36 protein-coding genes and 7 pseudogenes are annotated in these 45,885 nt (G+C 70.1%); 19 read left to right on the top strand and 24 right to left on the bottom strand.

What is annotated here, in order from left to right; translation table 11 throughout:
- Positions 1 to 213: 213 nt before the first annotated feature.
- Both EHS43_RS01610 and EHS43_RS47320 read right to left on the bottom strand, forming a co-directional pair.
- A pseudogene (locus EHS43_RS01610) lies at positions 214 to 737 on the bottom strand (nucleotidyltransferase domain-containing protein); the annotation flags it as partial.
- Between the two features lie 448 nt (positions 738 to 1,185).
- Positions 1,186 to 1,929 carry a Ku protein gene (locus EHS43_RS47320; protein ID WP_312023401.1) on the bottom strand — a complete coding sequence of 248 codons (744 nt, stop codon included), beginning with the start codon at positions 1,927 to 1,929 and terminating at the stop codon, positions 1,186 to 1,188.
- Here EHS43_RS47320 and EHS43_RS01620 point away from each other — a divergent pair.
- Positions 1,877 to 2,467 carry a TetR/AcrR family transcriptional regulator gene (locus EHS43_RS01620; RefSeq protein ID WP_125188727.1) on the top strand — a complete coding sequence of 197 codons (591 nt, stop codon included), beginning with the start codon at positions 1,877 to 1,879 and terminating at the stop codon, positions 2,465 to 2,467. The genes EHS43_RS47320 and EHS43_RS01620 overlap by 53 nt on opposite strands.
- A 146-nt stretch (positions 2,468 to 2,613) precedes the next feature.
- Here EHS43_RS01620 and EHS43_RS01625 read toward each other — a convergent pair whose 3' ends face one another.
- Positions 2,614 to 3,420 (bottom strand): class II aldolase/adducin family protein, encoded by an 807-nt coding sequence (locus tag EHS43_RS01625; protein ID WP_125188729.1) that lies wholly within the window; start codon positions 3,418 to 3,420, stop codon positions 2,614 to 2,616.
- Positions 3,421 to 3,460: 40 nt separating this feature from the next.
- Complete coding sequence (locus EHS43_RS01630; RefSeq protein ID WP_125188731.1) at positions 3,461 to 5,002, bottom strand: aldehyde dehydrogenase family protein; 1,542 nt, start codon at positions 5,000 to 5,002, stop codon at positions 3,461 to 3,463.
- A 143-nt stretch (positions 5,003 to 5,145) separates the two neighbouring features.
- On the opposite strand from EHS43_RS01630, the gene EHS43_RS01635 reads away from it, so the two are divergent.
- From EHS43_RS01635 to EHS43_RS01670, 8 genes are all read left to right on the top strand, one after another.
- Positions 5,146 to 6,117: an SMP-30/gluconolactonase/LRE family protein gene (locus tag EHS43_RS01635; protein WP_125188733.1), complete on the top strand. Its 972-nt coding sequence runs from the start codon at positions 5,146 to 5,148 to the stop codon at positions 6,115 to 6,117.
- A 97-nt stretch (positions 6,118 to 6,214) separates the two neighbouring features.
- Positions 6,215 to 7,081, top strand: coding sequence for an SDR family oxidoreductase (locus EHS43_RS01640; RefSeq protein ID WP_125188735.1), 867 nt, complete (start codon positions 6,215 to 6,217; stop codon positions 7,079 to 7,081).
- 112 nt (positions 7,082 to 7,193) lie between these two features.
- Entirely contained in the window at positions 7,194 to 8,396 is a 1,203-nt protein-coding gene (locus EHS43_RS01645) for an amino acid deaminase/aldolase (protein WP_125188768.1), read from the top strand.
- 42 nt (positions 8,397 to 8,438) lie between these two features.
- Entirely contained in the window at positions 8,439 to 9,710 is a 1,272-nt protein-coding gene (locus EHS43_RS01650; RefSeq protein ID WP_125188737.1) for an MFS transporter, read from the top strand.
- A gap of 47 nt (positions 9,711 to 9,757) precedes the next feature.
- Positions 9,758 to 11,101, top strand: a complete 1,344-nt coding sequence (locus tag EHS43_RS01655) for a D-arabinono-1,4-lactone oxidase (RefSeq protein WP_260470336.1) — start codon at positions 9,758 to 9,760, stop codon at positions 11,099 to 11,101.
- 282 nt (positions 11,102 to 11,383) lie between these two features.
- On the top strand, positions 11,384 to 12,439 hold the full coding sequence (locus EHS43_RS01660; RefSeq protein ID WP_185806077.1) for a cytochrome P450: 1,056 nt from the start codon (positions 11,384 to 11,386) through the stop codon (positions 12,437 to 12,439).
- Positions 12,436 to 13,677 carry an NAD(P)/FAD-dependent oxidoreductase gene (locus EHS43_RS01665; protein ID WP_185806078.1) on the top strand — a complete coding sequence of 414 codons (1,242 nt, stop codon included), beginning with the start codon at positions 12,436 to 12,438 and terminating at the stop codon, positions 13,675 to 13,677. Before EHS43_RS01660 ends, EHS43_RS01665 begins: the two co-directional genes overlap by 4 nt.
- A gap of 7 nt (positions 13,678 to 13,684) precedes the next feature.
- Positions 13,685 to 14,002 carry a 2Fe-2S iron-sulfur cluster-binding protein gene (locus EHS43_RS01670; RefSeq protein ID WP_221740704.1) on the top strand — a complete coding sequence of 106 codons (318 nt, stop codon included), beginning with the start codon at positions 13,685 to 13,687 and terminating at the stop codon, positions 14,000 to 14,002.
- A 205-nt stretch (positions 14,003 to 14,207) separates the two neighbouring features.
- On the opposite strand, the pseudogene EHS43_RS01675 reads toward EHS43_RS01670, so the two are convergent.
- Positions 14,208 to 14,720: pseudogene (locus EHS43_RS01675) on the bottom strand (HAD family hydrolase); the annotation flags it as partial.
- Between the two features lie 121 nt (positions 14,721 to 14,841).
- On the opposite strand from EHS43_RS01675, the gene EHS43_RS01680 reads away from it, so the two are divergent.
- On the top strand, positions 14,842 to 16,287 hold the full coding sequence (locus EHS43_RS01680; protein ID WP_125188769.1) for an NF041680 family putative transposase: 1,446 nt from the start codon (positions 14,842 to 14,844) through the stop codon (positions 16,285 to 16,287).
- A 66-nt stretch (positions 16,288 to 16,353) separates the two neighbouring features.
- On the opposite strand, the gene EHS43_RS01685 is transcribed toward EHS43_RS01680, so the two are convergent.
- From EHS43_RS01685 to EHS43_RS01740, 12 genes and pseudogenes are all read right to left on the bottom strand, one after another.
- Positions 16,354 to 16,614 carry a hypothetical protein gene (locus EHS43_RS01685; protein ID WP_125188747.1) on the bottom strand — a complete coding sequence of 87 codons (261 nt, stop codon included), beginning with the start codon at positions 16,612 to 16,614 and terminating at the stop codon, positions 16,354 to 16,356.
- A gap of 307 nt (positions 16,615 to 16,921) precedes the next feature.
- Positions 16,922 to 19,690: a LuxR family transcriptional regulator gene (locus EHS43_RS01690; protein WP_260470337.1), complete on the bottom strand. Its 2,769-nt coding sequence runs from the start codon at positions 19,688 to 19,690 to the stop codon at positions 16,922 to 16,924.
- Positions 19,691 to 19,769: 79 nt separating this feature from the next.
- Positions 19,770 to 22,487 carry an AAA family ATPase gene (locus EHS43_RS01695; RefSeq protein WP_125188771.1) on the bottom strand — a complete coding sequence of 906 codons (2,718 nt, stop codon included), beginning with the start codon at positions 22,485 to 22,487 and terminating at the stop codon, positions 19,770 to 19,772.
- 2 nt (positions 22,488 to 22,489) lie between these two features.
- Positions 22,490 to 23,002 carry a hypothetical protein gene (locus EHS43_RS01700; RefSeq protein WP_125188749.1) on the bottom strand — a complete coding sequence of 171 codons (513 nt, stop codon included), beginning with the start codon at positions 23,000 to 23,002 and terminating at the stop codon, positions 22,490 to 22,492.
- A gap of 444 nt (positions 23,003 to 23,446) precedes the next feature.
- Positions 23,447 to 24,280, bottom strand: coding sequence for an alpha/beta fold hydrolase (locus tag EHS43_RS01705; RefSeq protein WP_125188751.1), 834 nt, complete (start codon positions 24,278 to 24,280; stop codon positions 23,447 to 23,449).
- A gap of 63 nt (positions 24,281 to 24,343) precedes the next feature.
- Positions 24,344 to 25,248, bottom strand: a pseudogene (locus tag EHS43_RS01710) (alpha/beta fold hydrolase).
- Between the two features lie 42 nt (positions 25,249 to 25,290).
- Complete coding sequence (locus tag EHS43_RS01715; RefSeq protein WP_260470338.1) at positions 25,291 to 25,788, bottom strand: cupin domain-containing protein; 498 nt, start codon at positions 25,786 to 25,788, stop codon at positions 25,291 to 25,293.
- Complete coding sequence (locus EHS43_RS01720) at positions 25,785 to 26,795, bottom strand: alpha/beta fold hydrolase (RefSeq protein WP_125188753.1); 1,011 nt, start codon at positions 26,793 to 26,795, stop codon at positions 25,785 to 25,787. The genes EHS43_RS01715 and EHS43_RS01720 overlap by 4 nt, the downstream gene beginning before the upstream one ends.
- A gap of 77 nt (positions 26,796 to 26,872) precedes the next feature.
- Positions 26,873 to 27,652 (bottom strand): SDR family NAD(P)-dependent oxidoreductase, encoded by a 780-nt coding sequence (locus tag EHS43_RS01725; protein ID WP_260470339.1) that lies wholly within the window; start codon positions 27,650 to 27,652, stop codon positions 26,873 to 26,875.
- A 128-nt stretch (positions 27,653 to 27,780) separates the two neighbouring features.
- Positions 27,781 to 28,590, bottom strand: coding sequence for an alpha/beta hydrolase (locus EHS43_RS01730; protein WP_125188757.1), 810 nt, complete (start codon positions 28,588 to 28,590; stop codon positions 27,781 to 27,783).
- 388 nt (positions 28,591 to 28,978) lie between these two features.
- Entirely contained in the window at positions 28,979 to 29,956 is a 978-nt protein-coding gene (locus EHS43_RS01735) for a CU044_5270 family protein (RefSeq protein ID WP_125188759.1), read from the bottom strand.
- Positions 29,953 to 30,549, bottom strand: coding sequence for an RNA polymerase sigma factor (locus EHS43_RS01740; RefSeq protein ID WP_125188760.1), 597 nt, complete (start codon positions 30,547 to 30,549; stop codon positions 29,953 to 29,955). The genes EHS43_RS01735 and EHS43_RS01740 overlap by 4 nt, the downstream gene beginning before the upstream one ends.
- 582 nt (positions 30,550 to 31,131) lie before the next feature.
- Here EHS43_RS01740 and EHS43_RS01745 point away from each other — a divergent pair.
- From EHS43_RS01745 to EHS43_RS47330, 6 genes and pseudogenes are all read left to right on the top strand, one after another.
- Positions 31,132 to 31,641, top strand: a complete 510-nt coding sequence (locus EHS43_RS01745; protein WP_125188761.1) for a hypothetical protein — start codon at positions 31,132 to 31,134, stop codon at positions 31,639 to 31,641.
- 211 nt (positions 31,642 to 31,852) lie between these two features.
- Entirely contained in the window at positions 31,853 to 32,398 is a 546-nt protein-coding gene (locus EHS43_RS01750) for a hypothetical protein (RefSeq protein WP_125188762.1), read from the top strand.
- A gap of 815 nt (positions 32,399 to 33,213) precedes the next feature.
- Complete coding sequence (locus EHS43_RS01760) at positions 33,214 to 34,437, top strand: cellulose binding domain-containing protein (RefSeq protein WP_260470340.1); 1,224 nt, start codon at positions 33,214 to 33,216, stop codon at positions 34,435 to 34,437.
- Between the two features lie 41 nt (positions 34,438 to 34,478).
- On the top strand, positions 34,479 to 35,624 hold the full coding sequence (locus tag EHS43_RS01765) for a cellulose-binding domain-containing protein (RefSeq protein ID WP_125188773.1): 1,146 nt from the start codon (positions 34,479 to 34,481) through the stop codon (positions 35,622 to 35,624).
- A 193-nt stretch (positions 35,625 to 35,817) separates the two neighbouring features.
- Positions 35,818 to 37,314 (top strand): cellulase family glycosylhydrolase, encoded by a 1,497-nt coding sequence (locus EHS43_RS01770; protein ID WP_260470341.1) that lies wholly within the window; start codon positions 35,818 to 35,820, stop codon positions 37,312 to 37,314.
- 342 nt (positions 37,315 to 37,656) lie between these two features.
- A pseudogene (locus tag EHS43_RS47330) lies at positions 37,657 to 37,803 on the top strand (FAD-binding oxidoreductase); the annotation flags it as partial.
- 66 nt (positions 37,804 to 37,869) lie between these two features.
- Here EHS43_RS47330 and EHS43_RS47335 read toward each other — a convergent pair.
- The 4 genes and pseudogenes from EHS43_RS47335 to paaA all read right to left on the bottom strand — a co-directional run.
- Positions 37,870 to 38,088 (bottom strand): annotated as a pseudogene (locus EHS43_RS47335) (kynureninase); the annotation flags it as partial.
- A 48-nt stretch (positions 38,089 to 38,136) separates the two neighbouring features.
- Positions 38,137 to 38,706 (bottom strand): annotated as a pseudogene (gene paaC, locus EHS43_RS01785) (1,2-phenylacetyl-CoA epoxidase subunit PaaC); the annotation flags it as partial.
- A gap of 34 nt (positions 38,707 to 38,740) precedes the next feature.
- Positions 38,741 to 39,052 carry a 1,2-phenylacetyl-CoA epoxidase subunit PaaB gene (gene paaB / locus EHS43_RS01790; RefSeq protein WP_125188764.1) on the bottom strand — a complete coding sequence of 104 codons (312 nt, stop codon included), beginning with the start codon at positions 39,050 to 39,052 and terminating at the stop codon, positions 38,741 to 38,743.
- Positions 39,049 to 40,015 (bottom strand): annotated as a pseudogene (gene paaA / locus EHS43_RS01795) (1,2-phenylacetyl-CoA epoxidase subunit PaaA). The gene paaB and the pseudogene paaA overlap by 4 nt, the downstream one beginning before the upstream one ends.
- A gap of 644 nt (positions 40,016 to 40,659) precedes the next feature.
- Between paaA and EHS43_RS01805 the strand changes: the two are divergent.
- The 3 genes from EHS43_RS01805 to EHS43_RS01815 all read left to right on the top strand — a co-directional run bounded on the left by EHS43_RS01805 (position 40,660) and on the right by EHS43_RS01815 (position 43,215).
- A complete protein-coding gene (locus EHS43_RS01805) occupies positions 40,660 to 40,908 on the top strand; it encodes an acyl carrier protein (RefSeq protein ID WP_077799511.1) in 249 nt (82 codons plus the stop codon).
- Positions 40,908 to 42,392 (top strand): class I adenylate-forming enzyme family protein, encoded by a 1,485-nt coding sequence (locus EHS43_RS01810; protein ID WP_125188765.1) that lies wholly within the window; start codon positions 40,908 to 40,910, stop codon positions 42,390 to 42,392. Before EHS43_RS01805 ends, EHS43_RS01810 begins: the two co-directional genes overlap by 1 nt.
- A 199-nt stretch (positions 42,393 to 42,591) precedes the next feature.
- Positions 42,592 to 43,215 (top strand): enterobactin synthetase, encoded by a 624-nt coding sequence (locus tag EHS43_RS01815; protein WP_260470343.1) that lies wholly within the window; start codon positions 42,592 to 42,594, stop codon positions 43,213 to 43,215.
- Between the two features lie 48 nt (positions 43,216 to 43,263).
- Here the strand turns inward: EHS43_RS01815 and EHS43_RS01820 are convergent, their stop codons facing one another.
- The 3 genes from EHS43_RS01820 to EHS43_RS01830 all read right to left on the bottom strand — a co-directional run.
- Entirely contained in the window at positions 43,264 to 43,461 is a 198-nt protein-coding gene (locus EHS43_RS01820) for an antitoxin (RefSeq protein ID WP_053849222.1), read from the bottom strand.
- Positions 43,462 to 43,528: 67 nt separating this feature from the next.
- A complete protein-coding gene (gene ccrA, locus EHS43_RS01825; protein ID WP_125188767.1) occupies positions 43,529 to 44,758 on the bottom strand; it encodes a crotonyl-CoA carboxylase/reductase in 1,230 nt (409 codons plus the stop codon).
- A 23-nt stretch (positions 44,759 to 44,781) separates the two neighbouring features.
- Positions 44,782 to 45,885, bottom strand: a 1,104-nt coding sequence (locus EHS43_RS01830; protein ID WP_260470344.1) for a thioesterase domain-containing protein, incomplete at its 5' end; no start/stop codon positions are given.

The following is a 45,885-nucleotide window of genomic DNA, read 5'->3' on the forward strand; positions in this document are numbered from 1 at the left end:
AAGTCACCGCACGGGACATCGCACCCGAGCCGGGCCCCGGCGTCCTCGCCCACCTCAGCCGGCCAGAGGCTGAGGCCGGGCAATAGCCTCAGCCGTCGGCGAGCCGGCCGTCGGGCTGGGCGTACGGACCGTCGCGGTGGTTCTGCCAGCCGTCCAGCTGAGCAGGATGCCCAGTGCCTCGGCGGATTCGGGCTGGGGACGGCGGCCGGTCAGCAGCCGGACGTTGCGGGCATCGCTGTCCAGGTCGTCGAGCAGTCCGGGGATACCTGCCACGCTCGCCCGGACCAGGTCGGCCTGTGGAACCGGGTCGAGGACCTGCGCCGGGCGCGGGCCGGTGAGGGGGTGGTCGCCGGCCCGCGCCATGGTGATCAGCAGGGCCAGATCGGCCATCGGCTCCGGCTGGGGGACCTGGCCGGTCTCGTACTCTACGCACAGCCACTCTCCGTAGAGGAAGTCGCAGGTCGGTGGATACCGCCACGGCCTGACCTCGGACTGGACAACCACGGTGAGCTCGACCGGGCGAACCTCGTTTCGGGATCCGGAGATCCGCAGCAGTCCACCGGAAAGTGTCCGTCGCTCCTGCTCATTCATTCCTCGCCGGGAGACAACCAGCACGTCCACGTCACTGGCCGGCCTGAGTCCACCGAGCACCCGGAGGAGCCGTGAAGGTATGTGCCGACGACCTCTTGGCGGAGCACACCGCGGACCAGCCCCACGGTCTCCTGAACCTGATTCACTGCACCAGCGTCTCCTCTCATCCCGCCGACTGCACCGCATTGACTGACTACGGCTGGTCAGGGAGAGAGGCAGCCCCGCCGGCCTACAGCAGCGGGCAACATTCTCCCGGCGCACGATGCGGTAGGCCCTCGCGATTCCCTGCAGGTTCTTCCTCCAGGGTGCGGGTGCCGGACAGGCGCGGGCAGAGTGCGGTCGATGATGGTCAGTCCGGCAGCGCAAGACGCCACGCGCGCACCGCCTGCTGGAAGCGCGGGAGCGCCAGCAGGCGGTACCTCGCTCAACACCGGGACGACCATCGGTGTGCGTTCAGGCGCTGCGTGGCCGGCGTGCGGCCGTCTTCTTCGTGGTCTTCTTCGCAGCCGTCTTCTTGGCTGGCTGCTTCTTCGCGGTCCTCCTCTTCGGCATCTCATGGACGTCGGCGTCCTCACCGCGGGAGGAGGCCTTGGCCTACTGGACGGACTCATTGAGGGCGGCCATGAGATCGAGAACCTTGCCCGGCTGCTCGGGCTCCGGGACATCGGGAAGCGGTTTGTCCTCCCGCTTCGACTCGATGATCTTCGCGAGGGCGTCAGTGTAGGTGTCGGCGAACTCAGGGCCCTCGCGGTCGTCCCGGCTCATGCGGCCGACGAGAGCGAGCGCCCCGTCGAGTTCCTCCTGCGAGAGCGTCTCGTTGGGCGGGTCGACGGCGGCCGGGTCGCGGACTTCGTCCGGCCAGCGCATCGCGTGCAGCACGATCGCGTCTTCGCGCAGCCGCAGCAGGTCCAGGCGTTCCCGCCCTGACCAGGCGTATTTGGCGATCCCGACCTTCGATGACCTGGCCAGGGCCTGGCGCAGCAGCGTGTACGGCCTCGCGGCCACCTGCCCGTCCGGCACCAGGTAGTAGCCCTCGGCAATGCGGATCGGGTCGATTGATGGACCACCGCATCGGCAACAGCAAGGACGAGTGCTTCGTGGGCTCGTGGGCGAGGGCATCGACATCGACGACCAGGCCCACACCGGGATACTGCCTGAAGCCCGCGGACCAGATGTCCACCATCGACTCCTATGACCGAGATCGCAGTTGGTCGATCGTCCAAGACGCCGGTTAGCATGGAGTGAGCACTTCACTTTTGATGAAACGGTGGACCGAATGTCTCGCATGGCAGCGAAGGATCGACGGGAAGAACTCATCGCCGCGGCGTTCCGCGTCATGGTCCGCGACGGAGTCGTCAAGACCACGACACGCGCTGTCGTCAACGAGGCGAAGATGCCGCTGGGCGTTTTCCACTACTGCTTCAACTCACGTGAGGAACTCCTCCAGGAAGTCATCACCCGTATCACGGACAGCGGCGTGGCCAAGGCCCGGAACGTCTTCGAGGGAGAGGGCGACCTCGGCGCACGCATCGCCAGGAGCCTCTTCGCCTTCTGGGAGGGGGTCGAGCTCAGCCCGGGAGAGCATCAGGTGGGGTACGAGCTCGCCCATTACGCGTTGCGCCAGGAGGGCTTTGAGGATCTGGCCCGCAGGCAGTACGAGCACTACCTGGAAGTCCATGAGCAGCTCCTCGCTGAAGCTGCCGAGAGCGCGGGCATCAAGTGGACGGTGCCCCTTCCTGTTCTGGCCCGCTACCTCAACGCGGTTCTGGACGGTGTCACGCTGTGCTGGCTGGCCGACCGTAACAGCGAGAACACCCGTGAGGTGCTCCGTCTGACCGGCGAGCACCTCGTGAGCCTCGCCGCCAAGGAGGCGTGAGGTGAGTCGCCGGTGAGCGCACGCTCATAGACGCTGGCCGCCTCCTCATCGGATGGCGGCCGCAACAGCAACAGGAAGTCGGGTGGGTGCGGCGGCCGTGGCCGCCGCACCCACCCGACTTGGCTTCCCGGGATCAGCGCGTCATGTCAGTCGAACAGGTCGGGCTGTTCCGCGGTGATCTGGTCCCATAGGGGGCGGAACTGGAACCAGCCCGGGAGGGGGCCGGAGATCTGGTTCCTCACCATCCGTGCCGTCTCCGGATCGATGAGCTTCGGTTCACCCGCGGCCATGGCCAGCAGCTGCGCCTGGCAGGAGCGTTCCATGGTGATGAAGTACCAGGCCGCCTCGGCGACGGAGGCCCCGACCGTGAGCAGTCCGTGGTTTTGCAGGATGACCGCCTTGGCTTCGCCCAGGGCCACACCGATCTTCCGGCCTTCCTCCGTGTCGTTGACGACCCCGCGGTAGTCGGAGTAGATGCCGTGGTCCTCGTAGAAGGCACAGGCGTCCTGGGTGATCGGGTCCAGCGGGACGCCGAGGCTGGAGAAGGCTTTGCCGTGCACGGAGTGGGTGTGCGCGGCCGCGACCACTTCGGGCCTGGCCCGGTGCACCTCGGAGTGGATACAGAAGGCGGCGTTGTTGACCGGGCGCTTGCCCTGAAGGAGCTTGCCGTCATGGTCGACGAGGATCAGGTCGGAGACGCGGATCTGGCTGAACGACATCCCGAAGGGGTTGACCCAGAAGGCCGACGGGTTCTCCGGATCGCGGGCCGTGATGTGTCCGGCCACACCCTCGGAGAAACCGAAGCGGGCGAACAGGCGGAAGGCGGCCGCGAGTTCCTGCTTGCGGACCTGACGCTCCTCCTCGGTGCTCAGGTTCTGCTGGGGCAGCGGCAGGGTGACGCCCTCGGGCATGGCGCCGACGGACATGTGCGGGGCGGCGGCTGTCGTGGTCATCGGAATCTGGCCTTTCGTGATCTGGTGGGCGATGGCGCGGTCACTTGCTCCGGGGGCGCAGGCGGTTGCCGTACATGAGGTCCACCAGGCGCAGGATGGACCGGTAGGCCGAGGGGTCGAACGGGATCATGTGAAGGTCGCGGCGGGTCGGGAAGCGGTTCACGCTGACGGCCTGGAGCCTGGTGTACTTGCGGATGCCTTCGGCGCCGTGCCGTACGCCGAGGCCCGACTCCTTCCAGCCGCCCATGGGCAGGCCGAAGGCCATGTAGTTGGTCTGGGCGTCGTTGATGGTGACGCAGCCTGCCTCGAGACGCTCCGCGAGGTGTCGGGCACGCTTCATGTTCGAGCTGATGATGGAGGCCTGCAGGCCGTAGGTGCTGTCGTTGACGAGCCGGACGGCCTCCTCGGCGCTTGCGACCTTCATCACCGGCAGCGTGGGTCCGAAGGTCTCCTCACGCATGCATTTCATGGTGTGGTCGACATCGACGAGCAGCGTCGGTTCGAAGAACCGGCCAGGGCCGGGGGCGGCGTGGCCCCCCACGAGGACGCGCGCTCCTCGGCGCACGGCGTCCTTGACGTGGTCCGCGACGATCGCCATCTGCGGCGGGAAGGTCATGGCGCCCACATCGGTGCTGCCCAGCCCTGCCGGCCTGCCGGAGGTGACCTCCTCGAACCGCTGGCGCAGCCTGTCGACGAACGCGTCGTACACCGGCTCCTCGACGTAGACGCGCTCCACCGAGGTGCACATCTGGCCCCCGTTGCACAGAGCACCGTGCAGGGTGACGTTCACCGCCCGCTCCAGCGAGGCATCGGCCAGCACGATCAGAGCGTCCTTGCCGCCCAGTTCCAGTGAGCACGGGACGAGCCGCTCACCCGCCCGCGCGGCGACGGTCTGGCCGGTCTTCGTGGATCCGGTGAACATCACGAAGTCGGCGGCGTCGACCAGGGCCTGGCCGGTGGCGCCGGCGCCGGTCACAACCTGGAAGACGTCCTTGGGCCAGCCGCACTCACGGGTCATCTTCTCCATGAGCAGCGCGGTCAGCGGTGTGTACTCCGAGGGTTTGAGGACGACGGCGTTGCCGGCGGCCAGGGCGGGGATGGCGTCACCGAAGGAGTTGATCAACGGGTTGTTCCAGGGGCCGATGACTCCGACGACACCGAGTGGCACCCGGCGGGTGTACATGCTGCGGCCGAGTACGAATGGCGAGAGCGAGCGGATCTTCGTGTCGGCGAGGTAGTGCCGTGCGCGCTTGGCCCAGTGGGCGAAGGCGCTGACGCAGTAGACGATCTCGACGATCGCGTCCTCTTCGGTCTTGCCGTTCTCCGCGACGATGGAGTCGATGATCTCCTGCCTGTGAGTCAGCAGCCACCGACGACCGCGCGTGAAGAATTCCGCACGGCTTCGGGCGCTCAGTTCAGCCCAGCCCGGCTGTGCCTGCCGGGCTCGTGCGACCGCTTGCGCCACCTCCTGCGCCGACGCGTCTGCGACGTGGCCGACCACTGCTCCGGTGGCCGGGTTGTCCACTGCGATGGGTGCGTCCGCCCGGGCGCCGTCGGACGTGAGCGATCGAGTCTGAGCCACGGAAAAACTCCTGCCGGAACGTTGACTTCGGTTTGCCCAGAATGAGACGGTCACCCGTGCAAGTCAAGCGTCTTGTACAGATGACCAACTTGGTTTGCGGCAGAGGCACCACGTCCAAGGCCCGTCACCAAGGAGCGGCTGGAATGAAACGGACGACATCGGTCGCGTTGAGCGGCTTCGGCGTTCCCGAGTCACTGCGGTGGCATCAGGGAGCCCTGTGGTTCTCCGACCTGGCGCACGGCACGGTGCACCGCTGGGACGGCACGGGAGAGGCCGAGACGGTACTCAAGGTTCCCGGCCGGGCCGGCGGGCTCGGCTGGCTTCCGGACGGGCGCATGCTCGTCGCCTCCATGGACGGAGGTGTGGTGTACCGGCTGGAAACAGACGGCGAGCTCGTCGAGCACGCGGATCTGCGGCACCTTGTCGGCGGCCCGGTCAACGACATGCTCGTCGATCCGCACGGGCGTGCGTACGTGGGCAACTTCGGCTTTGACTACCACGCGTTCGCCCGCGAGCACGCCAACGCCATGCTCTACGCGCCGCCAGGCCCGACGAAGGCGCCGATCGCATGCCTTGCCCCGGACGGGACCCTGCTCGGGGTGACCGAGCCGGTGCTCTTCCCCAACGGATGCGTCCTGACGGCCGACGGTGCCACCATGGTGGCGGCCGAAACCCTGGCCATGCGGCTCACCGCCTTCCCCGTGCTCCCCGACGGCACGCTCGGCAAGCCGCGCCCCTGGGCCCCGCTGATCTCCCCGTTCCTGTGGCATGCGGTGAACCATCCGGGGCTTCTCGGCCGGATCACCCGCAGGATCTCGGCACTTCTGGACCACCCGGCCATCGCCAAGCGCTCCACCTCGCCGATCGCCCCCGACGGCATCGCCTGGCACAGCGACGGCGAGACGATGTGGATCGCGAACGCACTGCGCGGCGAATGCGTGCGCGTGGCCGAGGGCGGCCGCGTCCTCGACCGAGTGGCGACGAGCCAGAACACCCTGAGCTGCCTGGTCGCAGGTCAGGACGGGCGCACCTTGTTCGCCGCGACCGTGCCGACCGACGATCCCGTCCGCGCCGCACAGCTGAACGGTGGCCGCATCGAGATGCTCCGACTGTGAGTCCCCAGGTAACAGCTGTGAATCCCCAGGTAACAACCGAAGACAATCTCGTATCGGACAGTTGACCTGGACATACGACCAGGAGACTCTGTCGGCCATGAGCGAAGTGTCTGAAAACAGCCGGGTCCTTCTCGTCACCGGCGCTGCCTCCGGCATCGGGGCCTCGATCGCGCAGTCGGCGGTCGCACGCGGTCACCGCGTGATGCTGTCCGATGTCGACGAGCAGGCCGTACAGGCCAGGGCGCTCAGTCTGGGCAACCGGGCCGCAAGCTGTGTCCTGGACATCCGAGATCCGGCGGCGTGGGTCAAGGCCTTCGAAGCGACGGAGGCCGCGTTCGGAGCCGTCGACGTGCTGGTCAACAACGCCGGCATCACCCACACCGGCCACGCAAGTGCCCTCGGCCCCCAACAGCACCGCGACATCCTGGAGGTCAACCTGCTCGGCGCCATCACCGGCACCTGCACGGCGATCGAGCGGATGACCGCGCAGGGCCGCGGCCACATCATCACCGTCTGCAGCATGACGTCGTTCCTCCCGCTGCCCGGATATGCGACGTACTGCGGCTCGAAGCACGGGCTGCGGGCGTTTCACCACAGCGTGGCCCTGGAAGAACGCGACGGGCCACTGGACTTCACGATCATTCATCCTCCGTCCACACGCACGGACATGCTGGAGCAGGAACTGGCCGACCCCGCTTGCGCCATCTCCTTCGCCGAGAAGTCCTACGCACCGGAGGAGATCGCCAAGACCGTTGTCGACGCGATCGTCTCCAAGCCGGTCGAGGTGGTGTTCCCTCCCGTGGGCGGCCGTGTCCAGCGGATCGCCGGCGTCTTCCCCCGCCTGATGCGGTGGGTGATCCCGCTCGCCGAGGCCAAGGGCAGGCGGCACCGGGAACGGCTCATGACTCCCAAGGGCCGCCACCAGTCCGATGCGGCGCGGCCTTCGGACCGCTCGACCGTCTGACGCGGTTCCCGGCCGCCGCTTACCGGGCCGGTCCACTGAACTATCGAGAAAGGGTGCGGATGTGAGCGCACATGTGGCGTCCTGGCCGGACGTGAAATCGGCCGCGTCCGCCATGGCCGGTTTCAGCGAGTTCCGGATGGCCCAACTGGAGCGGGCCACCCAGCACTTGGATCCGCCGTTCGCCGTGGTGGACCTCGATGCCTTCGACGCCAACGCCGACGATCTGGTGCACCGCGCGGGCGGTCGCGCCACGATCCGCCTGGCCAGCAAGTCGGTCCGCAGCCGCGACCTGATCCAGCGCGTCCTGCAGCGCCAGGGCTACCGGGGCATTCTCGCCTTCACCCTGCCCGAAGCCCTGTGGCTGGCCGATGACCACGAGGACGTGGTCATCGGCTACCCGACCGCGGACCGCACCGCGTTGCAGCAGCTCGCCAAGGACGAGCGGGCGGCCTCACGCATCACCCTCATGATCGACTCCGTCGGACAGCTGGACTTCATCGACGAGGCCGTCGGTGCCGCCCGCACCCCTCTGCGGCTGTGCATCGATCTGGACGCCTCCCTGGAACTGGCCGGCGGACGCATCCACCTGGGCCCGTACCGCTCCCCCGTGCACACCCCGCACCAGGCGTCCGCGCTCGCCCGGGCGATCCAGAGCCGTCAGGGGTTCCACCTGGCCGGGGTCATGTCCTACGAAGGACAGATCGCCGGCATGGGCGACAACCAGCCCGGATCCCCTCTCAAACGCGCCGCACTCCGCGCCATGCAGCGTCTGTCGGCACGTGAACTGGCCGACCGGCGCGCCGCCGCGATCGCCGCGGTCGAGACCGTCGCACCTCTGGAGTTCGTCAACGGCGGCGGGACCGGCTCCGTGGAGCAGACCTCGGCCGAGCACGTCATCACCGAGATCGGCGCGGGTTCGGGCCTGTACGGACCGGGACTGTTCGACTTCTACCGGCGCTTCCGTCCCCGGCCCGCCGCCTACTTCGTCATGCCGGTCGTACGCCGTCCCACGGACAAGATCGCCACCGTACTCGGGGGCGGCTGGGTCGCCTCCGGCCCGCCCGGCCGCGACCGTCTGCCCACTCTCAGCTGGCCCCGGGGCCTGCGGATGAACCCGCTGGAAGGAGCGGGAGAAGTGCAGACACCCGTGCTCGGTCCTGCAGCGCACGGACTGCGCCTCGGCGACCACGTGTGGTTCCGGCACGCCAAAGCCGGCGAACTGTGCGAGCGGGTGAACACCCTCCACCTGGTGTCCGGCAGCGAAATCGTCGGCCAGGCCCCCACCTATCGGGGTGAAGGACACGCCTTCCTCTGACCCGTCTCCGCCATCCGCGGCCCGCCTTCTCCCGGAGGCCCGATGCTCCCCGACTTCAACTCCCCCGCTCCTGCCCTTGCAAGCCCCCTCGGCCCGGCCACCGCCCAAGGACCGGCCGAACCCGTCTCGCGCCGCTGGACCAGTCTGTACGGCCTGGTGTGGTTCGGGTTCTGGATGGCAAACCTCGTCCCCCTCCAGCTGCTGCTCCCCCAGCAGCTGGAGGCGATCGATCCAGCCTCGAAGGTCTACGACTTCGCCGTCGTCAACGGTGTCTCCGGGCTGGTCACACTCGTCGCCCTGCCCCTGTGCGGCGCCCTGTGCGACCGTTCCCGCAGCCGCTTCGGCCGGCGCAGACTCTGGCTCACGGCGGGCGCTGTCGCCTTCGCCGCCGGGCTGATCGTCACCGGCGCGCAGACCACCGTGACCGGCGTGGCCGTGGCGTGGGCGGCCGGCATGATCGGACTCAGCGCAGCCACCGCCGGGCTCACCGCCATCATCGCCGACCGCGTTCCCGAGGACCAGCGCGGCATGATCTCCAGCGCCATCTACGGTCCTCAGGCCCTCGGCGTGGTCGTCGGCATCGCCCTCGTGTCGGCTTTCGGACTCTCCCCCATGTCCGGGTTCACCGTCATCGCGGTCCTGCTGATCGTCTGCCTGGTGCCGTTCCTGACTGCCCATCGCGACATCGCCTTCCACGCCGAGGCGCCGCTCAGCATCGGAGAACTGCTCGCGTCGATGGGCAGCTCGCTCAGGAACCGGGAATTCGCCTGGGCCTTCGGCGGACGGCTCCTGGTCAATCTGGCGAACTCGCTGGGCACGTGTTACACGCTCTACTTCCTCAGTGACGGCCTCAAGGTTCCCGATCCGGCCGGCAGCCTGCTGGTCTGCACCGTTCTCTATCTCCTGGCCGGCCTTCTGGCGACCGCCGTCGCCGGTGTGCTGTCCGACCGCCTCGGCCGACGACGGATCTTCGTCGCCCTGGCGGCGCTGCTCCAGGCTGCTTCCGGCTTCCTGCTGGCGAGCGCCCCAAGCCTCACCGTCATGCTGGTGGCATCCGCCCTCATGGGCGGCGGCTTCGGTGCGTACATGGCCGTCGACCAGGCTCTGATCACACAAGTGCTCCCCGATGCCGAGAGCCGGGCCAAGGACCTCGGCATCATGAACATCGGCTCGGTCGTTCCCCCGGCGATCGCCCCGTTGATCGCCGGGGTGATCATCAGTTCGGAACACGCCTACCCGCTTCTCTTCGCGCTCGTGGGTGCGGCCGCCGCCGTCGGAGCGGTCCTCGTCTACCGCATCCGTTCCGTCCGCTAGGGGCGCGCATGACACCACCACCCAGCTCACCGAGGAGGGAGTACGACGTGGCAACGACCCGCTACGGCGCGCACGCGGGCAAGGACCGCGCGAACAGGAGTGTGTGGCGGAACTGGGCCGGGAACGTCACGGCCCGCCCGGTGAGGAACATCGCACCCGCCTCGGTCGACGAGCTCCGCGCCGTTGTGCGCGAGGCGGCCGAGAACGGCCTGCCGGTGAAGCCCGTCGGCAGCGGCCACTCGTTCACCACTGCTGCCGCGACCGAGGGCATGTTGATACGTCCTGACCGCCTGACCGGCATTCGCGCCATCGACCGGGAGGCCGGAACCGTGACCGCGGAAGCGGGCACACGGCTCAGGGACCTGAACGTCGCCCTGGCCCGGGAAGGCCTGTCACTCACCAACATGGGCGACATCATGGAGCAGACCGTCGCCGGCGCGACCAGCACGGGCACCCATGGCACGGGCCGCAGCTCGGCCGCCATCGCGGCACAGATACGCGGCCTTGAACTGGTGACGGCGGACGGCGCGTTGCTCACGTGCTCCGAGAAGGAGAACCCGGACGTGTTCGCCGCTGCACGCATCGGGCTGGGCGCGCTCGGGGTCGTCAGTGCCATCACGTTCGCCGTGGAACCGCTGTTCCTTCTCACCGCGCGCGACGAACCGATGACGTTCGACAGGGTCACCGCGACCTTCGACGAACTCCACGCGGCCAACGAGCACTTCGAGTTCTACTGGTTCCCGCACACCGGAAACTGCAACACCCTGCGAAACAACCGCAGTACAGGTCCGCTCGCCCCGATGGGCCGGTTCAGAGGCTGGTTCGAGGACGAGTTTCTCTCCAACGGTGTTTTCCAGGCAGTCAACTCGCTGGGGCGGGCCGTGCCCGCCGCCGTCCCGGCCATGGCGAGGGTGTCGAGCCGGGCTCTTTCCGCCCGCAGCTACACGGACATCCCGTACAAGGTCTTCACCTCCCCCCGCCGCGTGAAGATGATCGAGATGGAGTACGCCCTCCCGCGCGAGGCACTGATCGACGCCCTGCGCGAGGTGAAGGCCATGGTGGACCGTTCGGATCTGCGGATCAGCTTTCCCGTCGAAGTGCGTACGGCACCCGCGGACGACATCACCCTCTCCACGGCGTCGGGCCGGGAGAGCGGATACATCGCCGTCCACACCTACCGGGGCATGCCGTTCCGTGAATACTTCGCCGCGGCGGAGCGCATCTTCACCGCGCACGGCGGACGCCCGCACTGGGGCAAGCTGCACACACGTGACGCCGACCACTTCGCGGCGGCGTATCCGCGCTTCGGTGAATTCACCGCACTGCGTGACCGCCTCGATCCGGATCGGCGCTTCACCAACGCATACCTGCGACGAGTCCTGGGCGACTGACCCGGCCCTGTCCACAGCTCTCATTACAGAAAGGTGGTAGTCAAACCCATGTCCTCCACACAGCTGACTTCGGTGGCAGATATTCCCGCCGTTGAGGACTTGCTCCCGTTCGACGAATTCTCACGCGACTTCGTGGAAGCGGCACGGGAGTTGCGGGGCCGAGAAGGAACCGACTTCCTCCGGGGCCCGATGAACAGTCTCGTCGTGCTCCGTAACAAGGACGCCAGAACGCTCGCGGCGAATCCGGCGTTGGGCAACGTGCCCGCGGACATCGTCTTGTGGATGGCCACCGAAGCAGATCTCGGCTCCGGGCCCGTGACCAAACCGGATCCCGAACAGACCGAAGGGTACGGCAGGTTCCTGCGGAACCAGGTGTTCACCACCAACCCCCCGCTGCATCAGCCGTACCGCAATCTCCTGGTCCGGCAACTGATGCCCCGGAACATCCTCCGTTTCGCTCCCGCCGCCGAACGCCTCGCACAGGAACTCGTCGAGGAGTGCGCCGGGCGCGACCGGACCGACTTCTCCCGGGAGTTCGCCGGACGGTTCGTCACCCGATTCTGGGCCGAGCAACTCGGCCTGAGCAGGGACCAGGCGGCGCACGTCCAGCACCTCATGGAGGAGATGAGCCTGACGTTCCTGCTCACCCGCACGCCCGAGCAGTCGCAGCGCCTGTTCTCCGCTGCGGCGACGTACATGGACGTGGTCGGCGATGCCGTTCGGAAGGCCTGGTCGGACGGAGGCAACGCGCTTCTCGACGACATGGCGGCCGAACTCACCACGATCGACATGGAGGGCAAACCGGAGGACATCGGCTCGCTGGTGGCCTCGAACTTCTTCGACGGTTTCCACACGATCGGTGTGGCGATCGAGAACGTGGTCTTCCGCATGCTGAGCGACGGGACGGCCCTGGAACAAGTCCGTGCCGACCCGGCGTTGGTCACCAGTGCCTTCTACGAGGGCACACGCCTGGAGTCCCCGCTGATGCTCAGTCAGCGACTGACGCTCCAGGACCTCGAGTACAACGGCGTCTTCGTCCCCGCCGGCACACCGGTCGTCATGATGTGGGCCTCGGCGAATCGCGATCCCGATGTCTTCGACGACCCCGACAGCTACCGGCTGACCCGGCAGATCCAGCACGGCGCGACCTTCGGCGGCGGTGCCCATCTGTGCCCGGGCAGGAACGTGGCCCGGATGCTCACCGAGATCGCCGTGACCGCGCTGACCGCGCCCGATGTCGATATCGCACTGGTCGGGGACGATCACGCATGGGCGGCCCACTCCATGATGCGGCAGCTGACGGCGATGCCGGTCACCATCCGAGGGGCGCACCGGTGAAGACCGTCGTCATCGTCGGTGCGGGACAGGCCGGCTCGGAACTGGCCGTGGCACTGCGGCAGAACGGTTTCAGCGACCGGATCCTGCTCGTCGGGGCCGAACCCCACCTGCCCTACCAGCGCCCGCCGCTGTCCAAGGCGTTCCTGCACGGCAAAGTCGATCAGGTGGCACTGCGGATTCGCGCCCTGGATACATACACCAACGCCGGCATCGAGATCGAACTCGACACCGCCGCGGTCGGGATCGACCGCCGGACACGATCCGTCGCCCTGGCCGACGGCCGCACGCTGCGCTACGACAAGCTGGCCCTCACCACCGGTGGCAGTCCGCGTCCTCTCCGATTCGGCTCCGGCCACGTCGCAGGCAGGACTCTGCATCACCTCGACGACGCGATCGCGCTGCGGCAGGAACTGCAGTCCGGTGGCACCCTGCTGATCGTCGGTGGCGGATTCATCGGCCTGGAGACGGCGGCCGCCGCGACCGCCATGGGGATCGCGGTGACGCTCGTAGAAGCCCAGCCGCGAGTCCTGGCACGGACCTGCCCACCGGCCATCTCCGCCTTCGTCGAACGCGAACACCGCCATCACGGTGTCGATCTGCGCACAGGCGTGTCCGTCCGCAACGTCGTCCGGCGCGACGGAGCCCTCCTTGCGGAGCTCAGCGATGACACCGTGGTCAGAGCCGGCCTGATCCTGACCGGCGTGGGGATCGCTCCGAACGACACCCTCGCCACCACCGCGGGACTGGCCGTCGACGACGGCGTCCTGGTCGACGCCGTGGCCGGGACCGAGGACCCCGACATCGTCGCCGCGGGCGACTGCACGCGGCAGTGGAACGGTTTCCTCGGCCGCAGCGTGCGCCTCGAATCCGTTCAGAACGCCACCGACCAGGCCAGAACCGCGGCCCGGACCCTGTGCGGAAAGCCGACCGAGCGCTTCACGGCGCCCTGGTTCTGGTCCGATCAGTACCACCACAAACTCCAGATGGCCGGTCTGCCACAGACCGGCGACACAGCTGTCGTCCGCGGCGACCCGTCATCGAACTCCTTCAGCGTGGTGTATCTGCGCAAGGGCATCATCACCGGCTTGCACGCGGTCAACCGGCCGCGGGATTTCATGGCTGCCCGGCCACTCGTCACGGCGCGGGCCGCCATGACCGGGGATGAAGCCGCCTCCGAAGATCTCCCGCTGTCCGAACTGATGAAGCGACACCAATCCACCGCAGAAAGGCGTGCCTGACGTGCCAGTGATCAAGTTCATCGAGGCCGACGGAACACCGCACCCCGTGGAGGCCGTCGTCGGCCAGAGCCTCAAGCAAGCGGCACTCGACCATCTCGTGCCCGGCATCATCGGCGACTGCGGCGGCTGCGCTTCCTGCGGAACCTGTCACGCCTACATCGACGAGAAGCACCTGCCGCTCCTCCCTCCGGCTGACGAAAACGAGGAGATGATCCTCGAGGGGGTACCGGCGTCACGCACCTCCAACAGCCGCCTCACCTGCCAAATCCCTGTGACAGCCGACATGACCGGGATGGAGGTACACATTCCTGACACTCAGTTCTGAGGGGCGCGCCATGTCTCGAGTGTCAGGGTGGCTCGGGCAGGCTCGGTGGCGGGCTCACCGAGCCGAGTAAGCGGCTCGGTGAGCGGCGCGCCGACGTCGACCGGGAGAGTCCAGAGTCACGCGATGCTGTTCTTGTCCTCCCGCTCGGTCAGAACCCGGAAGAGCATCTGGGCGCCGCGGCGAGGCGATCGCCCTGGTCGCGGCATCAACGAACGGCTGTGACCAGGCGACTCAAGACGGGAAGCACGCCCCGCAGGTCGTCGTCGTCCACCGTGACGGTCGCCGCCTCGCGCGCTCCTGCCGATGCGTTGAAGGCCACGCTCAACTCGACGGATGCGAACAGTGGCAGGTCGGATCGGCTGTCTCCAACTGCCCCGCACGAGCGGGGAGCCAGCCCCAACTCCTGCGCCTGTGTGAGGGCGAAATCTCGTTTGTCGTACTCGTCGAAGTGACGGGCGACCCGGCCTGTGAACCGGCCGTCGGTGGTCTCCAGCCGTGGTCCGCTGAACGCGTGGAAGCCGAAGCGGTCAGTCAGGTAGCTGCCGACTGGCGACCAGGCGAGGGTTGCCAGCACGGGCGCCAACCCGTTCTGCCAACACCAGGCCACGGTCTCCGTGATGCCCGAGACCAAGGGAAGCCCGTCGAACCAGCCAGAGACTTGGTGTTCGGGGACTCCCGCCCAGTCGGCGGCGTCCAGCTCAGCTTGTTCTTTATCTTCCGGCCTCGAACGGCGTCTCGTACTGGGTCGCTCACCTGGGGGTTCGCCGGACGTGGGGGCGGCCTTCGTCTGATCATGTGCTCCGACCAAGGTGCACGTGACCACGACGAAGGCCGTGAGGGTGAGTCTGCTGCCTGATGCCGTCCGCAGCGAAGCGTTCGCGGAAGCGTCACGCTTCCGGGGCGAGTTTTACGAGTGTCTGACCGCTCGGCGCGACGAACTGTTCGAGTTGGAGGACGCGGTGCTGTGTGCCGACGGTGCGGTGAAGTCCGCGGTGGACTTGACCCTTCTGCCCGAGCATCGGCGCGGGCACGGAGCGATGTACGGAGGCTTGAACCGCGGCCGGATCGACGTCGATCGGCTTCGGACGCTGCTGGCAGGACTGCCCTTGCCGCGTTTCGACGGCGGGCGCCTGGTCTTGGCGGTCGATGTGTCGCCGTGGCTCCGCTCGGACGCGCCGTGCTCAGCAGAGCGGCTGTTCTGTCACGTCTATGGCCGCGCGAAGACGGCATCGCAGTTCATTCCGGGCTGGCCCTACTCCTTCGTGGCCGTGCTGGAGCCGGGTGCCACGTCCTGGACCGCGATCCTGGACGCGGTCCGGCTCGGCCCGGCGGACGACGCGACCGCGGTCACGGCCTCCCAGCTGCGGGGTGTCATCGAGCAGCTCATCGCCGCAGGCCAGTGGCAGCCCGGTGGCCCGGACATCGTGATCGTCATGGACGCCGGCTACGACGTCACCCGCCTGGCCTGGGTCCTGCGCGACCTGCCCGTCGAGCTGGTCGGCCGGGTCCGTTCCGACCGCGTCATGCGCCTGCCGAAGCCGCCTCGCGTCCACGACCCGAAGGGCGGGCGGCCGCCCAAGCACGGCCCGGAATTCCGCTTCACCAAGCCGGAAACCTGGCCCGAGCCCGCGATCACCACGGTCACTGACACCACCAACTACGGCAAGGCCGAAACGCAGGCATGGGACCGGGTCCACCCCCGGCTCACCCACCGCTCCTCATGGCTCAACCACGACGGCGAACTTCCCCTGGTCGAGGGGACGTTGATCCGGTTGAAAGTCGAGCATCTGTCGAAGGACCGCGATGCGCCGCCGGTGTGGTTATGGTCCTCCAAGACGGGCGCCACCCCAGAAGACGTGGACCGCTTCTGGCAGGCATTTCTCCGCCGCTTCGATCTGGAGCACACCTTCAGGTTCGCGAAGCAGACCCTCGGCTGGACCACTCCGAAACTGCGTACTCCCGAGGCGGCGGACCGCTGGACCTGGATCCTGATCGTCGCTCACACCCAGCTCCGGCTCGCCCGGCCCCTCGCCGAAGATCTCCGCCGGCCCTGGGAGAAACCCACCACCTCCGACCGGCTCACCCCGGCCCGGGTCCGCCGGGGGTTCAGGAACATCCGCGCCTACCTCACCTGCCCGGCCCGTGTTCCCAAACCCCGCGGCACCGGCCCCGGGCGACCGCCCGGCGCCAAGAACAGACACCGGGCACCCCGCTACGACGTCGGCAAGACCGTCAAACGCCCTGAGACCCTCAAAGCCATCGGCAAGCCGGGAAGATCTTGGTAGATAAAGAACAAGCTGAGGGCTGTCCCGGAACTGCTGGTCACGGTGAATCGGTAATGCCGACCTGCGTCAGCCGAAGATGAGGTCGACGTCCTTCTCGACGCATAGCTGCAGGACAACCGCCAACTGGCTTGCGTCGTCGATGTGTCGCTGGAGGAGCGGGTCGACGCTTCCCTCGTAACACCGGCCGGCGGGCTCCTGGAGGCGGGGCAGGATCGCGGCGCACTGGATCGGTGTCAGTTCGGGGCCGTTGTCGTCGGGGTGATCGGGGAGTGGTGCCAAGGCGGTGGTGACGTCGCTCCAGGGGCGCGATCCACCGAAGCCGCGCATCTCGTCCAGGGCACAAGGTGATGGAGACGGTGTGCCGCTGTCGTTGCCGCGCGTCACAAGGGTGTCCGTTGTCAGGGAGGTAGACCAATACCTTTCGGCCATCGCCGAAATCGGCAGGTTGTGCGATCAGCGCATGACGATGGAGAAGGGATGCCCAACCGGACCGGTGAGAGCGGGCGCGCTGCCTCCCAGCACGCCCTCGTCTTGCCCGTCGACGAGCTCCCCACCAGGACCACGATCCGGCTGCGGCCCGCCTGCCCGACGCCTCGGCGCACGGATGTCCCGGGAGGCCGGTTCGCCCCCGTTGTCAGTCGTCGGCGTCGGTCTCCGCGAGCTTCTGCCTGATCTGCTTGCGCGACGTGATGCCGAGCTTGCGGAAGACCCTGCTGAGGTGGAACTCGATGGTCGAGCTGGTGACGAACAGCTGGGTGGCGATCTCCGCGTTGGTCAGCCCCGACGCTGCCCGGGTCGCCACATGGAGTTCCTGCGGGGTGAGGTCCAACTGGGTGTCGACCGTGCGTTTGCGTGCGGTCTCTCCGGTGGCCAGGAGTTCCACCCTCGCCCGCTCCGCGAACGGCGCGGCCCCCCAGGACGCGAAGGACGCGTACGCGGACCGCAGTTGGATCCTGGCGTCGGCACGACGCCTGCGACGCCGGAGCCACTCGCCGAAGAGCAGCCGCGACCATGCCAGTTCCACGGCCACCGGGACCTTCTCCAGCTGTGCGATCGATTCCTGGTACAGCTGCTCGACTCCGTCGTCGTCGGTCATCAGGGCCCGGCAGCGCGCGAGCAGCCCCAACGCCCAAGGGGTGCCGGCCAGCGGGGCACGCTCCTCCATGCGCTCCATGGCCATGACGGCGGCCTTGCGGTCGCCGGACCGCACCCCGGCCTCGACCATCCCGGCGAGGTTGATGTCGCCCAGGACCAGCGGGTCGTGGTCGAACACCGCCCGCAGGGCCTCGAGCGCCTCGCGATACCGGCCGTGACCGATCTCGAAGATGCTCAGCGCCTGGCCGATCCACCGCCGATTCTGTACGAGGCCCAGGTCCTCGGACAGGGCGCGCAGGGTCGCGACCGCGGCCCGCAACTCGGCTTCCCTGCCGGTCCAGGCGTACAGCAGCGCCCTGTTGAAGTCTCCCGACGCGCTGTAGCCGGTCGCGGCCATGTAGTCGTCCGCCTCGTCGAAGCAGCTCTCGGCGGCGGCGAACCGGCCGTCCCAGATCTCCACGGTGGTGAGGGCGACCAACGCGATGCTGAGTCCGTAGAGGGCTCCGCGGTCGCGGTTCGCCGTCACCAGCTTCCCGAGGATCACCCGCTTGGCCTCGATGTCCCACAACTCGTCGCCCGCGAGGCTGACCACGGCGCTGAACGTGTTGGGGTCCTGGAGTTCGTCGGCGGTGCGCAGCCGGGCCAACGCCGCGGCCAGGGCCGGGGCTCCCGCGGCATAGCCGTAGGCGATCAAGCGCGCCAGTGCCGCCATCAGCGGATCGGGGCTCCAGGCCGGCAGCAACGGCCCGCGCCAGGCGTCGGCGGCGGCCTTGGCGACCTCACGAGGTGTCGTCCCGGTGATCGCCCGACCGCCCATGATCGCCGCGTTCGTCGCCTCGCGCAGCAGTGCCCAGCTCGCCGCGGGATCGGTGGTGCCGAGGTCGGCCACCGCGTCCAGCAGCATCGCGGGCACCGCGCGGGGGCGGGCGCACATCATCTCGACGACCGCGCGCAGCCGTGTCGCGTGGGCCCGGGCGGTCGGCCCGGTCAGATCGGGAGTGGCGAGTTCGAGCAGCGTCCGGACCGCCGGCAGGTTGCCGGAGGCGAGGTGTGCCGCCGCCGCGTCGAGATACCGCTCCGCGCGTCTGCCCGGATGGGTGGTCAGCTCCGCCGCCCGGGTGAGGACCAGAGCCTGCTCGGAGTGTCCGCCACGCGTCTGGGCCCGTTCGGAGGCGGCTTCGAGCTCCGCGGCCACACTGTCGTCCGGGCCGTGGGTCGCCTCGGCCAGATGCCAGGCCCGACGCTCCGGGGCGCTCGTGGCGGCGAGGGCCGCCTGGACCCTGCGCCGCTCCTCGGCGGACGCGGCCGAGTGGACCGCCGACCTGATCAGCGGGTGGCGGAATTCGGCGATGACCCCGCGGTTCAGTATCCCGGCGGCGACAGCGGGCGTGGACGAGCGGACGGACAGGCCCAGGACGCCGGCGGCGCGCCACAGCGTCGCCCGGTCGTCCGTCGGGGCCATGGCCATGAGCAGCAGCAGGGTCTGGGTGTCGGCGGGCAGCCGCCCCGCCGTCCGCCGGAAGTGCTCCTCCAACTGCCGGTTCAACGGCAGCGGTTCGGGCAGTGGCGCGACCCCGGCCAGCTGTTCCGGGTCGAGGTTCACCGCGAGTTCCAGGAGGGCGAGGGGGTTGCCCCCGGTGCCGGTGACAAGCCGCTCGGCGACCTCCCGGTCCAGGTGCCCGCTCACGCCGTCGGTCAGCAGGGCCCGGGCCTCCGCGTGTGCCAGTCCCTCCAGCCGGAGTGCGGGCAGGGCGCCGAAGACGTCGTGACCGCCGGTCCCGTCCCGCCCGGCGAACAGCAGCCCGAGGCAGTCCGCGTACAGGCGTCGGGCCACGAACGCCAAGGTCTCCGCCGACTCGCGGTCCAGCCACTGCACGTCGTCGACCAGGCACAGCATCGGCGCCGCCGTGGCGGCGTCGGAGAGCAGGCTCAGCGCGGCCAGTCCGACCAGATGGCGGTCGGACGGCGAGTCATCGGTCAGGCCGAATGCGGCGTTCAGGGCCTCACGCTGGCGCTGTGGCAGAGCGGACAACCGGCTCAGGTGAGGGCGCAGGAGGCGGTGCAGGGCGCCGTAGCCCAGTCGCGTCTCGGCCTCGACGCCGACCAGCCTGACCACCGTGAGGTCCTGGGCGGACCGGGCGGCGTGCTCCAGAAGCCGGGACTTGCCGACCCCCGCGTCGCCCGTGAGCACCAGGACCGCGCTGAAGCCGTCACGGACCGATGCGAGCAGCCCTTCGATCGCCTCCCGCTCCGCGTGCCGACCGACCATCCGCGGCCTCGCCGCCCGGTGAACCCCGGACCACACCATGAGACGCCCCCTTCGCGTTCCGCCCGGTTCAGACGCTAGGCACACCGGCCCAGGTCCGGCGAGCGTCACATGACGGTGCTCAGCGCAGGTCGCCGACCACCGTCCGCAGCTCGGCGCGGGAGACGACACCGAGTTTGGGGAAGATCCGGTGCAGATGGGAGCTGACGGTCCGGTGCGAGAGATACAGCTGTTGGCCGATCTCGCGGTTGGTCAGCCCCTCGGCGGCCAGCTGCACGATCTGCAGCTCGTGCGGGGTCAGCTGGTCGCGGGCGTCGGGATCGCGGCGGCGGCTGGTCTCGCCGGCCGCGCGCAGTTCACGGCGGGCCTTCTCGCCCCACGGGATCGCGCCCAACGCGTCGAGCATGTCGCGTGCGACACGAAGGTGGTCCCGTGATTCCACGGACCGGCGCCGACGGCGGAGCCATTCTCCGAAGGCGAGGTGGGTTCGGGCCCGGATCAGGGGCCAGGTGGCCAGGTCGGCCCGCAGGGCCGCGCCGAACAACTCCTCGGCCCCGGCGTCGTCGTCGAGCAGGAGCGCGCGGGCCAGGCGCAGTTCGGCGTGCAGCACCGGTGCCGGGGTCACTGCGGCGATGTCTTCGAGTTCGGCCACGAGCGGTACGACGTCTTCCGCACGTCCGCAGTGGATCGCCGCGTCGACGAGGTCGCCGACGGCCGTCAGCCGCAGCGCGACCTGGAACGCGGGGTCCGCGGGATCGTGCACGCGCCGGAAGTGGCCCAGTGCCTCCTCGAACCGTCCCGCGGCCAGGGCGGCCGTCCCGCGGGCGATCAGCGCGATCGCGAGCACCGGACGCGCTCCGGCGGGCAGCCCGATCTCCTCGGCCTCCTCGGCGAGCCGCAGGGCGTCGTCGAGTTCCCCTCGCAACGCCGCGAGCTTCGCGCCGATGGCGGTCATCAGGGCGTACATCATGGTCTGGGCCGTCTCACGGGCCAGGCGGCGTGACTCCTCCGTGGCCGAGATGGCCGCGCCCAGGTCACCGACGACGATGTCGGACCAGGCCTGTGCGCCGGCGGTGCGCGCCAGCAGGCCCAGTCGGCCCTGAGCCCGCAGGCCGACGCTTCCGGACGCGGCGAAAGCGCGTGCGGCGTCGAAGCCTCCGGCCAGCAGCATGGCGGTGCTGAGCATCCGGTAGGCGCGGCCGTCGTCCTCGTCGCTCGGCGTCACGTCCCGGATGCCGTGCAGGACGTACGCGCCCCGCTCGACCGGCGCCGCGTAGGCACAGATGGCCAGGCGCCAGGGATCGAGGGCGTCCGGCACCATGTGCTCGACCGCGTCCAGCACCCGGCGCCGGGCCTCCGGGCCTGGCTCGGACCAGAAGCACAACTGCGCGGCACTCCACAGGATCCGCAGCGCCAGCGTCCGGTCGTCGGCGGCGACGCTCTCGGCAAGAGCCGTCAGCGACTTCACAGAGCCGGGATGGCCGCCCAGTCCTTCGTCGAAACTGCCGCGCAACCAGACGACGGTGGCGTGCTGCCGCGGTGACAGGGGCGCGGTCTGGGCTTGGTCGAGCAGGCGGTTCACGGACTCCGGCCGTCCGAGCTCGACAGCGTAGTCGGCGGCGCGCAGCAACCGTTCGGTGCGGCCCGTGGGATCGCCGCTGAGAGCCGCCGCGTGTTCCAGGGCCGTGACGGCCTCCGCGACGGCCCCACGACGTGCGGCACGCAGCGCCGCGTCCTCCAGCGCCTGGGCGAGCGTCTCGTCCGCGGCCGAGGTCGCCGCGGCCCGGTGCCGCGCCTGACGGTCGGGATGCGCGTCGAGCACCGCGGCGAGGGCACCGTGCGCGGCCTGGCGCTCGGCCGTGGGCGTCGTCTGCTGGATCGCCGAGCGCATCAGCGGATGCCCGAAGCGCAGTTCGATCCCGGCGACCGAGACCAGCCGAGCACGCAGCGCCGGTTCCAGCTCGGCGATCCCCACGGCCTCACCGGCCAGGAGCCGCGCCGCGGCGAAGAGTTCGGTGAGCGACGAACCGTCGTCGAGGGCCGCCACCCGTAGGATGGCCCGCGTGGTCGCCGGCAGGGTCGCCACCCGGTCGGTGAACGCGCGCTCCAGGCGTTCCGTGAGCGGCAGCACCGTCTCGTCCGGGTCGGCTGCCCTGCCGAGGGTGCGGGACAGCTCGGTCAGACCGAGGGGGTTCCCGGCCGCAGCCGCGAGCAGCCTGCGGCGCGCAGCCGGCCGCAGGTCGGGCGCCCGGTCGGCGAGGAGCGCCGCGGCGTCCTCGTCGGAGAGCGGTTCGAGCGCGAGGGTGGTGAGTTCGTCGGGGTCGAGCCGTGACCGGTAGCCGTCCCGCGCGGCGCCGACGAGGACGACCGGCTCGGAGCCGATCCGGCGCGCCATGAAGGCCAGGACGCTGACGGTGGCGTCGTCGAGCCACTGCACGTCGTCAAGGAGGATCAGGACCGGGGCGCTCGCGGCGACGTCGGCTATGAGGTCGAGCACGGCGAGGCCCACCATGAAGACGTCGGCCACCTCGGCCTCGGCATGCCCGAGCGCGGCCGCCAGGGCGGCCCGGTGCGGCGCGGCGCCTTCCCCCAGCGCGGGCCCGAGCGGCCGCAGCAGCTGTTGGAGGCCCCCGAAGGGGAGGTTGCTCTCTGCCTCGACACCCACAGCGTGGAGCAGCCGGAATCCCAGGGACTTGGCCAGTGCCCCCGTCGCGGCGAGCAACGAGGTCTTTCCGATGCCCGGTGCACCGCGGACCAGCACGGCCGCTCCGCGACCGGCCACGTCGGACAGGACGCGGCGCAGCTGGGCGAGCTGCGCTTCCCGGCCGATGAGGTTCACGTTCATCCCTTCGACCGGTGGCTCGGGCCTGCGGGGCCGGGTCGTGCGCGGCGACGCTCTCGACGGGCCCCGTCAGTGAGTCTACGGAGCCGGGACGATGGTCCGCCCCCTTCGCCGAAGCGGCCGCGCACCGCGGTCGACGGCGGTGCGCGGCTGGGGTGCTGATGTCGTGGTGTGAGCGCGGTCGAGCAAGCGGTTCGCGGCCCACCGGAGCCCGAGTTCGACGCGATGGTCGGCACCGTCAAGGCGAATGGTCCCGGCCACGCCGGCCGCGCAGACGATGCCTCAGCGCCTGGGCAGGCGGTCAGGGAGGGCGAGCCGTCGGAACGCGTCGTGCAGGGCGCCGTAGAGGGTGCCGCGGCCCCGCGTGATGGCCGACGCGGTGGCCTGGGAGCAGCCCAGGGCGTCGATCGCGTCATGAAGTCGTGGGCGACTCCGAGATGACGGACGGCGGTGATGGGCACATCGGCTGCCTGGAGTCTGGCCGCGTACGCCTCGCCCTCGTCGCGCACCATGTCCGTCTCGGCGGTGAGGACGGGAGTGGGCGGCGGCCCGGCCGACTGATCGCACGAACACTCGCCCCGACGGGCGTCTCTCGGCGGCGCCCGCGTCCTGGAGCCTGGAGGAGTGCGCGGTACGCGAGCCCTTCATTGGGACGATCAACACCGACCGGCTCGGTCCGCTGCAGGCGACCACCGTCGAGGACCAGGACGCCCGCAGCTTCGAACTGGGCCCGGACGACGTCGCGTTGTACGACACGGCACGGCCCGGCCCGGCCCCGCACTCTTCGCTTTGCGCAGCGCTTCCGCATGCGGGAACTGCTGATGCCTGCCTCCCTGCTGTCGACTGCACTGCATCACGAGGAGGCTGGGCCGGGCGTCGTGCCCTCCTGTCGGGTCTGGCCGACCACGCTCGCGCGGTCACCGCCGCGGCAGGCGTGGATCAGTAGGTTCCCCGGGCTACTTGCCCAGGAAGGCCAGCAGCGCCGAGGTGACCTCCTCGGCGTGGGTCCACAGCAGGCCGTGCGGTGCGCCCTCGATCTCGACGTACTCGGCGGAGGGCAACAGCGCGTGGAAGGGCCGGCCGGTGGCTTCGATGGGCAGGATGCGGTCGCCGGTGCCGTGCAGGATCAGCGCCGGGACGTCGATCTTCGCCACGTCGGCCCGGAAGTCGGTGATCCAGGTCGGGACGCAGACCACCGAGGCGTGGGCCGAGGCGCCCGCGGCCACGTTCCAGCTGCCGCGCACGGCCGCCTCGCTGATCCGGCTGCCGAGCGTCTCGTCCAGGTTGTAGAAGTCCTGGTAGAAGGCGTCGAAGTAGGCGTACCGGTCCTTGGTGACGGCCTCCAGGATGCCGTCGAACACCGACTGGTCCACGCCCGTCGGGTTGTCGTCGGTCTTCAGCAGGAAGGGTTCGAGGGAGGCCAGGAAGGCGGCCTTGGCGACGCGTCGCGAGCCGTACGTCCCCAGATAGCGGCCGACTTCCCCCGTGCCCATGGAGAAGCCGACGAGCACCACGTCGGTGAGGTCCAGCTCCGACAGCAGGGTGTCGAGATCGGCGGCGAAGGTGTCGTAGTCGTAGCCGGTGGTGGGCTGCGAGGAGCGGCCGAAGCCGCGCCGGTCGTAGGTGATGACCCGGTGGCCGGCGTCGAGGAGGGCGGGGAGTTGCTTCTCCCAGGAGTGGCCGTCCAGTGGGTAGCCGTGGATCAGCACGACGGGCTGCCCGTTCCCGTGGTCCTCGTAGTACAGCTCGATGTCGGCGGAGTTCTCCTGGCCTACGGTGATGTACGGCATGTCGGTTTCCCTTCGCGGGGTGGCGGGTCGGAGTGGTGACGGCGCCGGGGTCCTGACGCGGGGTCAGGCGGTGGCGCGGGCGGCGGCCTCGATGAGGTGCGTGGCGGCGTCGGGATGCGACACCATGACGGCGTGCGAGGCGCCGCGGATCACCTCGGTGCGGGAACCCGCGCGAAGTGCCATCGCCCGCTCGGCAGCAGGTGGGATGGCGCGGTCAGCACCCGCCACCAGGAACCAGGACGGAATGCTCTTCCACGCCGGCGCGCCGCTTGGTTCCGCGAACGCGGCCAGTGCCAGCGGCCGTTGTCCGGCCGCCATCAGCCGGGCCTCGCGGTCCGGCACGTCGGCGGCGAAGACCTGCCGGAAATCCGCGGGATCGACATACGCGTCCTGCCCGCCCGGGAAAGGCCGGACCGTCAGCACCGGCGGAAGTTGGCTGCCAGGGTATGACCGAGGATCGCCAGGGCGGACTCGCCCTGGTCGGGGGCGAACGCGGCCACGTACACCAGCGCCTTGACGTGGGGATGGCCCACCGCGGCGTTGGTGATGACGGCACCGCCGTAGGAATGGCCGGCCAGGATGACCGGTCCGGGGATGGTGTCCAGGACGCTGGACACGTAGGCCGAGTCGCCGGCCAGGCCACGAAGGGGGTTCGCGACGCCGATCACGGGGTGACCCCGGCGCTGAAGTCTCGAGATCACCGCACCCCAGCTCGACGAGTCCGCGAACGCGCCGTGGACCAGGACCACGGTGGGCCTTGGTGCGCTCGGTCCGCTCGATGCGGCCGTCGTCGTCGCGGTGTGCGCGGCGGAGGCTGTGCCGGCGGGTGTGGTGGAGGCCGTGCCGGCGGGTTTGGCGGCGGACAGCGCCGGGACCAGGGGCAGTGTCCCGATCGCCAGCGCCGAACCCAGCAGCTTTCTGCGGGGTTGCCCGGCTGGGCGGAACCGGACCGGTTCGATGTCTGTCATGTCGGTCTCCTCATCTCTCCCGCTCTTTCCGGGCGTTCCGACTCATGGGGACGGCGGGGGTCCGGTGACCCGCAGGTGGAATGCCTCGGCGGACGCGACGATCGCCGCGAGGTCGAACTCCGGCGGCAGGTCCCCTGCCTCGGCTACCGGGGTGCCGTTGGCCTTGAAGTACTCCTCGATGAAGGCCGGGCTGTACAGCACGGCCATCCGCGCCCCCTGGGGCGAGCGCACCAGGTAGCTGTGCGGAATGCCGCGCGGCCCGTACGCGACCTGCCCGGCGGCCAGGTCGTGGCGCTGGTCGCCGACGAAGAAGGTCACCTCGCCGTCGAGGACGAACCAGACCTCCTCCTCGTCCTCGTGAACGTGGTGCGGGGGCGCGTGCCCGGCCGGGTCGGCGAACTCCATCAGGCTGAGCCGGTTGTCGGTCGCGGCGCCGGGAAGCAGGATCCTGGCCTGGCCGCCGAGGAACCAGAAGGGTTCGCGCTCGGCCGTCGGGCCGAAGGTGGGGAAGAACCGGGTCATCTCCGCTCCGGACGTCATCGTCGGCCGTCCAGGAAGTGCAGCAGCAGGTCGGTCGTCACTTTCGGTTGCTCCTCGTAGATCCAGTGGCCGGAGTCGGGGACCACGGCGGGGGTGACGTGGGTGGCGTAGCGGCGCACCTGCTCGGCGACCGACGAACCGAGGCTGCCGTCGGCGCCGATCGCGAGGACGGGCATGGTCAGGGGTGTTTTCCGCAGCCGTGCGTTGTCGGCGATGTCCTGCGGAAACGTCCGGAACCAGGCGAAGCTCGCTTCGAGGTGGGCGTCGTCGCGCAGATAGGAGGCGAAGACCTGGAGGTCGTCCGAGGTCAGGGCGTCCTTGTGCACGGCGATGCCCCGCATGAAGCCGGTGGCCCAGGTCAGCTCACGGCCCTTGATCAGGCTCTCCGGGAGGCCGGTCCGCAGGGAGAAGAAGCCGAAGTTCCAGACCCCGGGGCCCTGGGCCGTCAGCGCCGGGAACTTGTAGATGCCCGGGTCGGGGATCGGCGCCTCGCTGAGCACGAGTTTCCTGACGGTGTGCGGGTATTGCGCGGCGTAGGAGTAGGCGACCATCGTGCCGATGTCGTGGCCGACGACATTCACGTCGCGGTCCTTGCCGAGCGACACCAGGAGCGCGTGCAGGGTGGCGGCCATGGTCTTCTTGTCGTAGCCGGAGGCCGGGGCGTCGCTGCGGCCAGCGCCGGGCAGGTCAGGTGCGATGACGGTGTGGTGCTCGGCGAGCGCGGGCATGATGCCGTGCCACTCGTACCAGGTCTGGGGGTATCCGTGGATCAGGACCAGGGTCGGACCGTGGCCGCCGATCACGTAGTTGATGCCGGTTCCGGCGACTCGGGTCTTGTGTCGGCTGAAGCCGGCGGGCAGTTGCTCGCCGGACGGCTGCCTCTGCTCACCGGACGACGGAGCCGGGTTGTCGGAGGCCGCGGCCGTGACGGTGATCGCCCCGAGGCCGACGGCCAGCGCGAAGACCGCGGCCACCAGGCGGCGGGATCCGGGCAGGCGGAAGCTCACTGATCTCTCCAAGTTCTCTCCGAAGAGGGCGCTGAGACGCGCGGCGGGAGCGGTGCCGGCCGCAACGTGACGGTGGATTAGAGGGATTCGACGAGGCCGCCGTCGATGACGAAGTCGGCACCGGTGATGTTCGCCGCCGACGGCCCGGCGAGGTACAGCACCAGGTCGGCAACTTCGGACGGCCGGGTGAAGCGGCCTGTCACCGACTGGTCCGCCGCACCGCGGGCCACCTCGCGGGGGTCGACGCCACGGGACTGTCCGACGGTGGCGGCGACACCGCCGGCCCCCTGCCACAGCGCCGTCTCCACCGGCCCGGGGCTGACGGTGTTGACCCGTACGCCGCGGGGCCCCACCTCCTTGGACAGTGCCTTGCAGAAGCTGGTCAGCGCTGCCTTCGCCGCGCTGTAGTCGATGACCAGCGGGTCCGGCAGCCGGCCGTTGACGGAGGAGACGGTGACGACACGCCCCGCGCCGGTGGCGAGCAGGTGCGGCAGAGCGGCCCTGGTCGTGCGGACAGCTGCCATGAGGTTGACCGTGAAGGTCCAGTCCCAGTCCTCGTCGGTCACGCTCAGGAAACCGTCCACCCGCGGCCTTACCGCCCCGACGTTGTTGACGAGGACGTCGAGACCGCCATGGAGCGCCACCGCCTCGGCGATCAGCGCGTTCGGGCCGTCCGGCGTCGCGAGGTCGAGCTCCACGACGGTGAGTTCAGCGCCCCGCTTCACATGCCGGTCCAGGGCTTCGGTGCGTTCCCTCGACCCGGCGACGACGTGGGCGCCGGCCGCGAGGAACGCCTCGACGACGGCCAGGCCGATGCCGCGCCCGGCGCCGGTGACGACGACGGTGCGTCCGGTCAACTGCCCGTCGCCACCGGACGAATTGGGGGCAGGGGAGGTACGGGAGGAATCTCCGGAGGTACGGGAACAATCCCCGGAGGTGCGGGAGGATTCCCCGAAGGCTTCGGCGGCTCCGGGGATGCGGGAGCTCATCGTCCGCCCTCCGGGCTCTGCTTGCGCAGCCAGCCGAGGACGGAGTCCGCGACCTCGCGCCAGCCGCCGTCGATCGTCAAGGAGTGCCCACGGTCGGGGAAGTTGAGGATGTCGGTGACGGCGTCGGAGTGCCGGTACTGCTTGAGGGTGGCCCGCGTAACGGCCTCGGGCACCGTGTGGTCCTTCCCGCCGGAGATCAGCAGCAGCGGACCGCGTCCGCTGTTCTGCGTGTCGACCTTCGCGGGAGAGTGCGGGTTGAAGTTGGCGGAGGCGGCCTCGTACAGCGGCTTGCCCGGCGCCGGGATGGTCAGGCGTTCGTACAGGGCCGTCGACTCCTCCTCCGAGAGGGCGTTGCCGAACGCGAACCGGAACTGCTCCGCGGTCAGCGAGACCGACCGGTGCTTGTTGGCCGGGTTCTTGAAGACCGGAAAGGTCGCCCTCAGCGCGGACAGCGGCAGGGGCAGAACTCCCTTGATCTGCGCGGCGTCGATGGCGACCGCGGCGGCCGCGCGGTCCTGGCCGAGCAGCTTCTGCGCGATCATCCCGCCGAAGGAGTGGCCGATCACGACGGGCCGCACCGGCAGGTCCGCGATCAGGGCCGCGTAGTGCTCGACGACGTCGTCGATGCCGTGACCGGCGATGCTCTCCGGGTTCTGTCGTGCCTCCTCGACGGTGTCCGGGTCTCCGGGCCACCCGGGCGCGGACGGGTCGTAACCCTCGTCACGGAACAGGTCGATCCACGGCTGCCACGAAGTGCTGTGCAACCAGAGTCCATGGATGAAGATCACGGGAAGCGGAGCGGTCATGGTGGGCCCTGCCCTTCTCGTACGAGTGCGCCAACCCGGCGTGCCCACACAGAACCGCGAACCCCAGTGCGCTCGCACCGGGGTGACACCCCAGTGCTTCAGGCCCGGACGGGGGCGGGAACGGCTGTAGGGCAATACGGTTTCGCCGCCACCTGCCCGTCCGGCACCAGGTGGTAGCCCTCCATCCGGATCGGGTCGATCGACTCCGACGGCACGAACGCCTGGACCTCGATGGGCCTTCGCCGTGGGCGGCGGCTCCCGCACATCCTCATCCGAGATCGCCACCACCTGGTCCTTGGCGGACTCATAGCCCTTGCCACGGCGGCTTGGAGCAGTCGGTTCGACGACGAGAGGCGCCCGGTGTCGCACGGTGCGCCCGTCGCGCTGCTCAGGGGTGGGCGCCGGGCTTGTTCACGACGCCCCAAGCGGCGCGGGCGCTGACCATCTCCCCGTCGTTGCGGGTCTGCCCGAGGTAGGCGTAGCTCTCGGGATCGAAGAAGATCTCCTGTTTGCCCTGCCAGCCCGAGGACGTCCTCTCTGCGTAGTTCACGCTCACACCGATCGCCGCGCGGCCGAGCGGGTCCTTGACGCCGGTCGTCACCCGGGCTCCGGGGATCTTCGCCAGAGCCCGGAACAGGCCTGCCTGGACGTTCGGCGGGATCAGCACCGACCGGTACAAGACGTCGATCTCCCGCCAGTCGCGCTGTGCGCGCGTCTCCCCGTCGACCGAGCCGATGGCGTGCGCCTCGCGGATGCGCCTCATCATGCGGTCGGGATCGCTCGGCAGGGTGGCGAGGAAGCGGTAGAACTGCCGCTGGGAGCGGTCGTCGTACCCCTGCTGCTTCCACTTCTCCTCCTGGTTGGGGCCATACCAGACCTGAAGCTCGTCGGGGTCGAAGTCCGAGATGTCACCGGCCGGGGGGATGCCGGGCAGATTGGCCTGTCCAGTGCCGTCCCAGCGGGTCCACTCCTGGCTGGTTTGCGGCTTGCCCTGGACGAAGACGGTGCTCTTCTCGTACACCCACTGCTTCGGGCCGGGTTCGGTGCCGTCGTGCTTCTCGACGGTCGCGGCAGCCAGTTCGAGGGCGTCGGCGGAGGCGCCCGCCGACAGCACCTGGGGGCGCTTCCCGGCGGGGGCGCTGGGGCTGTCCTCGGGCAGGACCGCGACGATCCCCGCGGTCACGCCAAGGGCCCCCGCGGTGGCGGCGCCGACCAGGATCATCCGGCGCCTGGGAAGGGCTGCCCGCCCGCGGCGGGTCTCCTGCCGGAGCGCCGCGGTGAGCCGGGCCCGCGGCGCGGCGAGCCGGTCGGCGTCGGGAAGGGGGGCGTCGGCGCGCAGGCCGCGGATTTCGGAGAGCTCGTTCATGCGGGGTCACCTTCGTGTACGCGAGCGTCGGTGAGGGGACTGCCGGCCGCGCCGGTTGCGGTGCGCAGCTTGCGGCGGGCGCGGTTGAGGCGGGAGCGGACGGTGCCGACGGGAATGCCGAGGGCTTCGGCGATCTCCTGGTAGCTGAAGTCGGCCCAGGCGAAGAGCAGCAGGACGTGCCGGTCACCCGCGGAGAGACGGGCCAGCGCCCCGGCCAGTGGACGGGCGGCGGCCTCGGCAGCCAGGCGGTCGTCGGCGGAATCGGTCCAGCTGTCGGCGACCGGGTCGTGGCCGGTGCGGGCGAGCAGCTTCAGGGCCCTGACCTCCTCCCGGCGCTGCCGGCCGATCTGTTTGGCGGCGATGCCGTACAGCCAGGGCCGCACGCCGGCGCGGGCCGGGTCGAACCGGGCCCGTATCCGAAAGGCCGTCAAAAACGTATCGGCGGTGACGTCGTCGGCTGCGTCCCGGCCCAGTCGTCGGGCGACGTACTGGTGGATCGCCGGGGCGTGACGATCGAAGAGCGCCGCGAAACGCTCGGGTTCGGCGAGTGAGGCCGCGATGAGCTCGGCGTCGCCGCCGGCCGAGTCGGTCATGGACGGTCCGTCCCTTGCTGGGGTCGGTGGGTGTCAGGATGGCTGGTGTTCACACCCTGTACTTGCCGATCCGCGGCGAACGGGTTCACGCCCGGCTTCGCAGATGGATCACGGGCTGGCTCCCACTTCGTGTACCGGTGTTGCGCCGTGCCGCGCCCGGGGTGTCCCGGGTGCGCGCTGAGCATGTTCCTGGCGGGTATGGACACCACCATCGTCAACGTGGGTCTGCCCGATGATTCCTGATGGCTTTCATCAAACGCGACCGGCTGCACCGCCGCAATGTCGGTGCGGGCCGGGCGGGCGACCTGTGGCCGGCGCACGTCGTCACCTTCGAGGAGGTATCGCGACTGACCGGCACTGACACGACCACCTGGCCCGACCGGCGCCGTCGGGCTGCCCCAGGCCGTATATCGAAAGCGCTGTTCGCCAGGCTCATCCGTGGCTGGATACGCGAGCTGAGGGTGACGCGCGCGCCACCTCTCCAGGCGCACAGTTGAACACGTTCAAAGAGTCTGACAAGGTGACTTCCCGCAGCCCATCCCTGTCGGTTGACCGACGAGGGCTGAGGGGCGGGAGGGCCTGATGACGGGTGGAGGCAGGCCGCGCGCGTGGTTTGCAGCCCTTGGCGGCTTGATGGTGATGTTGACCGTTCTGACTGCGTGCGCGGGTCCCTATCAGTACTACGAGGGAACAGGGCTCCACGACGCCACGGCGGCCGAAGTGGCCGGAGACTGGAGAAACGTCGAGGGAACCCGCGTGGTACTCCGCAAAGACGGAACAGCCCTTCTCGAAAAGCTCGACGGGCAGGACTTCGACTTCGAGGACGGCTGGCGTCTCTCCGGTACGGGAACCTGGCAGCTGACCGACGACAACGGCGGACAGGTCGTCCGACTCGCGCTGACGGACCGGACCCGAGTCGAGAGGCGCTTTCCCGCACCCACGGCCGACCCCTCGAGTCCGGAGCCCCCGTCGACCTACTCGTGGTTCTTCTATGTGGACCGCGATGAGGACGATGGGCTGGTGCTGTTCTTCATGTACGGCGATCCGGACGTCGGGAACATGTACCTGATGACGCGTGAGACAGGGTCATAGGCATTCGTCGATCGCCGCGACCAGCACGGTCGCCTCGAAACGGACGGCGAGCTTGTCGGACCGCGTGGCGACAGCGCGGTTCCTCTTGAGGCGGTTGATTGACGGCGGCCAGCTAGATTTCCCCACGTACGGCCAGCTCGATTCCCCAGTCGGCTGTCACAGTCAGTAGCCTTGGCGCCGGCTCGCGGATCTGGCATGAGGGGGTTTTGACGTGGCTCGTACCTGGCTGTCGATCCGGGTGGAGTTGGTCTCCGGTCACGGTGCGGACCTGTGGCCGCGTCCCGGCCGGGTGTTCGCCGCTGCTCGGTCGCACTCCTTCGCGCAGCTCGCCTCGGCCATCGATCTCGCCTTCGCGCGCTGGGACTTGGCTCACCTGCACCTGTTCACGTTGTCCGACGCCGCCCACGTCAGCCCGCTGGACTGGTGGGACGGCGAGGCCCCGGACGGCACCGTGGACGGCCATGTGACCAAGCTGAGCAGGCTGGAGGCCGGCGAACAGTTCGCCTATGTGTTTGACATGGGCGATGACTGGGCGCACCTGTGCACGGTGGCGGAGAAACGTATTGATCCTCTCGAGGAACTCGGCGAGGTGCCCGACCGCCCGGTTCCCTACTGGGGCTGGGGCAACCTCCCGGACCAGTACGCGCGCCGGTGGGACGGGGACGATGGGGAGTCGCCGATGCCGAAGCGGCCGGCCCGCGGCCTCAGCGACCTGCCTCCGATCTTGCCGTGGTGGGGCGAACACCGCCGGGGATGACCTCACGCTCCGTACACGAAGTGGCCGCCGGTGGGAAATTGAAGTGGCCGTTGTAGGAGACGAAGTGGCCGCGAGTGGGGAAATCTACTGTAACTGGCCGCTGACAGTTGATCCCGCACTCGACCGCATGACGCTCGCAGTGGTCGACCGGATCGAAGCACGGCGGCCGGCCTCCGCGGGAGCCGCGCAACCGGCGGTTGCGCGCCCGATCGGCCTTGTCCGGGATGGTGCATCGGATCCCCAGGGGGCGCCGGTGGCCCGGTTCCAGCGGGAGGCGTATGCCCTGTGCACGCTCACGTGGGCCGCGACGCAGGGTCGGTGTCGTCGGCCGCCGAGGGTGTGATGTCCAGCGATGTCCAGCGCCTGCACTGAGAGCCATCCCGAACCGCCCCCGGACAAGTGGCGTCGGCAGAAACTCTGACACCTGCTCAAGCGGCAAGACTTCGGAGGATTGCACTTCGGAGGATTGCGAAGGACTGCTGAGCACCGCGGTCACGGCCGCGACGAGGGCCGGGCACACACCCCAGCCCACGCCCCACCCCGGACACGGCGAAAACTCGACGGGAACGCGACCCCTTGTCAGGGTCATGGCCCTCTTCTACAGTCCCGGGATACGGAGACTGTGGGAGCGCTCCCATGAGGAGGTGCTCCAGCGCTCACTCCCCTCACTCCGAGAGGAGTTCCACACGAACGTCACGGCGCCCCGTCCCGAAGAAGGCGGACCCCCCATGCAGCTTCTTTCGATCCACCGCTCGCCCGCCCGAAAGCGCATTGCTGTGTTGCTGGCAGCTCTTTGCTGTGCCGCGTTACCCGTCGTGGCCGCGGCCGCCCAGCCGCCCGTGGCGAGCTCCGCCGCGACTGAGGTCCTGGGCAACGCGACCCACTTCGACGGGCTCGGGAGCCCCTACGGCGGCTGTGGTCTGCCGCAGCGCGAACTGGAGAGCCAGGACTTCGTGGCGCTCAACGTGTTCAACACGCCCGGCGACTACTCGGGCTCCTACCCGCGCCCGGTGCCGGACTCAAGGGCACCGATCAAGGGTGCCTTCGACAACGGCCGCAACTGCGGCCGCTGGGTCAAGGTCACCATCGGGGACTACTGCTCCGGCACCAACGACGGCGCCCCTGGCCAGCCCTTCTGCCGCAACGGCTCCTGGGTGGCCGACAAGTACAACGGCGCCACTCTGACCATGCTCGTCGCGGACAGCTGTGCCGATTCCAACGCCTGGTGCCGGGACGACCCGAACCACCTCGACCTGGCGACCGATTCCCTCAACCGCTTCCGGATCGGCGGCACCCCCGTGGGGGCGATGTACCCGGACCGCTGGAACAACCGTCATGTCTCCTGGAGCTTCGTCCCGGCCCCGGACTACAGCGGCGACATCCGTATCGGCTTCCTCCGGGGAGCCCAGCGGTACTGGCCCGCCATCGCCGTCTCCCATTTGCCCAACGGCGTCCACGGCATCCAGTACCTGGCGAACGGCACCTGGACCGACGCCACCATGAACAGCGACATGGGGCAGTCCTATGTCATCGGCGCGACGGCCTCCGGCGGAAGCGACTTCACCATACGGATCCGCGACGCCGCCGACGCCTGGCTGGGCAGCGGCCGTACGTACTCCTTCTCGCTGCCGTCGGGCTGCGCGGGAGGCTGCTCGCAGGACTACACCGCCGTCCCCTACACCGCTGACACCTCTGCGGGGACACCGCCTCCCACTCCCGCGCCGAGCCCCTCCGGTGACACCGCCTGCACGGCGCAGTGGAAGCTGACCGGCTCATGGCAGGGCGGGTACCAGGCCGACGTCACGGTCACCAACACCGGGTCCGGGCCGGTCACCGGCTGGTCGGTGCACCACACCCTGCCGGGCGGTGTGACCGTGGCGAACCGCTGGAACGCGGTGGTGGATCCGTCCGGCCCTGCCACCACCGTGCACAACGTCTCCTACAACGGCTCCCTGGCGCCGGGCGCGTCGACAACGTGGGGGATGACGCTCAGCGGCGACGACCGAGACCTCGGCACACTCCTCTGCACCGCGTCCTGACCCCCGTCGAGAGAGTGATCACGGCCATGATTTCATTACGCGTGCGCCACCACCGGCTGCCTCTGTGGGCATTGGTGCTGACCGTGGTGGCGGTTGCCCTTCCCGCCATCGCGACGTCGCGCGCACAGGGCGCGCCGACGGGCTGCACGGTCACGTACACCACCAACGAGTGGTCCGGCGGCTTCACCGCCCAGATCCGCGTCACGAATCTCGGCGCCGCCCTGAACGGCTGGCGGCTGGAGTGGGCCTACGGCGGCGACCAGCAGGTCACGTCCGCCTGGAACGCACAGGTCACCCAGGCGGGCGGCGCGGTGACCGCCGTGAACGCCGCGCACAATGCCGTACTCGCCGCCGGCGGCTCCGTGGACTTCGGCCTCCAGGGCACCTGGCGCACCGCCGACCCCGCGCCCACCGCCTTCGCCCTCAACGGCGCTCCGTGCGGCGGAACCACGACTCCCACGCCGACACCGACGCCGACGGTCACGGTGCCGGCCGAATGCGCCGGGGCCGGGGCGACGATCTGCTCCGACTTCGAGGACCAGACCGGCACCGTGCCCTCGGGCACCTGGCAGACCACAGCACCCGACTGCCAGGGAACGGGGAAGGTCAGCGTCGACACGTCCGTCGCCTACAGCGGCACCAGGTCGCTGCGCGTCGACGGCGGCGCCGGCTACTGCAACCACGTCTTCGCAGCCTCCACCCGCGATCTGTCCTCCGTCGGCCCCGTGGTGTACGTGAGGATGCGGGTCCGGCACACCACCGCCCTGCCCACCAACCACGTCACCTTCGTGTCCATGCCGGACGCCTCGCAGGGCGGCAAGGCGCTGCGCGTCGGCGGGCAGAACGGCGCGCTGCAGTGGAACCGCGAGAGCGACGACGCGACGCTGCCGGAACAGAGCCCGGCGGGTGTCGCGCTCAGCACCCCGCTGGCCACCGGCCGGTGGCTGTGCCTGCGATACCAGATCGACACCACCACGCAGTCCATGCGCACCTGGGTCGACGACCAGGAGATCGCCGGACTGCACGTGGACGGGGTGCCGACCCAGAACGTCGACGGGCAGTGGCTCACCCGCAGTACCCCTCCCCGCCCCACCGGCCTGCGCCTGGGCTGGGAGAGCTACGGCACCGGGGACGACACTCTCTGGTTCGACGACGTGGCCCTGGGATCCTCACCGATCGGCTGCTGACGGCCCGCATGCACTGTGCCGGGACGACAGGACCTGAACGCGCGACAGTTGTCGATTCCTTGATCCGTACCGCGCGCAGCACCCGCCTGGTGGACCGGCCAACTGCAGGCCCTCGGCCTGGGCCCCTGGCTCACCCGTCCGTCGATCAGATGGGCATGGAGCTCATCGATCCCTTACGCAACAAGGAGGTCAGGTGAAACGTCGTCACACCTTCATGGCCACCGGCGCCGCCGGTGCACTGATCCTGGGGGGCCTTGCCCTCGCCACCCTGCCCGCATCGGCAGCCGCCACCGGCTGCTCGGTCGCGTACAAGGTGCAGAGCGAATGGCCGGGAGGGTTCACAGCGGAGCTGGCCATCACCAACCTCGGCTCGCCCGTGCGAGGGTGGACCGCGACGTTCGACTTCCCGAACTCCGACCAGAAGGTCACCAACGGCTGGAGTGCTTCCTGGGCACAGTCCGGAACCCACGTGTCCGCCACCAACCTCGACTGGAACGGGACGCTGGACACAGGCGGGTCGGCTTCCATCGGGTTCAACGGTGTGTGGAAGGGCGCCAATCCGCAACCCGCGTCGGTTGCGCTCAACGGCGTGACCTGCACCGGCTCGGTGACATCCCCGACCCCCAGCCCAACCACCACTCCGACCAGCGGTCCCAGCGGACCGGCCCCGGAGCTGAAGGTTTCCGGCAACAAGATCGTCACCGCTAGCGGCAAGCCGTACCGGCTGCTGGGCGTGGACCGCTCCAGCGGTGAATACGCTTGTGTTCAGGGCAAGGGACTGTGGGACGGAGGCCCGGTCGACCAGGATTCCGTCGACGCGATGAAGACCTGGAACATCCACGCGGTACGTGTGCCGTTGAACGAGGAATGCTGGCTCGGCCTGGGCGGCTCGCCCAAGGGGACCGTTTACCAGCAGGGCGTGAAGGATTACGTCGACCTGCTGGTCGCCAATGGCATCACCCCGATCCTCGACCTGCACTGGACGCGGGGCTCCTATACCAACGGGCCGGACTGGCACTGCAAGGACGCCACCGCGACCTGCCAGAAACCCATGCCGGACGCGCAGTACGCCCCCCAGTTCTGGACCGGTGTCGCAGGCGCCTTCAAGGGCAATGACGCCGTCGTCCTCGATCTGTTCAACGAGCCGTACCCGGAGATCGCCGCCGACTGGGACAAGACCGTCGGCTGGCAGTGCTGGCGCGACGGCGGCACCTGCACGGGCCTCCCCTACGAGACGGCCGGGATGCAGGACCTGGTCGACGCGGTCCGGGCCACCGGCGCGACCAACGTCCTCATGCTGGGTGGCCTCGAGTGGGCCAACGACATGCGCGAGTGGCTGACGCACATGCCGAACGACCCGCTGGACAACGTCGCCGCGTCATGGCATGCGTACAGCTTCAACGCCTGTGCGACAGCGTCCTGCTGGGACAGCCAGGTCGCGCCGCTCGCCCAGCACGTGCCGGTCGTCATCGGTGAGTTCGGCCAGGACAACTGCGGCTTCGACTACATGCAGCAGTTGGTGGACTGGGCCGACGCACACAGCATGAGTTATCTCGCGTGGACCTGGAACCCCTGGGGCTGCAGCAGTGGTGGCGTGCTCATCAAGGACTGGGCGGGCACCCCGGAACCCGGCGTCGGAGAGGGTCTGAAGGCCCACCTGATCAGCCAAGACCCCTACTCGACCCCATAACCGAGTGCCCAGGTTCTCGCCCAGGTCGTCGACGGCGCACCGGCCAGTGCGGAGATCGTGCTGGTCCCCTCCCAGCCCACCGGCACCACCAGGTCTCACTCCGCGCGGACGAGGCTGAACACATCGGTGCTGGCGGAAGGGCCCTCCGACCTTGATGCCTGGAGGGCCCTCGGCGAAGACCAACGGAAAGTTTCGAGACAGCCCTTGCAGTAGTGCCTGTTCTGCTGGTGTCCGGGCTGGAAACGGGAACGCTGATCTGGGAAGGGGCCGTTCGTGAGGAGCGGGTCCGTGAAGCGGCCTGAACGTGTTGCTGTCGTCGGAGTGGGCGTCATCGGGGCGAGTGTGGGCCGGAACCTGTCCCGGCACGGCGCCGAGGTGGTCTTCATCGACGCAGGCCGGCCGGGCGAAGGCGTCACCAGCTGGTCTTTCTCGTGGGTCAACGCGAGCAACAAGACCGCGCGCAAGTCCTACTTCGACCTGAACGTCGCGGGCATGGCAGCCCACCGTGAGCTTGCCGGGACCATCGGGCCGGACTCGTGGTGGTATCCCAGCGGCGAAGCCCGTGAGCGACAGGCTCTTGGTACGGAGCCGGGCCAGGTCGACGCCGTCGAAGGCGGTGAGTGCCGCTTCCAGGGCGAGCAGGGAGAGGATCGGCGGGGTGCCGATGCGGGCACGGGCGATGCCGGGGGCAGGCGTGTAGGAGTCGGCCAGGGCGAAGGGATCGGCGTGGCCGGTCCAGCCCGGCAACGGGGTTTCCAGCGTGGTGTGGTGGCGTCGGCCCCGCACCGCCTCCCCTCACCGCCCTAGGCTCCTGGCAGCTGTGCCGGACGCGGCCAGGCGGCGCAGGAGGTCGTCCTCCTCGAAGAGTTCGCCGGTGTAGGGCCACACTCGCTCCAGGGCGTGTCGCATGCGGCGCGCGCTCCCGGCGGTGCCGCGCCCCAGCGTCACCGTCCAGCGGTCGGCGTACAGCCGGTGGAAGGCGACCTCCTTGGCGGCCCGGGCCCCGAACGCGGCGAGCTCGGGGTCGGCGCTGTGGGCGAGGCTCTCGTAGCAGAGGACGGCGTAGTGGGTGTAGGCGAGTTGCCGGGCCACGGTCACGGCGAAGTCGCCGTTGGGCAATTCGGTCAGCAGGGCGTTGGTGAACTCGCGCTCCGAGCGGGTGTAGGCGAGGTCGTCCTCGGTGCGGCCGGTTCCGTCGAGGCGGCCGGCGCGGGTGAGCAGCGCGCGGGCGTGGCCGATCAGGTCGAGGGCGATGCTGGACAGGGCCAGGTCCTCGTCGATGGTCGGCGCGCGGGTGATCCACTGGCACAGCCGCTGCCCGAGGATGAGCGCGTCGTCGCCGAGGCGCGTCACGTACCGGGCCAGATCGGGGTCGGCGGCGGACGGCGGCACGTCCGGGCGGGTGCCGGGACGTGACGCCACAACGTCACTCGTCGTGCTCACCTTCGGGGCCTTTCTCGGTCAGCGGCGCGTAGTGCTCGGGGTAGCGGTACGGCTTGTGGCGGGCGCCCGCGAAGTACGGGTCGCGTTCGTCCGGGGAGGCCGTGTGCACGGCGTCGGAGCGGACCACCCACAGCGACAGGGGCTCGCCCCGGCGCGTGTACAGGTCTCGGGCGGCGGCCAGTGCCGCGTCCGGCCCGGCGGCACGCACCGACCCCACGTGCTGGTGCGCCAGGCCCCTGCGGGCGCGCAGGAACACCTCCCAGGACGCGGGCGCGCCCTGTCGTGCCGCGCTCATGCGGCCGCTCCCCGCGGCTCGTCCGTCCTCGCCGCGTACGCGACGGCGGCCTCCCTGACCCAGGCGCCGTCCTCGTGCGCGGCCCGACGGTGCGCGATACGCTGCCGCGCCCAGTGGGTGTCGTCGCCCAGGGCCGTGCGGTAGGTGTCCCAGTCGACGGGCGTGAAGTCGTAGTGCCCGCGCTCCTCGTTCCAGCGGATCGCCGGGTCGGGCAGCGTCAGGCCGAGGCGCTCGGCCTGCGGGACGCAGGTGTCGACGAAACGCTGGCGCAGCTCGTCGTTGGTGTGGCGCTTGATGCCCCAGGCCATCGCGCGGCGGGAGACCGCGGCCCCCAGCGCGGCGGTCCGCGCGTCGGCGCCGCCCGCCTCCGTGTCGGGTGGTCCGAACATCAGCGCCACCGCCGGCAGCCACCAGCGGTTCACCGCGTCCTGCGCCATCTCCTTCTGCTCCGGGGTCCCCTCGCACAGGGCGCGCATCAGGTCGGCCCTGGCGCACGTAGAAGGCCTCCTCCTGGCAGACGCGGCGCATCGCGCGGGCGTAGGGCCCGTAGGACGTACGGCACAGGGGTGCCTGGTTGATGACGGCGGCACCGTCCGTCAGCCAGGCGATGGCGCCGGTGTCCGCCCAGGTCAGCGCGGGATGGTTGAAGGTGGCCGAGGCGCGCTGCCGGCCGTGGTGCAGGGCGTCCAGCAGGTCGGCGCGGTCCCCGCCGAGTGTCTCGGCCGCGGAGTACAGGTACAGGCCGTGGCCCGCCTCGTCCTGCACCTTGGCGAGCAGGACCGACTTGCGGTGCAGGGACGGGGCGCGGGTGAGCCAGGCGCCCTCGGGCTGCATGCCGATGATCTCGGAGTGGGCGTGCTGGGCGATTTGACGGACCAGCATGCGGCGGTAGCCGTCGGGCATCCAGTCGCGCGGTTCGATCGTCTCGCCGGCGGCTATGAGCGCGTCGAAGTGGGCGCGCAGGTCGTCCTCGTCCGCGGTGGCGGAGGCCGTGCCGGTGGCGGTGGAGGTGGCGGTGGAGAAGACGGTGGAGGTGGCGGTGGAGAAGACGGAGGCGGTGGAGGTGGAGGAGGCCGTGGTCGGTGCGGTCACCGGGCACCGCCCGGACGTGCGGCGACCGTTGGGGCCATGCCGTGCTCCCGGACATCCGCCGGACGTGCGGTGGCCATCCCCGGGGCCCCGCGCTCCCGGGCACCACCCGGAGATACGGCGACCATCCCCGCGCTCCCGCACTCCCGGACACCACCCGGACAAACGGCGACCACCCCCACGGCCCCGCACTCCCGGACACCACCCGGGCGTGCGGTGACCGTTGCGGCGGTGTCGTGCTGCGGGCATCGTCGCGGGGGCCGGGCCCGTACCGGCTGCCTGGGCACGCACATCACTCCTTCGGTTCGGCGACCGCCCGCGCGGGGCGCCGGGCGGAACGGGTTGCTTCGTTGCGGTAAGAGGCCGGGCGGGCGGCCCGGCTATCCCCGGCCCGCGAGGTTCTGGCGCGTGACAAAGCTCACGGGGCGCCCGGGGAGTGCGGCCGGGCGCGGCGGCCTCTTGAGGAGGTGACAGTCGTGGACCGCGGCGGCCGGCACGCCGAGGCGAAAGGGGAAACCATGAGCACCATCAGGGAGTTGCTGGTCGAACTCACCGGCACCGTCGAGTACGCCGACCGGATCGGCGACGACGCCGACCTGGCCGCCAGCGGCATCGACTCCGGGGACCTGGTGCGCCTGGTCCTGCTGGTCGAGCAGCGGCTCGGGGTCGAGATCACCGCCGAGGACATGGAGGAGCTGCGCACGATCGGTGACTACGAGCGTTTCGTGGCCGAGCGCGCGGGCGCCGGCGCGAGCGGCGGTGCGTGATGTGGCTGACGCAGCTGCTGGAGCGCAACCGCCAGTGCCGGCCCGCCCGGATCGCGCTGGTGGACGACGAACGCAGCGTCACCTGGGCCGAACTGCACGACCGTACGCGGCAACTGGCACACGGCCTCGCGGACTTGGGCATCGGGCGGGGTGACCGGGTGGCCGTGCTCTCCAAGGACCGGATCGAGGTCCTGGAGAGCTACTTCGCGCTGGCCCGCCTCGGCGCGCTGTTCGTGCCGCTCAATCACAGCCTGGCCGAGCCCGAGGTCGCCGACATCGTCGAACGGGTCGGCGCGGTGGCCGTCCTCGGCGAGTCCGAACTGCTGGACCGTCACGCCGAGCTGCCGAAGTCGGTGCGCCTGCGGGTCGCCTTCGACAAGCCCGCCTTGGCGGCGCTGGGCACCCTGGCCGAACAGCGGGAACTGCCGGACGTCGCCGACACCGAACCCATCGCCGTACTGCACACCTCGGCGACCACCGGGCAGGCCAAGGGGGTGACGGTCAACAGCGCGTCCTTCCGCGCGATCGCACTCGGCTGGCTGGTGATGGCCCGCCCCACCGACGACATCGTCATGGTCAACTGCTGCCCGCTGTACCACGGCAGCATGGTGGTGTCCCTCACCTACCTGGCGGCCGGCGCGACGATCGTGCTGATGCCCGGATTCACCCCGCAGCGGGCGCTGTCGGCCGTGCAGCGGCACCGCGCCACGCACATGTGGCTGGTGCCTCAGATGCTGCGCTTCATGCTCCAGGCGAAGATGTCCGGGCACACCGACCTGTCCTCGCTGCGGGAGGTGCTGTACGGGGCCGCCCCCATGCCGCTCGACGTCTACGCCGACGCGGTCGAACGGCTCGGGTGCGGCTTCCGGCAGGTGTACGGCATGACCGAGGTGGGCGGCCCGTTCGTCACGCTGGGACCGGACGAGCACCCCGCGCCCGGGGACGTGACCGCTCGCATCCCGTGCGGACGGGTCGTGCCGGGCATGTCCGCCCGTGCCGTCGACGAAGCAGGCCGGGAACTGCCGGCCGGCGAGATCGGCGAGATCGTGGTGCGCGGGCCGGGCGTCATGCAGGGCTACTGGAACGACCCCGGGGCCACGCGCGCGATCACCCGCGACGGCTGGATCCGGACGGGCGACCTCGGCTTCATGGACGTCGAGGGCCGCATCAGCCTGGTGGACCGCACCAAGGACGTGATCATCCGCGCGGGTCAGAACGTCTACCCCTCCGAGATCGAGCGCGCCCTGATGACCCACCCGGCGGTCCGGGACGCGGCGGTCGTCGGCATGCCCGACGAGGACTACGGCGAGGTGCCGCTGGCCTACGTGGCCCTGGAGGCGGGCGCGGAGCCGAGCGCCGCGGAGTTGCTCGCACACGTGACGGGGCTGCTCGCGCCGTACAAGCGGCCGCGACGGGTGGAGTTCATCGAGCAGGTGCCGCGCAATCCCGCCGGCAAGATCATCAAGAAGCTGTTGCGGGTATGAGCGCGCGCGAGGGCGGACGGCAATGACCGAGCGCCCGATCCGAACCGGGCCGGCCACGACGCTGACGTCGTGGCCGGCCCGGGCTGGTGCGGAGCCTGTGACGGCGGTTCGGGGCCGCGGGAGACCTGTGTGGTCGGGCCGGACTGGCGAGGAGCCGCACCGTGGCAAGCCCTCAGCGTGCGTGCGGGATGACCTGGCGGTGCTGCGTCCGCTCCTTCTCGCCGCGGGGCTCGGGCTCGGTGTAGCGGCCGTCTCCGAACCGGATGCCGAACCGGCCGGGCCCGCCGAGGCGGTTGCCGCGGCCTCGATGCCGGAGCAGCGGAGGCGGGAGTTCCTGGCCGGCCGTCGGGCCGCCCGCAGGGCCCTGCGGGCGGTGGGGCTGGACTGCGGTGAGATCCCCCGGTCGGGGCGCCTGCCGGTGTTCCCGCCGGGCCGGGCCGCATCGATCTCGCACAGTGCGGGGATCGCCGTCGCCGTGGCGCGCGGTGCCGACGGGGGCTCACCTCTCGGCTGTGACCTGGAGCTGCGGCCTCTGCCCCGCGCCGCGGCCCGTCTGGTGCTGCGCGGGGACGAGGAGCCCTTGCTCGCGGTCTGGTCGGTGACCGCGTTGTTCTCGGCGAAGGAAGCGGCCTGGAAAGCCCTCGCCGTGGCGGAGGGGGGCCTGCGGGACCTGCGGGCCTCGTCCCGCGGGGACGAACTGCGTGTCTGCCGTCGCGTGGATCCCGCGCGCGCCGTGCGGGTGCGGGTCGTGCCCATCGGGGCGGCGATCGGGGCGGCGGGAGTCTTCAGCTACGTGACCGGCCGGGAAGCCTTCCCCGGCTGACGCAAGCCGCCCGGCCCCGGGTGAGCCGGGGACGGGCGGGGCGAGGGGTCAGCGCTCCGGCGTCGTGCCGCCGTCCTGGTAGGAACGCCGCACCGCGTCTGCCGCCTTGTCGGTCTGGGCGTCGTACTTGTTGCCCGTGCGCTCGTCGACCATGCGCTCGGCGCCCGAGACGCCCTTGTCCGCCTGGTCGGGATGGCCCTTGGCCATCTCCTTGGCCTTGTTCATCATGTCGCCCAGCTTGCCCATGGGGGGTACCTCCAAGAGGTCGCGTGCGTCGTACCCTGCCGCAGGTACCCCTCAGGCCGAGGACGAATCACCCCAGGTCGCCCACCCGGGCCGCCATGTTGCCCGCCGGGTGCCGGTTGTCGTGGATGAGCTGGTGGGCGAGGCCGATCTCGTCGAAGTCGAAGGTCCGGGACAGGCAAGGATCGATGATCCCCTGGTCGATCAGCCGGGTCACCTCACGTGCTTCCCGTGCCGTGGCGACGTGCGAGCCCTGCAGCCGCTTCTGCCGCATCCACAGGAACCGCAGGTCGACGTCGCCGTTGTAGCCGGTGGTGCCGCCGCACAGCACGACCATGCCGCCGTTGTCGCACAGGTACAGGGAGGTGGGGACGGTGTCGGCGCCGGAGTGTTCCAGCACGATGCGCGGGCTGCGGCGCTCGCCCAGCACCTCCCAGAAGGCCCGTCCGAAGGCCCGGGCTCCCGACAGCCAGCGTGCCGTCGCCGCTTCGTCGGAGGTGTCCGGCAGTCTCCCCCAGTGGTCGAACCTCCCCCGGTCGATGAAGCCCTCGGCGCCCAGCTTGAGGCAGAACTCGCCCCGTTCCTCGCTGGAGACGACCGCGACGGGGATGCCGCCGACGTGCCGGACGAGCTGGATGGCGATACAGCCCAGTCCGCCCGCGCCGCCCCAGATCAGTACCGGGTCGCCGGGACGGACCGTGTGCGGCGGCCAGCCGAAGAGCTGGCGGTAGGCGGTGGCGGCGGTCGCCATGTAGCAGGCGGCCTCCGCCCAGGACAGCCGCGCGGGCTTGGGGTGGCACATGTAGTCGTCGACCACGGCGAACTGGGCGAACGAGCCGTAGTTCTCCTCGTAGCCCCACACCCGCTGGCTGGCGGACCACGTGGGGTCGCCGCCGAGACGGATGTCCTCGGCCTTCTCGTCCCAGCGGTTGGCGAGGACGACGACCTCGTCGCCGAGTTCCACCCCGCGTACGTCCTCGCCGACCGCCCACACGATCCCGGACAGGTCGGAACCGCCGATGTGGAAGTCCTCGCTCGCGCCCGCCTTCTGCCGTGCGGCGATCACGTCGAGCGGCGAACCGAGCGCCGCCCAGACGTTGTTGTAGTTGATGCCGGCCGCCATCACCTTGACCAGGACCTGGCCGCGACCCACGGGCGGCACGTCGACCACCTCGGTGCGGAAGGCGTCGACGGGTTGTCCGTAGCGCTCACGGCGGATGAGTGAGGCGTACATCTTCTTCGGGGCGGCGCCGATCTCGGGGGCGTCACCGAGTTCGTAGAGGTCCTGGGTCGCTTGCACGCTGGTTCTCCTCGTCGCGGGTGTCACGGGGAAGGGGGTGTGCAGGCGCGGTCGCCGAGGGCGCGCAGTGCCTTCGCGACCGCTTCGCCGATGCGGGCGATGGGTTCGGGTTCGGTCATCTCGTAGTGGCCGCAGGGCACGTGATGGTCGTGGAGCGTTCCGTCGACGTACGGCCGCCAGCTGTCGGCCTTGTTGGGCAGTACCGCCAGATCCGCCGGGTGTTCGGTGTGCCGCTCCTCGGCGGCGCTGAAGAACAGCACGTCACCGCGGTAGGTGCCGGGGGTGAACTGGGGCGCGATGCGCAGGTTGTTGCGCATGACCGCGGCGATGGCGGCGGCCTCGGCGCGGGTGACGGGGACACTCGCCGGGTCGGCCGCGACGCGGGCGTCGATCCGGTCCAGGACCGCCTCCACGGGGGCCTGTGCGTCGACGGGAAGGCCGGCCACCCTCGACAGCAGGGCGGCGACCTGGCGCTCTGTGGCGCCGGCGTCGTGTGCCGTGCCGTGCGGCTGGGGCGCGTCGAGCATGGCGAGGAGCTCGACCTGCTCGCCGTCGCGTTGCAGGGCGCAGGCCATGGCGTGGGCGACGAATCCGCCGTAGGACCAGCCCAGCAGCCGGTAGGGGCCGCGGGGCTGCACCTGGCGTACCAGGTCGAGGTAGTGGGCGACCATGGCGGCGGCGTCCGGGGCGGGCGGCCGGGTGCCGTCGAGGCCGGCGGCCTGGATGCCGTGGACGGGCTGATCGCCGCCGAGGTGGGGCAGCAGGCCCGTGTAGCGCCAGGCGACGCCCGCGCCGGGGTGGACGCAGAACAGGGGGGCGGCGCTGCCCTCGGCGCGCAGCGGCAGCAGCGGGCCGAGCGCGGAGGAGGCGACCTCCGGGGCCTGCCCGTCCGTCCGGCCGGCCGCGGCGAGGACTCCGGCCACGGTGGGCGCGGCCAGCAGGGTCGCCGCCGGGACGTCGAGGACGCCGGTCTGGCGCAGCCGTCCGGACAGCAGCACGGCGCGCATCGAGTCGCCACCGAGGTCGAAGAAGTTGTCGTGCACCCCGATGCCGCCGATGCCGAGGGTCTCCTCCCAGAGCCGGGTGACCTCCCGTTCGCGGTCGTCGCGGGGCGGTACGTGCTCGGT

The organism is Streptomyces sp. RP5T (assembly GCF_003933965.1).
In the GTDB taxonomy this organism is placed as follows: Bacteria; Actinomycetota; Actinomycetes; order Streptomycetales; family Streptomycetaceae; genus Streptomyces.

What these genes read in the sequence shown, in the direction of transcription:
- EHS43_RS01635 (WP_125188733.1), top strand. Translation starts at nt 5,146, where the DNA reads ATGAAACGGACGACATCGGTCGCGTTGAGCGGCTTCGGCGTTCCCGAG.
- EHS43_RS01640 (WP_125188735.1), top strand. Translation starts at nt 6,215, where the DNA reads ATGAGCGAAGTGTCTGAAAACAGCCGGGTCCTTCTCGTCACCGGCGCT.
- EHS43_RS01685 (WP_125188747.1), bottom strand. Translation starts at nt 16,614, where the DNA reads ATGCGCGGCTTCGGTGGATCGCGCCCCTGGAGCGACGTCACCACCGCC.
- EHS43_RS01810 (WP_125188765.1), top strand. Translation starts at nt 40,908, where the DNA reads ATGTGGCTGACGCAGCTGCTGGAGCGCAACCGCCAGTGCCGGCCCGCC.
- EHS43_RS01690 (WP_260470337.1), bottom strand. Translation starts at nt 19,690, where the DNA reads ATGGTGTGGTCCGGGGTTCACCGGGCGGCGAGGCCGCGGATGGTCGGT.
- EHS43_RS01660 (WP_185806077.1), top strand. Translation starts at nt 11,384, where the DNA reads ATGGCCACCGAAGCAGATCTCGGCTCCGGGCCCGTGACCAAACCGGAT.
- EHS43_RS01650 (WP_125188737.1), top strand. Translation starts at nt 8,439, where the DNA reads ATGCTCCCCGACTTCAACTCCCCCGCTCCTGCCCTTGCAAGCCCCCTC.
- paaB (WP_125188764.1), bottom strand. Translation starts at nt 39,052, where the DNA reads ATGAGCGCGGCACGACAGGGCGCGCCCGCGTCCTGGGAGGTGTTCCTG.
- EHS43_RS01740 (WP_125188760.1), bottom strand. Translation starts at nt 30,549, where the DNA reads ATGACCGACTCGGCCGGCGGCGACGCCGAGCTCATCGCGGCCTCACTC.
- EHS43_RS01805 (WP_077799511.1), top strand. Translation starts at nt 40,660, where the DNA reads ATGAGCACCATCAGGGAGTTGCTGGTCGAACTCACCGGCACCGTCGAG.
- EHS43_RS01820 (WP_053849222.1), bottom strand. Translation starts at nt 43,461, where the DNA reads ATGGGCAAGCTGGGCGACATGATGAACAAGGCCAAGGAGATGGCCAAG.
- EHS43_RS47320 (WP_312023401.1), bottom strand. Translation starts at nt 1,929, where the DNA reads ATGACGCGGAACGCCGCGGCGATGAGTTCTTCCCGTCGATCCTTCGCT.
- EHS43_RS01700 (WP_125188749.1), bottom strand. Translation starts at nt 23,002, where the DNA reads ATGGTGCGCGACGAGGGCGAGGCGTACGCGGCCAGACTCCAGGCAGCC.
- EHS43_RS01730 (WP_125188757.1), bottom strand. Translation starts at nt 28,590, where the DNA reads ATGACCGCTCCGCTTCCCGTGATCTTCATCCATGGACTCTGGTTGCAC.
- EHS43_RS01705 (WP_125188751.1), bottom strand. Translation starts at nt 24,280, where the DNA reads ATGCCGTACATCACCGTAGGCCAGGAGAACTCCGCCGACATCGAGCTG.
- EHS43_RS01735 (WP_125188759.1), bottom strand. Translation starts at nt 29,956, where the DNA reads ATGAACGAGCTCTCCGAAATCCGCGGCCTGCGCGCCGACGCCCCCCTT.
- EHS43_RS01715 (WP_260470338.1), bottom strand. Translation starts at nt 25,788, where the DNA reads ATGACGTCCGGAGCGGAGATGACCCGGTTCTTCCCCACCTTCGGCCCG.
- EHS43_RS01745 (WP_125188761.1), top strand. Translation starts at nt 31,132, where the DNA reads ATGACGGGTGGAGGCAGGCCGCGCGCGTGGTTTGCAGCCCTTGGCGGC.
- EHS43_RS01620 (WP_125188727.1), top strand. Translation starts at nt 1,877, where the DNA reads ATGGCAGCGAAGGATCGACGGGAAGAACTCATCGCCGCGGCGTTCCGC.
- EHS43_RS01625 (WP_125188729.1), bottom strand. Translation starts at nt 3,420, where the DNA reads ATGACCACGACAGCCGCCGCCCCGCACATGTCCGTCGGCGCCATGCCC.
- EHS43_RS01645 (WP_125188768.1), top strand. Translation starts at nt 7,194, where the DNA reads ATGGCCGGTTTCAGCGAGTTCCGGATGGCCCAACTGGAGCGGGCCACC.